Raw genomic sequence first — 54908 nt, forward strand, 5'->3', positions numbered from 1 at the left:
GGGTGAACGCGGTGCCGTCCACGCCCAGGTCCCAGCCCTTGCCGGTACCGGACAGGGCCAGCGAGATGTCGCCCTTGGTCATCACCTGCGCGTTGCTGGACTTCACCGCACCGGCATGCGCGCCGACCGAGGCGTAAGTGCCCAGCAGCTCGTTGACGCTGACCGCGCCGGTGAAGCTGCCACGCCCGTTCGTGATCTTCGACTTGCCGACGGTCAGGCCGCCCCCCTTCATCTGGATGCGCACCGGCAGGCTGGCGCCGTTGCTGCAGGTGACCGTGCCATTACCGGATGCGGTCTTGTAGATCAACGACCAGCCGGACAGGTTGTAGCGCAGCTCGCAATCGAGGTTGCCGGCAGCGTGCGCGGTGGGGGCCAACGCTGCGGCGGACAGCGCCAGCAGCAGGGCGAAGGGCTTGTTCATGGCGGGACTTCCAGTTCGGTCGGACTGGCGGCGAATCTAACAGCGCGCACGTGCACGTTGAATGCAGGCGCGCGCGCTGGTGCGGCGGCGTTCAGGCCGTCGCTCAGGCCTGCTCGTCCAGATGGAAGGCATCGGCATCAAGCATGGCCGGGAAGCGCGCGCGGTGTGCTGCCAGCGCCTCGGCCGAGACGGTGGTGGTGACCACCTGTTCGCGTTCGCGAATCTCCACCTGCGGCTGACCGAGGAAATCCAGCACCGCGCTGTCGCCGGCGTAATGCAGCTGGTTGCCATCGACGCCCACGCGATTCACTGCCGCCACGAAGCACAGGTTCTCGATCGCACGTGCACGCAGCAGTGTCTTCCACGCATAGGCGCGTGCCGACGGCCAGTTGGCAACGAAGATCTGCAGGTCGAAATCCAGCTGCTGCGGACGCTCCACGTTGTAGCGGTTGCGGCAGAACACCGGGAAACGCAGGTCGTAGCAGACCTGCGGATTGATCCGCCAGCCCTTCCATTCCACGCTCAGGCGGTCGCGACCGGCAGCATAACGCTCGTGCTCGCCGCCGTAACGGAACAGGTGGCGCTTGTCGTAGTACTCCAGGTTGCCATCGGGCGTGGCGAACAGCAGGCGGTTGTAGACGCCTTCGCCATCACGCAACTGCACGCTGCCGATCACCGCCGCGTTCAAGGCCCTGGCCTGCTCACGCACCCAGGCCACGGTCGGGCCGTCCATGCCTTCGGCCTGGGCGATGGCGTCGTTGGAGAAGCCACTGGTGAAGGTCTCCGGCAGGATCACCAAGTCGGTGGTGCCGGCCAGCGGTGCCAGCAGTGCGCCGTAGTACTCACGGTTGCCCGCCGGATCATGCCAGCGGGTGTCGCCCTGGACGAGGGAAATGCGCAGGTCCTGCATGGTCACTGCTCCGCTCAAAGAAGGCGCAGGCGTTCGATCGCCGTGTCCATGGTCGCTTCATTCTTGGCGAAGCACAGGCGCACCAGGCGCTGGCCGGCCGGCGGATTCTCGTAGAACGGCGACAGCGGGATGGCGGTCACGCCCTTCTCGATGGTCAGCCACTTCACGAACTCGTGGTCCGGCAGGTCGCTGATGGCCGAGTAATCGACCAGCTGGAAGTAGCCGCCGGGGACCGGCAGCGCCTTCAGGCGGGTGCTGGACAGCTGCTCGCGGAAACGGTCGCGCTTGGCCTGGTAGAACGCGCCCAGCTCGAGGTGGTGTTCGGGCTCATCGCGGATCATCGCGGCGAAGCCATATTGCGCCGGGCCGAAACTGGTGAAGGTGTTGTACTGGTGCACCTTGCGGAATTCGGCGGTCAGCGCAGGCGGTGCGATCGCATAGCCGATCTTCCAGCCGGTGCAGTGGTAGGTCTTGCCGAAGCTGGAGATGACGAACGCGCGTTCGCGCAGTTCCGGGTAGCGCAGCGCCGATTCATGACGGCGGCCGTCATAGATGATGTGCTCATACACCTCATCGGAGATCAGGTAGATCTGCGTGCCGCGCAGCAGCTCGGCCAGCGCCTGCATGTCCTGCGCCGACAGCATCGCGCCGGACGGGTTGTGCGGGGTGTTGACGATCAGCATGCGTGTGCGCGGGGTGATCGCCGCACGCACGCGGTCCCAGTCGACGGCGAAGGTCTGCGGATCCAGCGACACATGCACGGCCTTGGCACCGGCCAGATCGATCGCCGGTTCATAGCAGTCATAGGCCGGGTCGAGCACGATCACTTCTTCGCCGGCACGCACCACGGCGTGGATGGCGTTGAAGATGGCCTCGGTACCGCCACTGGTGACGGTGATCTCGCTGTCCGCATCGACCTGTGCGCCGTAGCAGTCCAGCGCCTTCTGTGCGATGGCCTGGCGCAGCGGCGCCACGCCGGTCATCGGCGGGTACTGGTTCAGCCCGGCGGCCATCGCCTTGGCCGTCTCATCGATCAGGCGCTGCGGCGCGGAAAAGTCCGGGAAACCCTGGCCCAGGTTGACCGCGCCGTGTTCGGCGGCGAGCTGGGACATCACGGTGAAGATCGTGGTACCGACCTTGGGCAGCTTGGTGTTGGGTTGCATCGGCCTGGAATCTGGGGGAACGAGGCCCAGAAGTGTACGAAATCCACGCTGCGACTGTGGGTTCAGCCGGTAGCGCCGGGACAGCATTCACCGCTACAATTGCCGCCGCACTCCGGCATGAAGACCCCTGCCCCTTGAACACCCCTGCATTGCTGGCCGCCAGCGGCCTGAGCTTCTCCCGCAATGACGAGCCGGTGTTCGGCCCGCTGGACTTCCATGTGGACGCAGGCGAAGCCCTGCTGGTGCAGGGCGGCAACGGCGCCGGCAAGACCACGCTGTTGCGCGTGCTGGCCGGCCTGGCCCGGCCCGGTGCCGGGCAGGTGCAGATCGATGGCCGACCGGCCGGCAATGCCGAGCGCGCGCGCTATGTCGCCTACCTCAGCCACCTGCCCGCATTGAAGCCCGATCTGGACACGCTGGAGAACCTGCACTTCCTGTGTGGCCTGCACGGCCGCCGTGCGCGGCAGATGCCCGGCAACGCGCTGGCCATCGTCGGCCTGGCCGGTTATGAGGACACCCTTGTTCGGCATCTGTCCGCCGGGCAGAAGCGGCGGCTGGCACTGGCACGCATCTGGCTGTCGCCGGCGCCGCTGTGGCTGCTCGACGAACCCTATGCCAACCTCGACCTGGAGGGCATCACCCTGGTCAACCGGATGATTTCCGCGCACCTGCGCGCCGGTGGCGCGGCACTGGTCACCACCCATGGCGCCTATGCCGCACCGCCGGTGCGTACCCGCCAGCTCGACCTCGGCGGTGCTGCATGATCGCGCCAGGCACCGAACCGGGCCTGTGGCAGACCGCGGGCGCCCTGCTCAAGCGCGACCTGCGCCTGCTCTGGCGCCGCCGCGGCGATGCGCTGCAGCCGCTGCTGTTCGCGGTGCTGGTGGTGGTGCTGTTCGCGCTGGCGCAGGGTCGCGAGCCGCAACTGCTGGCCGCCACCGCAGGCGCAGTGCTGTGGCTTGCGGTGCTGCTAGCCGGGCAGCTGTCGCTGGATTCACTGTTCCGCTCCGATGCCGAAGACGGCTCGCTGGAACAATGGCTGCTGGCGCCGGTGCCGCTGGCCTGGCTGGTGCTGGTGCGCGTGCTGCTGCACTGGGCCACCACCGCCCTGCCGTTGATCGTGGTCAGTCCGCTGCTGGCCGAAATGCTGCATCTGCCGCATGACCAGCTGCCGATGTTGCTGGCATCGTTGCTGCTGGGAACGCCGTTGCTGAGCCTGATTGGTGGCGTGGTCGCCGCGCTGACCGTAGGCATCCGACGCTCTGGTATTCTCGTGGCGTTGCTTTCGCTGCCGCTGTACGTGCCAGTGCTGGTGTTCGGCGCAGGCAGTCTGGCGGCAGCCGGACGCGGACAGGATCCGGTCGGTGCGCTGCTGATGCTGGGCGCCGGCCTGCTGGTCGCGCTGGTGCTGGCGCCGTTGGCCACCGCCGCTGCAATACGTATTTCTCTGAGTTGACCGAGCTGAGAGCCAATCCACCCCTGCTGGATAGCCGCCACGCATGAATCCGATTGTCCGCTGGTTCCACCAACTCGGTTCGCCCCCCACGTTCGACCGATTCGCTGCCCGCTGGTCGCGGGTGTTCTACCTCGCGGCGGTGCCGGTGCTGCTGGTCGGCATGTGGCAGGCGCTGCTGGTGGTGCCGCCGGAAGCCAAGCAGCTGGACAGCTTCCGCATCCTCTACATCCACGTGCCCAGTGCCTGGATGAGCCTGTTCGTGTTCGCGCTGATGGCGCTGTATGCCGCCATCGCCCTGATCTGGCGGATCAAGGTCTGCGAGATCCTGGCCATGGCGTGTGCGCCGATGGGCGCCGGCTTCACCCTGATCACCCTGCTGACCGGCAGCATCTGGGGCAAGGGTACCTGGGGTACCTGGTGGGACTGGGACCCGCGCATGACCAGTGAACTGGTGCTGCTGTTCCTGTACCTGGGCGTGATCGGCCTGTACCACGCCATCGAGGACCGCCGCAGCGCCGCGCGCGCGGCCGGCCTGCTGGCCATCGTCGGTGTCAGCCTGCTGCCGGTGATCCGCTATTCGGTGGACTGGTGGGGCGGCCTGCACCAGCGCCAGTCGATCAACGTGTTCGGTGAATCGGCGATCAGCAGCGCGATGATCGCGCCACTGTGGTGGATGGTCATCGGCACCAAGTTCTGGTTCGCCGGTTCGGTGCTGGCCAAGGCCCGCGCCGACAATCTCGACCGCGAGGCCGGCAAGGCCTGGGTCGGTGGCCGGGTCGATGCCGCACGCGCGGCCGGGGAGGCCCAGCCATGACCCACCTGCCCTATGTGATCGGCGCCTACGCCGTGTTCGTGCTGGTGCTCGGCGCCGATGCCATCGGTTCGTGGCTGCGCCTGCGCATGGCACGCCGGTTGGCGCTGGCACGCCAGCAGCGGCAGCAGACCCGCGCCGTCAAACAGGAAGCTGCGGCGCCGCTGTCGACGGAGCTGGAACGATGACGCCGGTACAACGCCGCCGCCTGGCCTGGGTACTGCTGGCCCTGCTCGCCTCCGGGCTGGCCACCGCACTGGTGGCGATGGCGCTGGAACGCAACATCGCCTACCTCTACACGCCCTCGGAAGTACTGCGCGGGGATGTCGATGCACAGTCGCGGTTCCGCTTGGGCGGCATGGTGGTGAAGGGCTCCTTCAACCGCCCGGTCGGTTCGCTGGAAGCACGTTTCGAAGTAACCGACGGCGATGCCCAGCTGGCGGTGAGCACGTCGCGGATTCTTCCGGACATGTTTGCCGAAGGCACCGCGGTGGTCGCCAGTGGCCGCCTGCAGGAGGGTGTCTTCGTTGCCGACGAAGTGCTGGCCAAGCACGATGAAAAGTACGTGCCGAAGGAAGTGGCCGACAAGATGGGCGATGCCCATCGCAAGCATGACGTGCCGGTGACGGCACCCGAGGTGCGCTGAGTGCTGCCCGAACTGGGTCAGATCCTGCTGTTGTGCGCGTTGCTGGCCTCGCTGCTGCAGGCCGGCCTGCCGCTGGTCGGCGCGCATCGCAGCAACACGGCATGGATGGCGGTGGCACGGCCGGCCGCCTTCGCACAGCTGCTGCTGCTCGCCGGCGCGTTCGCGGTGCTGACCGCCGCGTTCGTGCAGCAGGATTTCTCGGTGCGCTACGTGGCCGAGAACTCCAATTCGCTGCTGCCGATGATCTACCGCTACTCGGCGGTGTGGGGGGCCCACGAGGGCTCGCTGCTGATGTGGGCGCTGGTGCTGGCGCTGTGGACCGGCGCGGTGGCGCTGTTCTCGCGGCACCTGCCGGCACACGTGCAGGCGCGCGTGCTGGCGGTGATGGGCGTGGTCAGCGTCGGCTTCCTCGCCTTCCTGATCTTCACCTCCAATCCGTTCCTGCGCCTGAACCCGGCGCCGCTGGAAGGCCGCGACCTCAACCCGCTGCTGCAGGACCCAGGGCTGATCATTCATCCGCCGATGCTGTACATCGGATACGTGGGCTTTGCCGTTCCGTTCGCATTCGCGGTGGCGGCCCTGCTGGAGGGGCGCATCGATGCGCGCTGGCTGCGCTGGACGCGGCCGTGGACCAACGTCGCCTGGGGCTTCCTGACCCTGGGCATCGCGCTGGGCAGCTGGTGGGCCTACTACGAGCTGGGCTGGGGCGGCTGGTGGTTCTGGGACCCGGTGGAGAATGCCAGCTTCATGCCCTGGCTGGTCGGTGCGGCATTGATCCATTCGCAGGCCGTCACCGAAAAGCGCGGCACGTTCGGCAGCTGGACCCTGCTGCTGGCGATCGCCGCCTTTGCGCTGTCGCTGCTCGGGACCTTCCTGGTGCGCTCGGGCGTGCTGACCAGCGTGCATTCGTTCGCCGCCGATCCGTCGCGCGGCCTGTTCATCCTGGTGTTCCTGTCGGTACTGGTGGGCGGCAGCCTGCTGCTGTACGCGCTGCGCGCCAGCCAGCTGAGCGTGGACGCCGACGATCCGCGCCGTGGCTTTACCGCCACCTCGCGCGAGACCCTGCTGCTGGCCAACAACCTGCTGCTGGCCACGGCCTGCGCGATGGTCCTGCTCGGCACGCTGTACCCGCTGCTGGCAGATGCACTGTCGCTGGGCAAGATCTCGGTCGGCCCGCCCTACTTCGGCAGCCTGTTCCTGCTGCTGATGGCGCCGATGATCCTGCTGCTGCCGTTCGGCCCGCTGGTGAAGTGGCAGCGCGACCAACCTTCGCGTGCATTCGCCCTGCTGGCGCCCTGGCTGGGGCTGGCGGTGCTGCTGGGCGCGCTGGCCTGGTGGCAGGCGCCGCAGAACGGCTGGAAGGCCGGTCTCGGTGTCGCCGCCGCGGCCTGGGTCGGATTCGGTACCGCACGCTTCGTCTGGCAGCGCCTGCGTGGCAATGGTCGCTTCACCGCCGAGATGCTCGGCATGATCGTCGCCCACGCAGGCATCGCCGTGTTCCTGGCCGGTGCGTTGCTGGTGGAAGCCCTGAACGTGCAGCGCGAAGTGGCGCTGGCACCTGGCCAGCAACTGGTGGTCGGCCGCTACGAAGTGCGCTTCGAGGGCGTGGACCATCGCGAAGGTCCCAATTTCATCGCCGACCGCGGTCACCTGCGGGTGTTCCGCAACGGCCGCGAACTGGCCCTGCTGCATCCGGAGAAGCGCCAGTACGCCAGTGGTGGTCAGGTGATGACCGAGGCCGGCATCGATGCACGCTTCGACGGCGACGTCTACGTGGCATTGGGCGAGCCGCTGGGCAACAATGCATGGGCGGTCCGGGTCCACATCAAGCCGTTCGTGCGCTGGATCTGGCTGGGCGCGCTGTTGATGGCCCTGGGCGGATTCATCACCGCCGCCGACCGCCGTTTCCGTCGTCCGTAGGAGTTCCCATGTCCGAGTCCCCCGCCCCGCGCCCCTCCCGCCCGCTGCCGCCGGTAGCCATCGTGATCGGCGTGCTGTTCTTCTTCGGCCTGCTCGGGCTGATGATCTACGGGGTGATGAAATCGGGTGATCCGCAGCGCGACGTGCTGCCCTCGGCGCTGATCGACAAGCCGGCGCCGGCGTTCGCCCTGCCGGTGCTGCACGACCCGGAGATGATCGTGCACAGCGACGAACTGCGCGGCGCGCCTTACCTGTTGAACGTATGGGGCAGCTGGTGCGCGGCCTGCCGCGAGGAACACCCGGTGCTGACCCGTTTCGCCGAGAGCAAGCGCGTGCGCGTGATCGGCTACAACTGGAAGGACGAGCCGACCGATGCCCTGCACTGGCTGGAGCAGCTGGGCAACCCGTTCATGGTCGTGCTCAGTGATGTTGAAGGCCGCACCGCCATCGACTGGGGCGTGACCGCTGCACCGGAGACCTTCCTTGTCGACGGCAGCGGCATCGTGCGCTGGAAGTACAGCGGTGCGATGACCCAGCGCGTAGTCGACGAGAAGCTGATCCCGGCGCTGGAAAAGATCGAGAAGGCCCAAGGCAATGCCGGCAGCACGCTGCACACGGCGCCCTGAGCCCATGCGCTGGCTGCTGGCGTTGCTGCTTCTGATGCTGCCGCTGGCCGCAGTGGCGCAGCAGCCGCTGCACGATCCGCAGCCACTGCAGTTCCGCGATGGCGCCGAAGAACGCCGCTTCCATGACCTGGCCGCGCAGCTGCGCTGCGTGCAGTGCCAGAACCAGTCGCTGGCCGATTCCAACGCGCAGATCGCGCAGGATCTGCGCCGCGAGGTGCTGCAGCTGATGCAGCAGGGCCACGACGATGCACAGATCAAGCAGTTCCTGGTCGCCCGCTACGGCGAGTTCGTGCTCTATCAACCACCGTTGCAGCCGGGCACCTGGCTGCTGTGGGGCGGTCCCCTGCTGATGCTCGGCGCCGGCGCACTGGTGGTGCTGGGCATTGTCCGCCGTCGTGGCCGTACGGTCGGCGCAGCACCGGCCGGAAAGGCCGATGAAGGAGACGGATGGTGAGCCATTGGCTGCCGGTGCTGGCCGGTCTGGTTGCTGCGCTGATGGCAGCGCTGGTGCTGTGGCCGCTGCGCCACCACGGTCGTCGCGGTTTCGTGGTCGGCGTGTTCGCACTGGGCGTGGCCGGTGCCTGCCTGTATCTGCTGGTCGGTGATCCGCGTGCAGCACAGGTCCAACCGACGCCGTCGGTAGCCACCCTGCGCGATGGCGTGCAGGCCCTGCAGGATGCACTGGAGCGTGACCCACAGCGGGCCGATGGCTGGGCGCTGCTGGGCCGGTCGCAGGCCGAACTGGGCAACGCCGCAGCCGCGGCGGACGCCTTCGCACGTGCCGCCGCTCTCGCCCCGGAAGACCCCGGCGTGCTGGTGGAAGCGGCGCAGGCACGTGCGCAGGCCGATGCCGGCAAGCAGTTCGATGACACCGCGATGGCCTGGTTGCAACAGGCGCGTGCACAGGCACCCGATGCCGAGCGCGCCAGCTGGCTGCTGGGCATCGCCCTGCGCCAGCGCGGAAAGAATGCCGAGGCCGCGGATGTGTGGAGCGGCCTGCTGCCACGGCTTGAGCCCGGCGCCGCGCAGGCGCTGCAGGCGCAGATCGCCATCGCCCGCGAAGCCGCAGGCCTGGCACCCGATGCCGCCCCTGCAGCACCAGCGGCGCTGCTGCAGGTACGCGTGCAGCTGCCTGCGCTGGAGAATGCCGAGTGGCCGGCCAGCACCCGGGTATTCGTGCTGGCCCGCGCCGTGGGTGGACCGCCGATGCCGGTGGCCGCACGCAAGCTGCCGCTGGCCGGTTTCCCGGCCACGGTCGGGCTGGGCGACGCTGACAGCCCGATGCCGACCGCGCCGCTGTCGGCACATCGCGACGTGGAAGTGCTGGCACGCATCTCGCGTACTGGTAGCGCCAATCGCAGCGAGGGCGACCTGCAAAGCGACGTGGTGCGGGTGACGCTGCCGCATGACGGCGTGGTTGAGCTGCGGTTTCCCTGACTTGTAGAGCCGAGCCTACGCTCGGCTGCGATTGGGTTGCCGGCGCCCGCCAGCCGAGCATCGGCTCGGCTCTACAGCAGATCCACGCCATGCGTGGATACGGCGGTCCGGTCCGCGTCCACCCGCTGCTGGAATCCAGCGTGTCGCCAGCTCCACATGCCGCCCCGCTAGAATGCGTGCATGACCGAATTCATCCCGCCCGGCACCCGCTTCCACGCCCTGCCCTCGCCGTTCCCGTTCAAGCGCGGTGGCGCCCTGCACGGCGCGCGCGTGGCCTACGAGACCTGGGGAACGCTGGCGGCCGATGCCAGCAATGCGATCCTGATCGTGACCGGCCTGTCCCCAGACGCGCATGCAGCGGCCAACGAGGCCAACCCGGCACCGGGCTGGTGGGAAGCGATGGTTGGCCCCGACAAACCCATCGATACCAACCGCTGGTTCGTGGTGTGCGTGAATTCGCTGGGCAGCTGCAAGGGTTCGACCGGTCCGGCCTCGCTCAATCCGGCCACGGGCGAACCGTATCGCCTCGACTTCCCCGAGCTGTCGATCGAAGACGGCGCACGCGCCGCCATCGAGGTCGTGCGCGCCCTGGGTATCGAGCGGCTGGCCTGCGTGGTCGGCAACTCGATGGGCGGCATGACGGCCCTTGCCATCCTGATGCTGCATCCGGGCATCGCGCGCAGCCACGTCAACATTTCCGGCAGCGCGCAGGCGTTGCCGTTCTCGATCGCGATCCGCTCGCTGCAGCGCGAGGCAATCCGCCTTGACCCGCGCTGGAATGGCGGCCACTACGACGATGCCGAGTACCCCGAGTCCGGCATGCGCATGGCGCGCAAACTGGGCGTGATCACCTACCGCTCCGCGCTGGAGTGGGATGGCCGCTTCGGCCGCGTGCGGCTGGATTCGGACCAGACCGACGACGATCCGTTCGGCCTGGAATTCCAGGTGGAAAGCTATCTGGAAGGCCACGCACGGCGCTTCGTGCGCTTTTTCGATCCCAACTGCTACCTGTACCTGAGCCGCTCGATGGACTGGTTCGACCTGGCCGAGTATGCCGACGGCGACGTGCTGACCGGGCTCGCGAAGATCCGCGTGGAGAAGGCGCTGGCGATCGGCGCCAACACCGATATCCTGTTCCCCGTGCAGCAGCAGCAACAGGTTGCCGATGGCCTGCGCGCCGGCGGTGCCGATGCGCACTTCATCGGCCTGGAATCGCCACAGGGCCATGACGCCTTCCTCGTCGATTTCGAGCGTTTCGGCCCGGCCGTGCGCGGCTTTCTCGACGCGCTGTAGGTGGCATGGCGGCGACATCTCGCGCTGGCCGCGTTCGGCGCGTTGATCGCGCTGACGGTCAGCGGCGTGCTGCCGCTGTGGCTGGGTGGGTGGTGCCTGCTCGCCAGCGCGGTGTCGTTCGGCCTGTACGGCCACGACAAGCGCGCGGCGCAGAGAAAGCAGTGGCGTATTCCGGAGCGCACATTACAGCTGCTGGCCTTTGCCGGCGGTTGGCCCGGCGCGCTGCTGGGCCAGGCGATGTTCCGCCACAAGCACCGCAAAGCCTCGTTCCAGTGGGTGTTCTGGCTGTGCGTGCTGGCCAACGTGGCCTCGATCGCGGTGATGCTGCGCGAGTTCTCGCGATAGCCAACCTGTAGAGCCGAGCCACGCGCGGATGTGCATCGGTCAAAGTTCGCGGACCAGCGCCCCATCGCGCAACCGGTACTGCGCATCGACCACGCCTTCAGGCAGGTCGTCGTGGGTGATCATCAACAGGCTGCGCCCGTCCAGCAACCCGGAAAGGTCCTGCAGCAGCGCACGTGCGGTATCCACGTCGAGGCCTTCGGTCGGTTCGTCCAGCAGCAGGATCGGCGCATTGCGCAGCAGTGCACGGGCCAGCGCCAGCCGCCGCGCCTGGCCGGCCGACATCGTCGCGCCGTTCTCGCCCACCCAGGCCTGCAGGCCACCGTTGCGCTCGGCCCATTCGCCCAGGCGCATGCGGCGCAGCACTGCCCACAAGGCGGCGTCGCTGGCATCGGGATCCCCCAGGCGCAGGTTCTCGTCCACGGTGCCGGCGAACACCGGCGCGTTCTGCGGCAACCAGGCCAGCTGCCGATGCCAGTCGGCCTGGCTGAAATCACGCAGGTCGATGCCACCATAGGTGATTCGCCCCTGCTGCGGATCCCACAGCCGCAGCAGCAGGCTGGACAGCGTGGTCTTGCCACTGCCGCTGTCGCCACGGATGGCGATGCGTTCCCCAGGCGCCAACGTCAGCCGCAGGCCGGACAGCACCGGTCGCACCGCGCCTGGCCACTGGAAATGCACGTCATCCCAGTGCACGCGCGCGGCCTGCGGTACCGGCTGTGGCGCTGCCGGATCCTCCACCGTCGTCGCCTGCTCGACGATGGCCTGCAACCGATCAGCGGCGATCCGCCCGGACTGCAGTGACTGCCACGCCAACCCCATCCCGGCCCACAGTTCGATCAGCGCGACGGTGAGGAACACCAGGCCCGCGGCCATTTCCGGCGCGATACGCTGCTGTTCGGCCGCGTGGAGCGCCAGTGCCAGCATCGCCACCAGCCCCAGCCCTGCGACCAGGCCATGCAGGGTCGAGGCCGCGATCAGGCGCCAGCGGCGCCGACGATCCCGCGAAGCCAGCTGCTTGGCGGCCACGCGCACCTTCAGCTGCCACGCCGCATCGGCATGCAGCGCGGCCAGATCGCCCGCGCCCTCCAACCCTTCAAAGGCGGCGGTGCGCAGTGCGGCGCGATGCGCGGCACGGTCCGCCTCTTCATCGTCACGACCGCGCACACCCAGCCACGGCACGCCGAAAGCGATCAGCAGCGCCAGCACTGCCAGCAACACTGCTGCCGACGGCAGGATCAGCGCCGCCGAGGCCACCGCCACCAGCGTCAGCGCACCCAGCGCCACCAGCGGCCCGATCGCACGCACCAGCAGGCCGTCCACTTCACCGATGTCACCGAGCAGGCGCGCCAGCAGATCGCCGGTGCGCGTCGCCCCCAGCCGTGCCGGTGCCAGCGGCAGCGCGCGGCGGAAGAACCACACGCGCAAGTCGCGGGCGATGCGCAGGGTGGCGTCGTGGCCCACCAGCTTTTCGAAGTAGCGCGACACGATGCGCGCCATGGTCAGCCCGCGGATACCCGCGGACGGCGAGAAGAAGTTGAAGCCCTGGCCGAGGCCGGCCGCACCGGCCAATGCAGCGGCGGTGAGGAAACCACCGGACAGGCCCAGCAGTGCGGTGCCGGCCAGCATGGTGGTCCACAACAGCAGGATCGTCAGCAGCAGGCGCGGCCGATGGCGCAGGAACACCGCACGCAACGAATCAGGTGAACGGCTCATGCGCGCACCGCCTGTGCCGGTTCCACCAGGCGGCCTTCCGGCAGCAGCAGGCAACGATCGGCCCAGGCGATCACCGCCGGGCTGTGGGTGGCGACCACCACGCTGCGGCCACGTGCATAGGCGGCCAGGCTGCGCAGCAATGCCGCTTCGGTATCGGCATCCAGGAACGCGGTGGGTTCGTCCAGCAGCAGCACCTGCGGATCACGCAGCAGAAGGCGGGCCAGGCCGATGCGACGCGCCTCACCACCGGACAGGCCGAAGCCACGTTCGCCGATCACCGTATCCAGCCCCTGCGGCAGGCGCTGCGCAAACTGCAGTACCTGCGAAGCCTCGGCCACCGCGCGCAGGCGCGCATCGCTGGCGCCGGGATCGGCCAGGCGCAGGTTGTCGGCGATGCTGCCGTGGAACAGGTACGGACGCTGGCTGGCATAGGCCACCTGCACGCCGGGACGCACCTGCAGCTTCCCGGCACGTGGCGGCAGCCAACCGGCCAGCGCCTCCAGCAACGTACTCTTGCCGGACCCGCTGGGACCGACCAGGGCCAGGCGCTGGCCCGGTTCCAGCAGCACATCCAGATCCTGCAGCACATCGTGCGGCGCGCCCAACGGGCGCAGCACCAGGCCCTGTGCCTGCAACGGCGGCAACGCGGCCTCGGCCGGTTCCACAGCCAGCGGCGCACTCTCGTTCTCGATCAGGCCCTGCTCGTCCGGCAATGACTGCAGCAGACGCTCAACCTCGGCCGCCGCGGCCAGTGCATTGGCGCGGTCGTGGTAGTGCGCAGCCAACCGCCGCAGCGGCGCGTAGAACTCCGGCGCCAGCAGCAGGCAGAACAGGCCCGCGCCCAGCGTCGGCACCGCCGAATGCAGCGACATCATGCCCAGATAGCTCAGGCCCAGGTACAGCGCGACCATCGCCACGCTCACCGAGGCAAAGAATTCCAGCACCGTGGACGACAGGAAGGCGATCCGCAGCACTTTCAGGGTACGCACGCGCACACCTTCGGCGGCCGCCTCGATACCCTCCAGCTCGGCCTCGCCGCGGCCATACAGGCGCAGCAGGCCCAGGCCCTTGATGCGGTCGGCGAAGTGGCCGCTCATCCGCGCCAGCTCCCCCAACTGGGCGCGACCGGCGGCTTCGGCGCCCCAGCCCACCAGCATCATGAAGAACGGCACCAGCGGCGCGGTGAACAGCAGGATCAACGCCACCACCCAGTCAACCCAGGCCACCGCGGCCAGGATCAGCAGCGGCACCACCAGCACCTCGGTGCGCACCGGCAGGAACCCGCTGTAATAACTCTCGATCGCATCACCGTGATGCAGCATCAGTTCGCCCAGTTCGCCGGTGCGGCGCTGGCGCAGCCACAACGGGCCATGGCTGAGCAGTCGGGCGAACACTCGCTCGCGCAGGGCCAGCCGCGCGGCATCGGCTACATCCCCGGCAGCCGCCTGGGTGGCGCTGCCCAGCAGCGTGCGCAGCACCAGGATCACCACCAGCCCGCCCAGCACTGGCAGCCCCGAGGCCAGCGGCGCGCGCTCCACCAGCACCTGCTGCACCAGCCAGGCGATCGCGGCGGCCTGGCCGATCAGCAACGCACCGGACAGGCTGATGCACAGGGCCGCCAGGCGTTGGCGCCCCCGGGCGGAATGGGCCAGATCGGCCAGCCACGCCGCGCGGACACGACGCTGGCGGGCAGTTTCGGCTTCCGGGGACAGGCTGTCAGGGGTCGTTTCGGCAGCGCTCAAGGGGTCTTCACGGGCAACGGGGGAGACACGGCATTGTAGGCGCAGGCAATGGCCGGCCTCTGCGGCCAGCGGTCGCAGTCTTCATCGGGTTGGCATACGATCAACCGGGGCACCTGTTCATACATTGATCTGGATCAAGGCTGTTTGAAGTAGTCGGTCACATCATTCACGTCGTAGACCACCCTTCCCGCCACCTGCAACGGCACTATCCAACGAGGTAGCCAGGCCATGATTGATCAGACAGTCGTAGAACTGTCGCGGCTGCAATTCGCGCTGACCGCGATGTACCACTTCCTATTCGTACCCCTCACCCTTGGCCTGTCGTTCATGGTGGCCATCATGGAGAGCGTGTACGTGATGACCGGCAAGGAGATCTGGCGCAGGATGACCCTGTTCTGGGGCGTCCTGTTCGGCATCAACTTCGCCATGGGCGTCGCCACCGGCATCGTCATGGAATTCCAGTTCGGCATGAACTGGTCCTACTACAGTCACTACGTGGGTGACATCTTCGGCGCGCCGCTGGCGATCGAAGGCCTGATGGCCTTCTTCCTGGAAGCCACCTTCGTCGGCCTGTTCTTCTTCGGCTGGAACCGCCTGAGCAAGGTCAAGCACCTGATGGTGACCTGGCTGATGGCACTGGGCACCAACCTGTCGGCGATCTGGATCCTGGTCGCCAACGGCTGGATGCAGAACCCGACCGGTGCGGTGTTCAACCCGGAAACCATGCGCATGGAAGTGGTCGACTTCATGGCGGTGGTGTTCAACCCGGTGGCGCAGGCCAAGTTCGTGCACACCGTCAGCGCCGGCTACGTGACCGGTGCGGTGTTCGTGATGGCGATCAGCGCGCTGTTCCTGCTGCGCAACAAGCACAAGGACCTGGCCCGTCGTTCGTTCGCGGTGGCCGCGGCGTTCGGCCTGCTGTCATCACTGTCGGTGGTCGTGCTGGGTGACGAGAGCGGCTACGCCGCCAGCGAACACCAGAAGATGAAGCTGGCCGCGATCGAAGCGATGTGGGAGACCGAGCGTGCGCCGGCCGACTTCACCGCCTTCGGCATCCCGAACCAGGAAACCCACCAGAACGACTACGCGGTGAAGATCCCCTACCTGATGGGCCTGATCGCCACCCGCTCGTTGAACCAGCCGATTCCGGGCATCCTGGAACTGGTCGAGCGCGCCGAACACCGCGTGCGTGGCGGCCAGCTGGCCTACGGTGCATTGGAGCGCCTGCGCGCCAACAAGAACGACGTTGAAGCACGCGAGATGTTCGACCGCCACTGGCAGGACCTGGGCCACGGCCTGCTGCTCAAGCGCTACCGCGACGACATCCTCAACGCCACCCCGCAGGAGATCTCGCAGGCGGCGATGGACACCGTGCCGCGCGTAATGCCGCTGTTCTGGACCTTCCGCGTGATGGCCGGCCTCGGCTTCTACCTGATCGCCTTCTTCGCACTGGCCTTCTACTACTCCTGCCGCAACAACTTCCAGGACAAGCGCTGGTTCCTCAAGCTGGCCCTGTGGACGCTGCCGGCACCGTGGATCGCGATCGAGTGCGGCTGGTTCGTGGCCGAGTATGGTCGCCAGCCGTGGGCGGTCGATGGCGTGCTGCCGACCTTCTATGCGGCGTCGGGCTTGGCCCTGCATGAAATCGTGCTGACCCTGGCAGGCTTCACCGCAATCTACACCGCGCTGATCGTGGTCGAGATCAAGCTGATGCTCAAGGCGATCCGCAAGGGTCCGGACGAGGTGCTGCCGTCGCTGCAGTCGCCCCAGCCGCATGCTTCCCACAATGCCTCGGCGCCCGCCGCCGGCCAGGCCTGAGGCAGGAGAACCAAGATGGATTTCATTCTTCTGGACTACACCACGCTGCGCGTGATCTGGTGGCTGCTGCTCGGCATCCTGCTGATCGGTTTCGCCGTGATGGATGGTTTCGACCTAGGCGTGGGCACCCTGCTGCCCTTCGTCGCCCGCAACGACGCCGAGCGCCGGCTGGTGATCAACACCATCGGCCCGGTGTGGGAAGGCAACCAAGTGTGGCTGATCCTGGGCGGCGGCGCGATCTTCGCCGCCTGGCCGCCGCTCTATGCGGTCAGTTTCTCCGGGTTCTACCTGGCGATGTTCGTGATCCTGTTCGCGCTGATCCTGCGTCCGGTCGGTTTCAAGTTCCGCAGCAAGATGCCCAGCGAACGCTGGCGCAACACCTGGGACTGGGCGCTGTTCATCGGTGGCTTCATCCCGGCGCTGATCATGGGCGTGGCGGTGGGCAACGTGGTGCTGGGCGTGCCGTTCCACTTCGATGACAGCATGCGCATCTTCTACACCGGCTCGTTCTTCGGCCTGCTGATGCCCTTCGCGCTGCTGGCCGGCCTGCTCAGCGTGTCGATGCTGGTCGCCCACGGTGCCGCCATGCTGGTGCTGAAGACCGACGGCCCGGTGGCCGAACGTGCAGCCCGTTTCGGCAGCATCGCCGCGATCATCGCCTTCGTGCTGTTCGCAGTGGGCGGTGCCTGGGTGGCCTTCGGCCTGCCGGGTTACCAGATCACCTCGCAGGTGGTTACCGATGGCGCCACCAATCCGCTGCTGAAGACCGCCGAACTCGGCGCCGCCGGTGGCTGGATGCGCAACTACAGCGCGATGCCAGCCACGATCCTGGCACCGCTGCTGGGCCTGGCCGGCCTGCTGGCCAGTGCGGTGCTGCTGCGTGCCCGTCGCGGCGGGCTGGCCTTCATCGCTTCCGGTGCGGCCATCGCCGGCATCATCCTGACCGTCGGTTTCGCCATCTTCCCGTTCCTGCTGCCGTCCTCGAGCCAGCCCACCTCCAGCCTGACCGTATGGGACGCCTCGTCCAGCCACCTGACCCTGTGGATCATGCTGCTGGCCACGGCGGTGTTCCTGCCGATCATCCTCGCCTACACCACCTGGGTGTACCGCGTGCTCAAGGGCAAGACCACCACCGAAGAGATGGGCAACAACCCGAACGCTTACTGATTGACGGTGTGCCGGCCCACGGCCGGCACACCCTTGAACAAAGGAGATCGACCATGTGGTATTTCGCCTGGATTCTCGGCGCCGGCCTCGCCTCCACGGTGGCCATCCTCAACGGCATGTGGTTCGAAGCCCGCGAGCAGAACCGTATCGAGAAAGAAAATCGTCGCTGAGCTGTAAAAAAACCTTGCCGCCTTGGCCTTCACACGGTATCTTAGGCGGCTCCTTCGGGGTGTAGCTCAGTCTGGTAGAGCGCTACGTTCGGGACGTAGAGGTCGCAGGTTCGAATCCTGTCTCCCCGACCACTTCGGTGGTCACCAAGAAGCCTGGAAGACATCACTGTCCTCCGGGTTTTTTTGTGCCAAGCGCCGGGCCACCCGCATGACGGGACCTTGCCCGGCAGCGCACGTACAATGGCCGCGCTGCCGGCCCACCTGCAGCCCCCACCCCCACCTGCCGCTTCGGCGTAGACCGATGCCGGCGCTGCATGCCGTTGCTGCGGCGTGCGACACCTGCAAGGACCACCGATGAGTTCCTCCACTTCCGATTCGCCGTCGCTGCTGCACGGTCGCGTCCTCGCGTTTGCCGCGATCCTGCTGGCAGCGGTCAACCTGCGCACGGCGGTCACCTCGATCACCCCGCTGCTGGACGTGCTCGGCCAGCAGTTCGGCTTCGGCACCACCATGACCGGCGTGCTGGGCATGCTGCCGACCGCCTCGTTCGCGCTGTTCGGCGTGACCACGCCGGCACTGGCGCGGCGCCTCGGCCTGGAGCGCACCACCCTGCTGGCGATGGTGATGGCGATGGCCGGCCTGCTGCTGCGCTCCAGCGCCGGCAACGTCGGCACGCTGTTGCTGGGTTCGGTGCTGGCGCTGGCCGGCATGGGCATCGGCAACGTGGTGGTGCCGCCGCTGGTGAAGCGTTACTTCGCCAACAAGGTCGGCACCATGAGTACGCTCTACATCAGCGTGCTGCAGCTGGGCACGATGCTGCCGGCGCTGCTCGCGGTGCCGATGGCCAACGCTGCCGGCTGGCGCGTGTCGCTGGGCATGTGGGCGCTGCTGGCACTGGCCGCCGCACTGCCCTGGCTGGTGCTGGCCAAGCGCGCGCCGAAGCCGCAGGCCGACGCCACCGACCCCACCGCGCAGCCGCATGGCAAGGTCTGGCGCACGTCGCTGGGCTGGAGCATGACGCTCATGTTCGGCATGACCTCGCTGATGACCTACTCGATGTTCACCTGGCTGCCGCGCATCGTGGTCGAGGCCGGTGGCACGCCCGCGTTCGGCGGCGTGATGGTGGCCGTGTTCTCGGCACTGGGCCTGCTACCGTCGCTGGTCATCCCGTCGATGGCGGTGCGCCTGCAGAACCCGTTCCCGCTGGTACTGATCGGCTTCTTCTCGTTCGTGATCGCCTTCACCGGCCTGCTGCTGGCACCGATGAAGGCCCCGCTGCTGTGGGCCTGCCTGCTCGGCGTCGGTCCGTCCACCTTCCCGCTGGCGCTGACCCTGATCAACCTGCGCACCCGCACCCCCACCGGCTCGGCGGCGCTGTCCGGGTTCATGCAGGGTGTGGGCTACAGCTTCAGCTGCCTGGGGCCGTTCCTGGTCGGCTGGCTGCACACCGTCAGCGACGGCTGGACGATCCCGTTCAGCTTCCTGTTCGGCTGCGCCACCCTGATGCTGTGCGCTTCCTGGGTGGCCTGCAAGCCGCGCAAGCTGGAAGACCTCTGGTAAGCCGCATGGGGCCAGCAACCGGCCCCACCTACCGCTCGTCAGCCCGTTTGCGCATTTTGACGCCGGGCTGACAATTCCGGGCGGATAGTGCCCACGAATGCCCATCCTTGCCGCGTGCCGGCATCGGGCATGGGGGCGGCAGCGCCGCCCAGGCCACCACTCGGTGCGCGGGGGACTCTCGTTTCAGACAAGACATTGCAGGTCGCTGTCCTGGTTTCGCCCATCCCTGCTGGATGGGAGTTCGCGAGGGGAGTGACGCAGGCCACGGCCACCCCAAAATCTGGCATGTGATGTGCGTCACATTTTTCAGGTTGTCTGGTTCGGAAGCCAAGGGGGTCCCCAATGGTTGTCCACCGCCGGCTGGCGCTCTGCGTCGGCCTTGCCTGTACCGCCCTGGCCTGGGCCAGCAGTGCTGCCCCGCCCGACCGCGAGGCGGCCCTGGCCGAGATCGGCCGCTACCGCGACCAGGCCCGCTGGCTGGATGCCCTCGGCGCCATCGAGCGCGCCAGCCAGCAGCAGCCCAACGACGATCTGCTGTTCAAGCTGCGCGTACTGACCCTGGGCGACATCGGCAATGCGTGGCGCGCCTGGGCGCTGTACCAGCAACGCCCGCAGCTGTTCGACGCTGCACAGAAGCAGCGCATCGAAGGCGACTACCTGGCCAAGCTGGTGGTCTGGAGCCTGGCCTACAGCAGCAGCGAAGACAGCCGGCTGGAAGAGGCCGAATCAACCCTGGCGCGCATGCAGCGCTACCTGGGCGCCGAAGGCACTCCACCCGCGCAGGCGCCACTGCGCATCCGCATGGACCGGCTGATCCTGCTCAACCGGCTGGGCCGCCATGCGCAGGTGCGCGAGGAAGCCCGCGCACTGCAGGCCGAAGGCCATGCCCTGCCCGACTATGTGCTGCCCGCAGTGGGCGATTCGCTGATGGGCACCCTGCACCCGGAGGAAGCCATTCCGGTGCTGCAGGCAGCGGTCGCTGGCGATCCAACGCGCGACGCCTCGCATTCGGAACTGGCATACGCCTACCTGGAAAGCGAGCAGCAGGAAAAGGCCGTCGACCTGCTGCAGGCGTGGCGCGACAAGGAACCTGCCTGGCGCTGGAGCAACGGGAAGTCGCCGTATCCAAACTGGTCGCGCTACGAGGCCGACCTCAACCTGGCGATGGTGCGCGCCTACAGCGGTGACCTGCCCACCGCGCAGCGCGATCTGGAATCGATGGTCGACATCGCACCGGGCAACGGCGGCCTGCAGAGTGCGCTGGGCAGTGTCTACATGATGCGCGGCTGGCCACGCAGGGCGCTGCAGCGGCAACAGATGGCGCATGCGCTGGACCCGCGCGACATCGAGCCACGGCTGGGCATGCAGGAAGCCTACGTCGCTCTGCAGCGTGATGACCTGGCGCGACCGCTGCACGACGATCTGGTCGCACGCTACCCCACCCAGCCCGCCGTCGAACGCATGGACCAGGCCTGGCGCGCGCATCGCGGTTGGCAGCTGAAGGCATGGACCGACATCGGACGCAGTTCCGGCGGGAGTGGCACCTCGCCGCTGGGCAACGATGATCGCCGCTATGGCATGGAGGTCCAGACACCCGTACTCGACGATCGCTGGCGGCTGTTCGTCTTCGCCGACCGGCGCTCGGTCGATTTCCAGGACCAGCGCATCGACCCGCTGTGGCTGGGCGCGGGCGTACGCTACCGCTTCGGCCGGCTGGATGCGGAAGCGGCCGTGCTGCGCGCCAACGACCACATTGGCGATAACGGCCTGCGCGTCGGCGTGGGCTGGCAGTTCAACGACTACTGGCATGCCGGACTGATTGCCGCACGCAATGATCCGGAGGCGTCGATGCAGGCGCGCGTGGCCGGCATCACCGCTGACAGCGTCAGTGCGCAGGTCGACTATCGGCGCAGCGAACGCACGCACTGGGTGTTCGGCGCCAGTCGCTTCCGTTACGACGATGGCAACCATCGCGAACTGTTCAGCACCGCACTTGAACAGCGCCTGCTGACCCGCCCACGGTGGCTGATCGATGGCCTGGCCAGTGCCTACACCAGTCGTGGCAGCCGCGACGATGTTCCCTACTTCAACCCGAAGCGCGACCGCATGGTCGAGATCGGCCTGCGCATCGACCAGCAGCTGTGGCGCCACTACGAACGCCACTTCCGGCACCGGCTGACCGTCTCGCTGGGCGACTACTGGCAGGACGGCTTCGGCAGTGCGCTGGTGCCGTCGGTGTCGTACATGCACGAGTGGCAGCTGGGCCAGGGCCGCGTGTTCGAGTATGGCGTGCGCTGGTCGCGGCCGGTCTACGACGGCCATCGCGAACGCCATATCGGCTTCGAAGCCGCACTGCGCTGGGGAGACTGACATGACCCGCATCCTGCGCCTGATCGTGCTCCTGCTGCTGTCGGCTGCGCCGCCGGCCTTCGCGCAGCAGGCCCTGCATCTCGATGCGATCGACAACGGCCTGCTGATCCTCAGCTACCACGACATCCGCGACCAGGTCGCAGCCAAGGGGGATGCCGATACCTATGCGGTGAGCACGCAGAACTTCGCCGCCCACCTGGACTGGCTGGGGGCACACGGTTACCACCCGGTGTCGCTGTCGCAGGTGATCGCGGCCTCGCAGGGGCGCGCCACGCTGCCTCCGAAACCGGTACTGCTGACCTTCGATGACGGCCTGCGCAGCGTCTACGACAAGGCCTTCCCGCTGCTGCAGGCCTACCGCTATCCGGCGCTGGTGGCGGTGATCACCGACTACGTGGACATGGCACCGGGCCGCACCATTGACTATGGCTACCGCCCGTTCGGCCGCGACGACTTCATCACCTGGGCACAGCTGAAGCAGATGCACGACAGCGGCCTGATCGAGGTGGCCAGCCATACCGACGATCTGCACCACGGGGTGCTTGCCAACCCGCAGGGAAATTCCACCCCTGCTGTCGTGACCCGCATCTACCGACCGGCCACGCACAGCTACGAGAGCGAGCCACAGTACGAGCAGCGCCTGCGCGCCGATCTCGGCCGCAGTGTGCAACGCATCCAGCAGCACCTGGGCGTGCGCCCGCGCGCCATCGTCTGGCCCTATGCCGCCTACAACCAGCTGAGCAACGACATTGCCGAGCAGCTGGGCATGCCAGTGTCCTTCGATCTGGAAGGCCGCAGCACGCCGGTGGCCAGCGACCTGCATGGCCTGGCGCGCTTCCTGGTCAGCGACAACCCGACCGTGGAGGCGCTGGCCTACGAACTGCGCCGCGACGTCGCGCTCGATGGCATCCGTGCCCTGCAGATCGACCTGGATGATGTGTACGACCCCGACCCCGCACAGCAGGCGCGCAATCTGGATGCGCTGATCGAGCGGGTCAAGCGCATCGCGCCGACGCACGTCTACCTGCAGGCGTTCGCCGATCCGGACGGCAACAACACCGCCGATGCACTGTACTTCCCGAACCGCCACATGCCGATGCGCGCGGACCTGTTCAGCCGCGTTGCCTGGCAGCTGAAATCGCGTGCGGGGGTGAAGGTCTACGCATGGCTGCCGGTGCTCGGCTTCGAGCTGCCCGACCCGGCGCAGCGCAAGGCGCTGGCGATCCGCAACGGCGATGCCGATGGCATGTACCGGCTGGATTTCACCAACCCGAAGGCCCGCCAGATCATGCTCGACATCTACGAGGACTTGGCGGTCAACTCGTACTTCGAAGGCCTGCTCTTCCATGACGATGGCTATCTACGCGACACAGAACTGCCGACGCTGGCGGCCGGCGACGATGGCAGCGCTCGCACCCGGGCGCTGATCGACTTCACCCTGGCCCTGCGCGACAGTGCGCAGCGTTGGCGGCCTAAGCTGGCCACGGTGCGCAACCTGTACGCGGAGCCGGTGCTGCGCCCGCAGAGCGAAGCCTGGTTCGCGCAGCGCCTGGACCTGTTCAACAAGGCCTACGACCAGACCGCACTGATGGCGATGCCGTGGATGGAAGGCAGCAAGCACCCCGAGCGCTGGCTGGACCAGCTGCTGGCCGCTGTGCGCGCGCATGACCCCCAGCTGCAGCACACCCTGTTCGAACTGCAGACCGTGGATTGGCGCAGCGGCCAGCCAATTCCCGCCGAACGCCTGCGCGCGCAGATCCGCCAGCTGCAGGCCCAGGGGGTGCATCACTTCGCCTGGTACCCGGATGATTTCATCGCCGACCAGCCCTCCACCCATGATGCCCGCGCGGCCATGTCCGCCGGCAACTTCCCGTACCCGGAGAAGTGACATGGACATGCATCCGTTGCTGCAGGTCCTGTTCCAGTTCGCCTTCTACTACCCGATGGTGATGGCGTTCTTCTGGATGTCGGGCGGCCTGTATTACTACTTCCGGCGCGAACGCCATTCGCGTCCACGCAACGACCCGCCGCTGATGGTCGATCCACCGTTCGCGAGCCTGCTGATTCCCTGTCACAACGAGTCCGCGAACCTCGACGACACGCTCGGCGCGGCGCTGGCACAGCGCTACCCGGCCGACTACGAAGTGATCGCCATCGACGACGGCAGCAGCGACGACACCGGTGCGCGGCTGGACGCCCTGGCAGCAAAGCACCCACGGCTGCGCGTGCTGCACCTGGACCGCAACCTGGGCAAGGCCAATGCGCTGCGCATGGGTGCACTCGCCGCGCGTTCGGAGTACCTGGTGTGCATCGACGGCGACGCGATGCTGGAGGAGCACGCGCTGCACTGGATGATCTGGCACCTGGTAAGCGGCAACCGGGTCGGCGCGGTGACCGGCAATCCGCGCATCCGCAACCGCTCCACCCTGCTCGGACGCCTGCAGGTGGCCGAGTTCTCCTCGATCATCGGCATGATCAAGCGCGCGCAGCGGGTATACGGGCGCATATTCACCATCTCCGGCGTGATCGCCGGCTTCCGTCGTACCGCGCTGCACCAGGTCGGCTGGTGGTCGGACGACATGGTGACCGAAGACATCGACATCAGCTGGCGCCTGCAGCGGGCGCACTGGGACATTCGCTACGAACCCAACGCACTGTGCTTCATCCTGATGCCGGAAACGCTGAAGGGGCTGTGGAGGCAGCGGCTGCGCTGGGCCCAGGGTGGCGTGGAGGTGATGCTGCGCCACGCCCGCTCGCTGCTGCACTGGAAGGAGCGGCGCATGTGGGGCGTACTGCTGGAGTACGTGCTGAGCGTGATCTGGGCTTACACCATGTTGTTCATCGTGGTGCTGTGGGCGCTGGGCAAGTTCATCGAACTGCCGCCGCAGCTGCATATCGCCAGCCTGCTGCCGGAATGGCACGGCGTGATCCTGGCCCTGGTCTGCCTGCTGCAGTTCGCCAGCAGCCTGATCATCGACCGTCGTTACGAAACACAGATTGGACGCAACTACTTCTGGGTCATCTGGTACCCGATGGCGTACTGGTTGATCAGCCTTTCCACCACCCTGGTGGCGTTGCCGAAAACCCTGCTGCGCCGTCGCAGCAAGCGCGCCACCTGGACCAGTCCCGATCGGGGGATCCGATGAACGCACAACGCCCGTCCAACCGCTTCGACTCGCGGATGATCCGCAAGCCGCATCGCCAACCACGCTTCCAGCGCACCGCCTGGGGCTTCGTCACCCTCGCGTTCTGGGGGTTCTACTTCTACCTGTGGGCACCGTTGGTGACCCTGCTCTCGTGGCTGATCGGCGGGCAGATGGCCTGGCAGCAGCTGTACGAGCGCAAGAACCAGTTCGACCCCTATGTGCTGGTGGCGCTGCCGCTGATGCTGCTGTGTGCCAGCGTGCTGCTGATCGGCTGGGCCGAGTACAACCGCGCGCGCTTCCGCGGCCACGACCGGCGCCTGCCGCGGCCGCTGGCCAGCCTCAACGAAGTGGCCGCCGACCTGGGGGCCAGCACCGGGCTGGCCGAGCGCCTGCTCGGCTGCAAGGCCGCCACGCTGCACATGGACGATCACGCGCGGCCGATCGGCATCCGCCGCGAGGTGGTGTAACCCGACAACCCGGTGGGTGCCGACCCTGGTCGGCACTTGCTTTGGTAGATGCCGACCTTGGTCGGCACCGGGGTCTACCGCGAAGAGCATCCACGCACGGCGTGGATCTACGTGCGCGTCTGCCCTTCACCGCGCACGACAAATCGTTCGACGGTGAGTGCTTCCAGGCCCATCGGGCCGTAGGCGTGCAGGCGCGTGGTGGAAATACCGATCTCGCTGCCCAGGCCCAACTGCCCACCATCGGAAAAGCGCGATGAGGCATTCACCATCACCACCGCCGAACGCAGCGCGTTGACGAAGCGCTCGGCGTGGACCGCGTCTTCGGTCGCAATCACTTCGGTATGGTCGGAGGTATAGCGGCGGATGTGCGCGATGGCCGCATCGAGGTCATCCACCACCCGCACGGCCAACACCAGATCCAGGAACTCGGCGGCGTAATCCGCATCGGTGGCTGCGGTGCTACCCGGCAGCAACGGCTGCGCAGCCGCGTCGGCGCGCAGCTCCACGCCGCGCTCGCCGAGCGCCTGTGCCACGCGCGGCAGGAACGCTTCGGCCACATCGCGGTGCACCAGCAGGGTCTCCAGCGAATTGCAGGCCGACGGACGACTGCACTTTCCGTCCACCAGCAGATCGATGGCTTTGCCGAGGTCGGCGCTGGCATCCACGAACAGGTGGCAGACACCCTTGTAGTGCTTGATCACCGGCACCCGCGCATGTTCGGCAACGAAGCGGATCAGGCCTTCGCCGCCGCGCGGAATCGCCAGATCGATCAGTTCATGCAGCTGCAGCAGTTCCAGCATCGCTTCTCGGCGCAGGTCGGTCAGCACGGTCACCGCCGCCGGTGGCACGCCATTGGCCTTGAGCGCGCCTGCCAACGCCTGGGCGATGGCTGTGTTGGAATGGATCGCTTCGGAGCCACCGCGCAGGATCACACCATTGCCGGCCTTCAGGCACAGCGCAGCCGCTTCGGCGGTCACGTTCGGGCGCGCCTCATAGATCATTGCGATCACACCCAGCGGCACGCGTACCTTCTGCACGCGGATGCCGTTTGGACGCACATCGTCGCGGGTGATCTGGCCGACGGGATCGGGCAGCGCGGCGACCTCACGCACGGCTTCGGCCATCGCGAACAGGCGTGCCGGGTCCAGCGCCAGGCGGTCGAGCATGGCGCTGCCAACGCCCTTGTCGCGCGCGGCGGCGAGGTCACGTGCATTACCGGCAAGGATCAGCCCGGCATTCACTTCCAGCGCCTGTGCCATGGCCAGCAGCAGCGTGCGGCGGGCCGCACTGTCGAGGCCGGCAACGTTCTGGGCCGCGTCACGGCAGGCACGCGCCTGCGTTTCGATGTCGCTCATCGGGGAGTCCTTCAAACCGGTCATGGCAGCACCAGATCGTCGCGATGGACGACGCTGCCGCCGTAGTTGTAGCCCAGCACGGCCTCGATGTCGCGCGAATGGCGGCCGGCGATCCGGCGCACATCATCGGCCGCGTACTGGCTGACGCCGCGCGCGACGCAGACACGGCCCTGCGGCGCGTTCCAGCACACCTGCACCATGTCGCCACGGCGGAACGCGCCCTCCGCGCCGGTGATGCCACCGGGCAGCAGCGAGGCGCCCTTCTCGCGCATGGCCTGCGCCGCGCCGGCATCGATCACGATCGCGCCCTCGACCAGCGGCGCGTGCCGCAGCCAGTGCTTGCGTGCGGCCTCGCGGCTGCGTGCGGCGTGGATACGGGTACCGAACAGGCGATCCTGCGCCAGCGCGCGCACCACGTCGCCACTGCGGCCATTGAACAGATAGGTTTCTATGCCGAGGCGACCGGCCTTCGCCGCCGCCTCCAGCTTGGTGCGCATGCCGCCGGTACCAGCGCGCGAGCCGGCGCCACCGGCCATCGCCAGCACCTCGTCACTCAGTTCCGGCACGTCGTGCAACGGCCGCGCGTCGGCCACGGTGCGCGGGTCGGCGCTGTACAGGCCGTCGATGTCAGTGGCGATGAACAGTGCGTCGGCATCGACCAGCGCCGCCACGGTCGCGGCCAGGTTGTCGTTGTCGCCGAGCTTGAGCTCGTCCACCGACACGGTGTCGTTCTCGTTGACCACCGGCAACGCACCCAGCCGCAGCAGTTCGTTGAGGGTAGCGCGTGCGTTGAGGTAGCGGCGGCGGTTGCGCAGGTCGTCGTGGGTCAGCAGCACCTGCGCCACCGGGCGCTCGAAGAAGCGCTGCCAGAGCCCGATCAGCTGGGCCTGGCCGAGCGCGGCCAGCGCCTGGCGCGCCGCCATCGCCGCACCGGGCTCATCGGCCCGCGGCAGGATCGCGCGCCCGGCCGCAACCGCACCGGACGACACGATCACCACCTCACGTCCGGCCAGTACATTGGCAGAAACGAACTGTGCCAGGCCCAGCGCGTGGCGGGGCGACAGGCCGCCGCCATCGGCGGCGAGCAGGCTGCTGCCCACTTTCAGCACCGCACGCCGCCACGGCGGCAGCGCCTGTTCCGGGAACGGCGAAGCGACGTGGCTGGCATGCAGAGTCATCAGTCAGGGCCTCAGCGGGTGTTCCATTCGTGCACGGTCAGGTCGGAGGCATGCATCGTCACCAGCGGATCGGTGGCGACGATGGCCTGCGCCTGCGCCAGGCTGTCCACGTTGCACAGCACATAGGCGCCACCACTGCCGTCGGCGAAACCACCAGTCAGCTGCAGCTTGCCCTGCGCCTGCAACGCATCGAGGAAATCGCGGTGCGGCTGCACCGCTGCATCGTTGAAGTCCGGCCGGCGCATCGCCATCACCAGGTAGACAGTGCCCGCCATCAGGACAGCGCCTGCCAGCGCGCGCGCAGTTCGTCCAGGCGCAGGTCGGCGGCCGAACCCGGCGACACGCGCGCGGCGAGGCTGCCTTCCGGGGTACGCCCCTGCCCTGCACTGTCGGCACCGGCAGCTGCGGCCTTGTAGGCCTCACGGAACGGCACGCCGGCCACGGCCGCTTCCACCGCCACGTCGGTGGCATACATGCCCGAATCGATGGCCGCACGCAGCTTGTCGTCACGCCATTCCAGATTGGCCAGCAGCGCCGGCAGCAGTTCCAGCGCGGCCAGGCCACGGCCGAAGCCATGGAAGATGGCGCCCTTGGACGACTGCAGGTCGCGATGGTAGCCGGACGGCAGCGACAGCAGCTGCTCGATCTCGGTGCGCGCGGCGGCGACGCTGGCATGGGTGGCGCGCATCAGCTCGATCACATCCGGGTTGCGCTTGTTGGGCATGATCGAGCTGCCGGTGGTGTACTGCGCCGGCAGTGCGACGAAGCCGAACTCGGCGCTGGTGAACAGCGACAGGTCCCAGGCAATGCGGCGCAGGTCCAGCGTGGCACCACCCAGTGCTTCCAGCGCGGCCAGCTCGAACTTGCCCCGCGACAGCTGCGCGTAGATCGGCGAGATCTGCATGCGCGCGAAACCGAGCGCAGCCGTGGTGTGTTCGCGGTCCAGCGGCAGATTGACGCCATAACCGGCGGCGGTGCCCAGCGGGTTGGCATCGATCAGTGCATGGGTGTCACGGGCGCGGATGGCATTGTCGATGAAGGCCTCGGACCAGCCCGCCCACCACATGCCGGCCGAGGACACCACGGCACGCTGGATGTGGGTATAGCCGGGTATCGGCAGGTCCTTCTCGGCCTGCGCACGGTCCAGCGCGACCTTGGCCACGTCGGCGCTGAGCTGCGCCACGCGCTGCAGCTTCTCTTTCAGCCACAGGCGGGTGGCCACCAGGATCTGGTCGTTGCGGCTGCGGCCGGTGTGGACCTTGCGGCCGGCGTCGCCGAGGCGTTCGGTCAACCGCGCTTCGATCGCCGAGTGGCCATCTTCGTACTGCGTATCCAGCACGAAGCGGCCTTCGCGGAAGTCCTGCGCCAGGATCTCCAGTTCGCGCAGCAGGCCTTCCAGCTCGTCGGCGCTGAGGATGCCGATGTGCTGCAGGCCTTGTGCATGCGCGGCGCTGGCGGCGATGTCGTGCAGGAAGAATTCGCGATCGAGGATCACGTCGTCGCCGGCGAGGAAGGTCTGGATCTGGGCGTCGACGGCGACGCCGGGCTTCTGCCAAAGAAGGTCTGCCATGGGGGCTCCGGAATACGTGTTCAGTGCGGGATCGACGTCAGTTCGTCGATGCCCAGCGCGAGGTTGAGGTTCTGCATGGCCTGCGTGGCCGCGCCCTTGAGCAGGTTGTCCAGGGTCGCCACCACCACGACCCGCTTGCCGCCCGGGGCCAGGGTGAAGCCACCGACCTGGGCACCGTGGCGACCGGCAATGCGGCTGACCCACGGCGCTTCATCCACCACTTCGATCAAGGGTTCGCCGGCATAGGCCTGCTGGAAGCGCTCGACGATCTGCTCGCGGGTCTGCACCCGGTTCAGCCACAGATTGGCGGTGAGCGTGATGCCACGGAAATGCGGCGCGACGTGCGGCATGAACTCGACCGCCACGCCCAGCTGCACGGACACTTCGCGCTCGTGCACGTGGTTGGCCAGGGCATACGGCATCAGGTTGTCGGCCAGCAGTTCAACGTTGTTCTTGTCCGACGGCGTGGTACCGGCACCGGAGTAGCCGGAGACACCGAAGCACTGCGGCGGACCGGCCAGCAGGTCCAGCAGCGGATGCACCGCCAGCTGCATTGCCGTGGCATAGCAGCCCGGGTTGCTGATGTGCTTCTGGCCGTTGTAGCGGCCGCGGGTCAGCTCCGGCAGGCCGTAGTACCAGCTGTTGTCGAAGCGGTAGTCGGCCGAGAGATCGACGATGACAGTGTCCGGCTTCGCGGTTTCAAGCGCGGCCACGAACGGCGCGGCCAGGCCATTGGGCAGGGCCAGGATCACCGCATCCACGCCCTTGGCGGCCACCGCGTCGGCGTCCAGGTTCTCGTACTGCAGGTCACCCTGGAATTCCGGATGGTGATCGGACAGGCGCTGCCCGGCGCGCTCGCGCGAGGAGACGAAAGCCAGTTTCAGCCGCGGATGGGCGGCCACCAGCTTGATCAGCTCGGCACCGGTATGGCCGCGGGCACCGACGATACCCAGGGTGAAAGTCGAATCGTTCATGCGTGACTGTCCAGGCGGTACTGCAGGTGGCGCTTCACGCCCTGCCATTCCGCATCGATGATGGAGAAGATGACGGTGTCGCGCGGCGTGCCGTCGGCATGCCGCTTGTGGTTGCGCAGCACGCCGTCCTGCTTGGCGCCGAGGCGGGCGATGGCGGTACGCGAAGTAAAGTTGAACCAGCTGGTTTCCAGCACCACGCTGATGCAGCCCATGGCCTCGAAGGCGTGCTGCAGCAGCAACAGCTTGGCTTCGGTGTTGGCGCCGGTGCGCTGCACACGCGGCGCATACCAGGTGTAGCCGAGACTGAGCTTGGGCACCCCGGCATCCATGTCGTAGAAGCGCGTGCTGCCGATGATCTCACCCGCCGCATCGCGGATCACGAAGGGCAGCACCTTGCCTTCAGCCTGCGCCTGCAGCGCGGCCTGCACATAGTGCTCGACCCGCTGCGGTGACGGCACCTGGGTGTACCAGAGCTGGTCCAGGCCGCTGCCTTCAAGCGCATCGCGCAGGCCCGGCACGTGCTCCATCTGCAGCGGCTGCAGGGTTACGTGCTGGCCGCGCAGGGTGGGAACCGTGTTCCAGGCATCGAGGTTGCTCATCGCTCAGCCCTGCAGGCTCGGGGTGCGCTGCGCGCAATGATCGACATAGGTCTTGATCCGGTCGATGCCATCGGCACCGAACCAGAACACCTTCCACTGATCCTGCTTGTAGCAGCCATCGGACTCGGCGTAGTAGAAGTGATTGATCGGGTTGCCGTGGCGCGAGCGCCAGAACAGCTGCGGGGTTTCCTCCAGCATCACGTTCCATACTGCGCGGCCCAGGCCCTCGCCCTGCGCGTCGTCGAGCACGGCGAACTTGTCCAGGTACACGCCCTCTGCCTCGTCGGTGAGGATCACCGCGGTGCGGTAGTTCTCGCTGACATAGGCACGCAACAGTTTGGTCTTCTCGAAGTAGTCCGGCACCAGGGTGCGGCCGAAACTGGATTCGATCAGGCCCTTCAGGCGCGGCAGGTCCAGTTCGTCCCAGGCGGTGGCGCGCAGTACTTTCTCGCCCTTGCGTACCAGCGTGCCCGAGCCCTTGTGGGTGAACAGTTCCTTGGCCAGGTCGGCCGGACGGGTGATCGACACCGACGATTCCAGCGGCAGGCGATCAAGCAGATCCTTGATCTGTTCGATCTTCACCTTCATGCCGCCGTGGATCCACGGCTGCGCGATCAGGTGGTCGTACTCGGTGGACAGGTTGATCGAATCGATCACGTTGCCCTGCTCGTCCAGCAGGCCGCCGGTGCCGGTCAGGAAGATGATCTTGTACGGCTGCAGTTCCTGCACCAGCTCGTTGGCGGCGAAGTCGGCGTTGACGTTGAGGATCTGGCCGCCGGCGGTCTCACCCAGGCTGGTGATGACCGGGATCGAACCGGCGCGCAGGCTGGCCTCGATTGGCGCCAGGTTGACCTTCTTCACCTCGCCGACCAGGCCGTAGGTGTCCACGTCCAGGTACTCGGCCTCGAACACACCACCGGTGATCGAGGTGGCGCGCGCGCCGTTCTGCTGCAGCGCCTCGACCAGGCGCAGGTTGGACTGCTGGAACACCCGGCGCACGATCGCCAGCGCTTCCGGCGAGGTCACGCGCAGGCCGTTCACGGTCTGCTTCTCGATGCCAGCGGCCGACAACTCGGCATCCAGCTGCGGGCCGGCGCCGTGCAGCACGATCGGGGTCAGACCGACCTCCTGCAGGAACGACAGCGAGGAGGTCAGCGCGTCGAGGTCGTCGCGCAGCACCGCGCCGCCGACCTTGACCACGGCGAAGCGCTTGGCATCCAGCTGCGAAAAGCGCTTGAGGTACTGGCTGATCTCCTTCGCGCTGGCCATGCTGGAAAGCAGGCGCACGATGGTCTGGCGGGTCTGGCGGTGGGGCTGGAGGGCAGGAGACATTTCGGTTTCGTCGGAAAGGGAAGAATCAGGCGCCGGCGGCGATGATGCGGTGCACGGCGTCGGTGTAGCGCTGCAGCTGCTCCAGCGTCACGAACTCGTCGGCGGTGTGGGCCTGGGCGATGTCGCCCGGGCCGAACACCAGCGTGGTGTAGCCACCGGCCGAGAACAGCGAGGCCTCGGTCCAGAAGTCCACCGCGTTGCCGATCGGCAGGTCCAGCGCATCGGCCACGTCGCGCGCCAGCAGGCGGCGGTTCTCGGCTTCGGCGATGTCACCGGCCGGCAGGCTGGGGCCACGGAAGGTTTCGGTGAACAGTGCCGCCTGCGGCTCGGCGAAGCCGGCAAAGGTCGCCAGCAACGCATCGATATCCATCGACGGCAGCGGACGGAAACCGAAGCGCACTTCGGCAGCGGGCGCGATCATGTTGGCCTTGATGCCACCTTCGACGCGACCGATGTTGAAGCGCAGGCCGGTCAGCCCGCCGAAGCGCGCCGACGCCAGCGATTCCACGTGGTCCAGCGCGCGGTTGCCCCAGCGCATGGCCTGATGCAGCGCGCTGGCGGCTGCATCCTGCTTGCCCGAGGCATGCCCCGCGCGGCCAGCGAACTGCATCAGCACCGAGCTGATGCCACGGTGCGCCAGCACCGCCTCGCTCATGGTCGGCTCGGCCACCAGCACCGCTTCATACGGCAGGCCACGGGCCAGGAACGCAGCGATGCAGCGCGGATCGTTGGCTTCTTCATCGCTGGAGAACAGGAAGGCTGCGTCACCGTCGCTGGCATTGGCTGCGGCCACCAGTGCGGCGGCCGCGCCCTTGATGTCACACACGCCCAGACCGACCACGCGGTCGTCCAGGCGGCGCATCACGTGCGGGTCGGCACTCCAGTGCGGCGAATCCGGCACGGTATCCAGGTGTACGTTGAACAGGTACTTCGGCGTCCCGCGCACGGCGTACAGGCTGACCGCACCGGCGCCGTGGTCGATCACCTCGACGTTGAAGCCGGGCAGGTTCGCGCGCAGGTAATCGAAGATGCCACCGGTGGTGATCGCACGCGGCGGGTTGCGGGTGTCGAAGGACACCAGCGCCTGCAGGTGATCGAGCGTCTGTTCAAGCATGAATCAACAATCCTGTGGAATTCCGCCGGGCATGGCCCGGCGCTACCGGAATGCGTCTGGTGGAGAGCCCCCTTCTTGTTGAAGGGGGCGCGCCAACGGCGCAGGGTTGAGGTGGAATGCGTGGTCAACCGCTCAGCGGTTGACTTGCGCGTAAAGCGTCGAGCTCATGCCGAACAGCTTGATGAAGCCCTCGGCCTCTTCCACGCCCCAGTCGGCCGACTGCGCGTAGGTGGCACCCTTGGTGTTGAGCAGGTGCGGCGACTTCACCGCCACTGCATCGACGCGGCCACCACGGGTCTCCAGCACCACTTCACCGTTGACCTTGGCCTGCGAGGACTTCAGGAACGCTTCGATGTCGGTCTTCAGCGGGTCGTGGTAGAAGCCTTCGTACACCAGCTCCACCCACTTGCGCGCCACGTCCGGCTTGAAGCGGTTCTGCTGCTTGGTCAGCACCGCATCTTCCAGCGCGCGGTGTGCGGCCAGCAGCGAAACCAGGCCCGGGGCCTCGAACACGATGCGGCCCTTCAGGCCGATCACGGTATCGCCGGTGTAGACGCCGCGGCCAACGCCGTACGGGGCGAACAGCTTGTTGAGCTGGGCCAGGATCTGGTCGCCCGGCAGCGCCTTGCCGTTCAGTTCAACCGCTTCGCCTTCGACGAACTTCAGGGTGACCGTCAGCGCCTGCTCCGGCCACTCGCTGCGCGGTGCGCACCAGCCACGGGCGCCCTCGCCCGGGGCTTCCCAGCGGTCGATCTCGCCGCCGGACATGGTCAGGCCCAGCAGGTTCTCGTTGATGGTGTAGGCCTGCTGCTTGGCGCGCACGCCGAAGCCGCGCTCTTCCAGGTACTTCTGCTCGTAGGCGCGGGTCTGGGTGTGTTCCTTCTGGATCTCGCGGATCGGCGCGATGATCTGGTAGTCGCCCAGTGCCTTCACGGCCAGGTCGAAGCGGACCTGGTCGTTGCCCATGCCGGTGCAGCCGTGGGCGATGATGTTGGTGCCCAGTTCGGCGGCACGCTTCAGCGCGGCATCGACGATCAGGTAACGGTCCGACACCAGCAGCGGGTACTGGCCCTGGTAGCCTTCACCGGCCCACACGAACGGCTTGACGAAGCCTTCCCAGATGGCCGGGCCACCGTTGACGGTAACGTGGCTGGTCACGCCCAGCTCGGCGGCGCGCTTTTCGATGAAATCGCGCTCTTCATCATCCACGCCGCCGGTGTCGGCGAACACGGTGTGCACGTTGTAGCCACGCTCCTGCAGGTACGGCACGCAGAAGCTGGTATCCAGGCCGCCGGAGAAGGCGAGAACGACGTCTTTGTTGCTCATGGGGAGGGTATGTCCTGGTAGCGCCGGGCCGTGCCCGGCGGAAATGATTGAATCGGAAAAAATCAGCGCCCGGCAACCGCGGCCATGATCGCCTTCTGCACGTGCAGGCGGTTCTCGGCTTCGTTGATGGCGATGCACTGCGGCGAATCCATCACGCCATCGGTGGCCTTCACGTTCCGGCGCAGCGGCAGGCAGTGGCTGAACACACCATTGTTGGTCAGCGCCATCTTCCGCTCGTCCACGATGAAGTGCCTGAACTGGTCGCGGATCGGCTTTTCAGGCTCCCAGTTGCCGAAGAACGGCAGCGCCCCCCAGCTCTTGGCGTAGACCACGTCGGCGCCGGCGTAGGCGCTGTCGATGTCATGGCTGATCTTCAGCGAACCGCCGCTCTCGGCCACGTTCTGCTCGGCCCAGCCCATGTAGCGGTCGTCGAGGATGTAGTCGGCGGTCGGGCACAGCAGGGTCACGTCCATCCCCATGCGCGTGGCGATGGTCAGCGCCGAGTTGGCCACGGCGGTGTTCAGCGGCTTGGGGTGGTAGGTCCAGGTCAGCACGTACTTCTTGCCACGCAGGTCCTGGGTGCCGAAGTGCTCCTGCAGGGCCATCACGTGGGCCAGTTCCTGGCACGGGTGGGTGATGGTCTCCATGTTGATGACCGGCACCGGCGAGTACTTGGCGAAGCTGTTGAGGACGATGTCCTGGCGGTCGTAGGCCCAGTCGATGAACTTGGGGAACGCGCGCACGGCGATGATGTCGCAGTAACGGCCCAGCACCTTGGCCACTTCAGCGATGTGCTCTTCGGTATCGCCGTCCATCACCGTGCCGAGGTTGAACTCGATCGGCCACGCATCCTTGCCCGGCTGCAGCACCACCGCGTGGGCGCCGAGCTGGAACGCGCCCAGTTCGAAGCTGGTGCGGGTGCGCATGGACGGATTGAAGAACACCAGCGCGATCGACTTGCCCTTGAGTTGGTCGCCGAGCTTGTTGCGCTTGAACAGCGCGGCCTGGGTCAGCAGCGCGTCAAGTTCGCTGCGGCTCCAGTCCTGGGTGTTCAGGAAGTGCTTGGGGGACATCATCTTTCCTTGCGTGGCGGCGCCGGGTTCGACGCGGTGGAAGGGAAAACAGGAAGCAAAGGTGGAACGAAAAGGTTGCAGTTGCAGCTTTCAGAACGCAGAAACGAAAAAACCCAGCCGGGCGGCTGGGTTTTTTTCGGACGAACAGCAAAAAGCTCCGGTTACCCAGCGAGGATGTGGGGTTCCGGTCGACGCGCACGCGAGGTCATGCCCGACGCCTGTCGGGCTGCGCTGCTGTCGTGCTGGAAGTCGGTGAGCTTCATGGTCAACCATCTTTGCATGCGGCCGGGGCCGACGCAAGGGGCCGGGGTCGCAGAATCAGGGATTGCCCGTGGCGCCCTGCTCGGGGCCGACCCAAGGGGTGATAGACACCCGGATCTTGAGCCGGTTGCCGGGGTCTTCCGGCAGCCGTGAGCGGTACTTGGTGCCCTTGTAGACGTAATCCACGTCGTAGGCGATGGGCCTGCGGAATTCACGCCCCACCGGCACGATACGGCAGTCACGGGTCAGCATCGGGCCATTGTTGGCCGGTGCCGGCGCCGGGGCGGGTGACTCGGCGGCGGCGTCCTCGGAGACCTCTTCATCGCTGCGCTTGAACATCGAGCGCACCGAGTCCCAGAAGCGGCTGATCCGGCCCTTGTCCTCGACCGGCTCCTCGCCGGTGACATTGACCGGCGCCAGAGTCCGGGTCGAGACCGGCTCGCAGTGTTCTTCGGTGCGGGTCGCGCGCAGGGTCTGGAACACGGGCTCGACGTTCAGCACCTGCGCGTAGTCGAACTTCACGTTCTCCACGATCACCACCCGGTTGCGGGGCTCGGCCTCCTGCGCCTGGGCCACGGCGGCCAGCGCCGACAGGCAGGCCAGGGTCAGCAACGCGGTGGATTTCATTGGCGAAGGGAGCAAGGACACGGCAATAGTGTAGGCAGTGGCGAGCGCAAGGGGCTGAACATTACCCGTCCACGCTGCTCCTGCCCACCCCACCTTGGACGGACCCGGCGTCCACCGGTGGCAGGCGGTGCCCCCAAAGGGGGCCGACACGTTCTAAAATCACAGGCTTGTCCCCCAGCCACAGCCCCATGACCCTGCGCCTGCACAACAACCTGACTCGCCAGCTCGAACCGTTCATCCCGCTCGACCCGGCCTGTCCGACCCTGTATGTGTGCGGCCCCACGGTCTACAACTACGTGCACATCGGCAACGCCCGTGGCCCGGTGGTGTTCGGCGTGCTGGCCGACCTGCTGCGGCGCCGTTTCGGTGGCCTGCGCTACGCGCGCAACATCACCGACGTGGACGACAAGATCAACACCGCCGCGCGCGAGCAGGGGGTGCCGATCAGCACCATCACCGACAGGTTCGCTGCCGCCTACCGTGAAGACATGGCCGCCCTGGGCGTGGTGCCGCCGGACATCGAACCGGAAGTGACGGCGCACATGCCGCAGATCGTCACCATGATCGAGCAGCTGATCGCCAACGGCCATGCCTATGCCGCCGAGGGCCATGTGCTGTTCGCGGTGGCCAGCTTCGACGGCTACGGCAAGCTCTCGCGCCGCGACCCGGAAGAGATGCTGGCCGGCGCCCGTGTCGATGTCGCCCCCTACAAGCGCGATCCCGGCGATTTCGTGCTGTGGAAGCCGTCCAGCGACGACTTGCCCGGCTGGGAATCGCCGTGGGGCCGTGGCCGCCCGGGCTGGCACATCGAATGCTCGGCGATGGCCGCCGCCCATCTGGGCGAGACCATCGACATCCATGCCGGCGGCGTCGACCTGCAGTTCCCGCACCACGAGAACGAGATCGCGCAGAGCGAATGCGCCCACGGCGGCAAGATCTTCGCCCGTTTCTGGCTGCACAACGGCATGCTCAACTTCGGCGGCGCCAAGATGAGCAAGTCGCTGGGCAACATCGAGCGCGTGCACGACCTGGTGCGCCAGCATCCGCCGGAAGCCCTGCGCCTGGCGCTGCTGTCGGCCCACTACCGGCAGCCGCTGGACTGGTCCGATGGCCTGATCGAGCAGTCGGTGCGCACCCTGGATCGCCTGTACGGCACCCTGCGCGAACTGGCGTCGGTCGACGCGGTCGTGGCGATCCCGGCCACGGTCGAGGCGACCCTGGATGACGACCTGAACACCCCGCAGGCGCTGGCCGAAGTGGCCCGCATCGCTGCCGATGCACGCCGAGCCACCGACCCGGCCGAACAGGCGCGCCTGAAGGGCGAGCTGCTCGGTGCCGGCCTGGCCCTGGGCCTGCTGCAGGCCGATCCGGCGCAATGGTTCGGTACCGCTGCGGGCGATGACGGCGACGATGCCCGTATCCAGGGCCTGATCGACGAGCGTGCCGCTGCCAAGAAGGCCCGCGACTTCGCCCGTTCCGACACCATCCGCGACCAGCTGGCCGCCGAAGGCATCGTGCTGGAAGATACCCCGCAGGGCGTGCGCTGGTCGCGCAAGCGCGGCTGACCTGCCCTGCCCCGTGGCCGGTACGCCGGCCACGCCCCACCGTAGAGACTGTTGTGACCGACTCCCCGTTCCCGCTTGAACCCACCGCCGCCGAGGCACAGACCGCCATCGCCGAGGAATTCGGCTTCTTCGGCGACTGGTCCGAGCGCTACCAGTACCTGATCGACCTCGGCCGCAAGCTGCCGGCCTTCCCGGAAGAATGGAAGACCGAAGAGCATCGCCTGCTCGGCTGCCAGTCGATGGTCTGGATCGTGCCGGAAGGCAATGCGCAGTCGCTGCGCTTCCATGCCATCAGTGATTCGGCCATAGTCTCCGGCCTGATCTTCCTGGCGCTGCGCGTGTACTCCGGGCGCTCGGCGCAGGAGATCCTGGCCACCGAACCGAGCTATATCCAGGACATCGGCCTGGCCCGCCACCTGTCTCCGACCCGCAGCAATGGTGTGGCAGCGATGCTGGCCTTCATCCGCGAGACCGCGCAGGCCCAGCTGCAGCGCGATCCGTCGTGAGCGAGCCTGCCACAGCCGAGGACACCGCGCTGGGCCTGCTGTCCCGACCCGGCTTCGCCAAGCTGCTGGCCTACCGCATCTTCGCGATGCTGTCCTACCAGGTGGTGGCAGTCACCGTCGGCTGGCACATCTACGAAGTCACCCGCAATCCGTTCTCGCTGGGCCTGATCGGCCTGGCCGAGGTGCTGCCGTTCTTCTGCGTGGCGCCATTCGCCGGCTACCTGGTCGACCATCTGCCGCGGCGCCGGTTGGGCATGGCGGCCTGTTCCGGGCTGATCGCCACCGCGCTGGTACTGACCAGCGTGGCCAAGGGCTGGCTGCCGTTTGAAGGCGTGTGGCCCATCTATGCAGCCATCGCCCTGACCGGCATGGTCCGCGCCTTCCTGTCGCCGATCTACAACGCGCTGTTCGCCCGCGTGCTGGCCCGCGATCAGTTCGCGCGCGGCGCAGGCCTCGGCGCGGTGGTGTTCCAGGCCGGCATGGTGGCTGGTCCGGCACTGGGTGGCGTGCTGGTCGGCTTCGGCGGCAAGGGCCTCTCCTACGCGGTGGCTACGGCCTTTGCGCTGGTGGCGATGGCCTGCCTGGCTACATTGAAGGTGGAAGAACCGGTGCACACCGGTCCCGCCGCGCCGATCTTCAAGAGCATCGCCGAAGGCGCGCGCTTCGTGGTCGGCAACCGGATCATGGTCGGGGCGATGGCGCTGGACATGTTCTCGGTCCTGCTCGGCGGCGTGGTGGCGATGCTGCCGGCGTTCCTGCACGAAATCCTGCACCACGGCCCGGAAGGCCTGGGCATCCTGCGCGCGATGCCGGCGCTCGGTTCGGTGTGCGTGGGCCTGTGGCTGGCCCGCCACCCGCTGCACCGCAATGCCGGCCGCGTACTGCTGTTCGCGGTGGCCGGTTTCGGCCTGTGCGTGATCGGCTTCGGCCTGTCGCAGCACTTCTGGCTGTCGGCGCTGATCCTGCTGTTCTACGGGGCCTTCGATGGCGTCTCGGTGGTGATCCGCTCGACCATCCTGCAGTTGGCCACGCCGGAAGAGATGCGCGGACGGGTGTCTTCGATCAACGGCATCTTCATCAGTTCGTCCAACGAGCTAGGCGCGTTCTATGCCGGCACGATGGCCAAGCTGCTCGGCCTGGTGCCGGCCGTGGTGCTGGGTGGGTTCGCGGTGCTGAGCGTGGCCGGGATCACCGCGTGGAAGAACCCGACATTGCGGAAATTGAATCTTCGCGACCTGCAGTGACGCTGCTAACAGCGGATTCGGCGGCGCCGGGTGTTTGGCTGGGGCCGTTGCTCTCCCTCGATGATTGGGCTTGTCACTTTCTTTTCGCGAAAAGAAAGTAACCAAAGAAACGCTCCGCCATCCGCGAGCCGGCGCTGCGCGCCGGTGCCCTGTGCTCCTCGGTGAATCAGGGGACGGCGCCGAACTCGCTGCGCTCAAACAGCGGCGCCTCTTCGCCCCTGATTCCCCTGCGGTGCTCGGCTCGCTACAAGGCGGACTCAACAGCCGCGAGCGCACGCATGACCGCTCCTGTCGGCCTGAGCCGAGCGTGGGCTCGGCTCTACATCGGCCGCGCACGCAGGAAACCGTCGAGAGCCTGCGGGTGGGTCCGGGCGGGACCGTCCGCGGCATGGATGCCGCGGCCGAGCTTACAGGGATGTACTTGCAGCGTGTCCTGCCCGGACCCACCCGCAGGCTCCACCCGATACCCGGAAGGCGCTGCTCTACACAGTCAACTCGAACCCAACAAAAAACCCGGCCGAGGCCGGGTTTTTCGCATGACCATACAACGAGCAGGAATCAGTCGCCCTGCTGCTTCTGCAGGTGCTCCCAACGCTCCTGGGCGTCGATGGTGCGCTCGGCGGTCAGGCGCGCTTCGAGGCGCTCCAGACCGATTTCTTCGCCGGTGTCGACGCAGTAACCGTAGTCGCCCGCTTCCAGGCGCTTCAGGGTGCTGTCGATCTTGCCGATCAGCTTGCGGTAGCGGTCGCGGGTACGCAGTTCCAGCGAGTTCTCGGTCTCGCGGGTCGCGCGCTCGGCTTCGTCGCCGATGTCACGCACTTCCTCACGAAGATTCTCGATGGTCTGCTTGGACTCTTCCACCAGGTCCGCGCGCCAGTTCTGCAGACGCTGACGGAAGTACTCCTGCTGCAGCGGGCTCATGTATTCCTCTTCCGAGGACGGCTTGTAGCCAGTCGGCAGGATCGGGCGGCCGGTGGCCTCGTCGGTCTTGTACTCGACCACCTTGTACTTGCTGCGCGGGGCCGGTGCAGCCGAGCGGGCGGCGACGGCCACGGCAACCTTGCCGACAGGGCGCGACACGGTCTTCGGGGCGGAATCGGATTTCACGGCGGTTTTGGCAGGCGATTTCGAAACGGGCACGGGATTCTTGGATTGCGGGGCCTTCGAAGCGGCAGGAGCGGCGGCCGGGGCCGGCTTGGAAGCCGGTTGGGCTGCTGCCACTGCCACGGTCTTGACCGGGACAGGCTTGGCCGGAGCCGGCTTGGCAGCAGGCTTCGGTGCGGACTTCACTACTGGGGCCGGGGCCGGCTTCACGGCCGGCACGGCAACATTCTTGGCAACCTTCTTTACAGCGGCAGGCGTGGCAACCGGTTTAGCCGCAGCGACCTTCTTTGCCGCGGGCTTGGCGACCGGCTTGGCTGCAGCCTTCTTCACCACCGCCTTCGGCGCCGGCTTGGCTACGGCCTTCTTCGCCACCGGCTTGGCGGCGGCCTTCTTCACCGGCGCGGCCTTGCTGGCGGCCTTCTTCATCACCGGCGCCTTCTTGCTGGCAGCGGCAGGCTTGGCCTTGGCGGGCGCAGCAGCCTTCTTCGCCACCGGCTTGGTTGCCTTGACCGGCGTTTTCTTTGCGGTGGCCTTCCTGGCCGCCGGTTGCGAGGACGCTGCCTTGGTCGCCGGCTTGCTGGCCGGTTTCTTGGCAACGGGCTTTGCCGCCAACTTCTTCACAACAGGCTTGGCGGTTTTCTTGGCGGCCGTTGCGGCCTTCTTTGCAGTTTTTTTAGCAGCCACGAAACGCTCTTCCTTGGATTCCCCGGGGCCCGGGAAAGCGGGCCTTTATAGCCTACCCGACCCGCAGCAGCAACCTCGACCCCCTGCTCCATTCAGTCCTGGAGTCAAGGCGCCCTTGGAGGCAGTCCGACGAACACGGACCGCCTTGCGCGGTACGGAACCTGGCCAGCACCCGAAGGTGCTGGTACCGGTCGCAGGCCATCGGCGACATGCGACCAACGGCCCATCCTGCACAAATGCGGCCTTCATGCCAACTGGCATAAGATGACTGGGTGATCTCGCGCCTGCTCATTGCCCTGCTGCGCTTCTACAAGCGCTTCATCAGCCCCCTGCTGGGGCCACGCTGCCGTTTCGTGCCGAGCTGTTCTGAATACGCGATGGAAGCCATCTCGCGGCACGGCCCGCTGCGCGGCAGCTGGCTGGCTGCGCGCCGGCTGGGCCGCTGCCACCCGTTCCACCCCGGCGGCTTCGACCCGGTGCCCGAATCCAACCACGCTCCCTCTTGCCGTTGCACAGGAAAACACTGACATGTCCTCCACCCTCATCACCAACGCCCGGATGGTCAACGAAGGCCGCACCTTCGACGGCGACCTGCGCATCGAGAACGGCCGCATCGCGCAGATCGGCAATGGGCTGGCGCCGCGCGACGGCGAGCAGGTGGTGGACGCGGCCGGGCGCTGGCTGCTGCCCGGCATGATCGATGACCAGGTGCACTTCCGCGAACCGGGCCTGACCCACAAGGGCGACATTGCCAGCGAGTCGGCCGCCGCCGTGGCCGGTGGCCTGACCAGCTTCATGGACATGCCCAACACCAACCCGCCGACGCTGGATTCGACCATCCTGGAAGCCAAGTACGAACTCGCGCGCGGCCGCGCCTGGGCCAACTACGGCTTCTACCACGGCGCCAGCAATGACAACCTCGAAGCGATCCGTGCGCTGGACCCGAAGAAGGCCCCGGGCGTGAAGGTGTTCATGGGCGCCTCCACCGGCAACATGCTGGTGGACAACCCGGAAACGCTGGATGCGATCTTCCGCGAATGCCCGACCCCGATCATCACGCACTGCGAAGACACGCCGATGATCGATGCCAACCTGAAGGCCTTCCAGGAAAAGTACGGCGACGAGCTGACCCCGGACATGCATCCGGATATCCGTTCGCGCGAGGCCTGCATCAAGTCGACCCGCCTGGCGATGTCGCTGGCGCGCAAGCACGGCACCCGCCTGCATGTACTGCACATCTCCACCGCCGACGAGCTGGCGCTGTTCGAAAAGGGTCCACTGATCCGCGCCGACGGCAGCCGCAAGCAGATCACTGCCGAAACCTGCGTGCACTTCCTGCACTTCGCGCGCCCCGACTATGCGACCAAGGGCAACCTGATCAAGTGCAACCCGGCGATCAAGGAAGTGTCCGACCGCGAAGCAATCACCGCTGCGCTGGCCGACGACGTGCTGGACGTGCTGGCCACCGACCACGCCCCGCACACCTGGGAAGAGAAGCAGAAGCCCTACGCGCAGGCGCCGTCGGGCCTGCCGCTGGTGCAGTACGCGCTGGTGGCCGCGCTGGAGCGCGTGCACGAAGGGAAGCTGACCCGCGAGCAGGTGGTGCAGAAATTCGCGCATGCGCCGGCACAGCTGTTCGACGTGGAAGAACGCGGCTTCCTGCGCGAAGGCTACTTCGCCGACCTAGTGCTGGTGGAAGACGTGCCATTCACCGTCAAGCGCGAGGACGTGCTGTCCAAGTGCGGCTGGTCGCCGTTCGAAGGCACCACCTTCCGTTCGCGCGTGGCCTCGACCTGGGTCAACGGCCAATTGGTGTGGGACGGCAGCAAACTGGTGGGTGAACCGGCCGGCCAGCGCATGACCTACGACCGCTGATGCGCAAGGTATTCCTGTTCGGGGCGCTGCTGCTGGCCGCGCCCCTGTTCACCGCACCGGCGGCGCAGGCGCAGGATGGCATCGGCAGCCTGATCGACAGTCGCGTGGTGTTTCCGGCCAGCGCGTCGCAGGGCGCGCTGGTGATCGGCAAGGTGCCCGCCGGCAGCCGCGTGCAGTACGCCGGCCGCCAGCTGCGGGTGAGCGGCTATGGCAGTGTGGTGTTCGGCATCGGTCGCGACGAGAAGGGCCCGTTGCGCGTGCAGGTACAGCGCCCCGATGGTGGCAGCGAGACGGCGACCATTGCGGTGACGCCGCGCGACTGGCCCATCGAGCGGGTCAACGGCGTGCCGCCGAAAACGGTGAACCCGCCGCCGGCGATTGCCGGGCGGATCAAGCGCGAACAGGCGCAGGTGACCGCGGCACGTGCCCGCGATGACGACCGCACTGATTTCACCCAGACCTTCATCTGGCCGGTGCAGGGCCGCATCAGTGGCCGCTTCGGCAATGCGCGTGTCTACAACGGTCAACCTGGTGCCGGTCATTCCGGCATGGACATCGCGGTGCCGACCGGCACCCCGGTGAAGGCACCGGCCGCCGGCATCGTCACCTTCGCCGGCCCGGACCTGTACCTGACCGGTGGCACGCTGCTGCTCGACCACGGCTTCGGGGTCAGCTCCAACTTCCTGCACCTGTCGCGCATCGACGTGAAGGTCGGCGACCGGGTGGAACAGGGCCAGGTGATCGCCGCGGTCGGCGCCACCGGTCGCGCCACCGGCCCGCACCTGCACTGGGGCATGAACTGGTTCGATACCCGCATCGACCCGTTGCTGGTGCTGGAACGTAAATAACGCGCGCAACGCGCTGTGGTAGGTGCCGACCTTGGTCGGCACAACCTCATGGAGCGTGCGGACCAAGGTCCGCACCCACCAGAATCGATCAACCGCGCGCAGCCCACCACACGCGCAGCAGGGTGCGCACCGGGGTGGCTTCGATCGGCTTGCCTGCGGCCTGCGCCGCCACGCGTGCGCGCGCCAGGCTGGACCACACACGGCGCGGGCGCGGGCCGGGCACGCGACTGCCCCACCCCTTCAGCAGGTACTGCGCCCAGCGCTGCGCAGCCGTGCTGGAATCCTCATCCAGCAGGCTGCGCGGTACACCGGCCACGCCGGCATCCTGCAGGCGCTGGGCAAGGGTCTGCAGCTGCACCGCACGACCAGCGCCGGTGCGCGGCTTGTCGTTGAACAGCGCCGCTTCCACCGCGGCAACCGCGTCGGCGTAATTGGCCAGCGCACGCTCGGCACCGGCCGCATCCAGCGCGACCGTGCGCGCTTCAACCAGATCGGGCAGCGCTTCGGCCAGCTGCGCCCACGGCGCACGCACCGGTTCCAGCAAGCGACCCAACGGGTGGCGCGACCGGTGCGCAGCCCAGCTGCGCAACTCCTCGCCCCACCACGCCAGCTTGGCGTCGGCCGGCAACGGATCGCCGCCGGTATTGAGCATGTCGTCGAACTCCTGCAGCAGCGCAAACCACGCCACTGCAAGCTCGCGTTGCGATTCGGCCACGAACGGGGCGGCCACCGACCATTCCGGCCAACGGCTGCGCCACTTGTCGAGGAAACTGTCCAGCGCGGTACTGCTCACTACGTCATTCCTTACGGCTGGGCCGGGGCTGCCGGCCGGGTCGGCCAGAGACTGGCCAGTTGCAGAAGGCCGGCGTTCTCGACCAGCACGTCGGCCTGCCAGGCCAGCGGGTCGTCGCTGTGCAGGCGATAGCCCCACAGTGCCGCCACCGACGGCATGGCCGCGGCACGCGCGGCGATGATGTCGCGCTCGTCGTCGCCCACGTACACGCAGTCTTCGGCGGCAACGGCGATTGCCTGCGCCGCGTGCAGCAGCGGCAGCGGATGCGGCTTGCGCTCGGCCAGGCTGTCACCACCCACCAGCACCGCACAGCGCTGCTGCCAGCCGTGCTGCGGCAGGATCAGGCGCGCCAGGTACTCGGGCTTGTTGGTGACGATGCCCCACACCGTACCGGCGGCATCCAGTGCAGCAAGCATGCCGGCCACGCCATCGAACAGCACCGCGTGCTGGCCGATCAATGCTTCATAGCGCTGCAGGAATTCCGGGATCAATGCATCGCGCGCAGCGGCATCCAGGTCCGGGAATGCCGCACCGACCATCGCGCGCGAGCCCTTGGATACCACCGGGCGCAACAACGCCGGATCGATCGGTGCACGGCCACGTTCGGCCAGCATCGCATCGCAGGTGGCAACGAAGTCCGGCGCGCTGTCCAGCAGGGTGCCGTCCAGATCGAACAGCACCGCGCGCGGGAAGCGGGCAGAGGTCATGCCGGCTTGACCGCGTAGGCCAGGTAGTTGATGTCGGTGTGGCTGCTCAGGCGGGCGTGGTTGCGCCACGGCTCGTAGGCCATGCCACTGACATCGACCAGCTGCAGGTCGGCTTCGCGCAGCCAGCGTGCCAGCTCGGCCGGCTTGATGAATTCCTGGTAGTGATGCGTGCCCTTGGGCAGCAATCGCGCCACGTACTCGGCACCGACAATCGCCACCGCGAATGCGGCAGCGGTGCGGTTGATGGTCGACAGGAACAGGTGGCCGCCCGGCTTCAGCAGGCGCTTGCAGGCCTCGATGATCGCGCCCGGATCCGGCACGTGCTCGAGCATTTCCATGCAGGTGACCACATCGAAACTGCCCGGCTGCTCGGCAGCCAGGTCCTCGGCGGCCTGGACGCGATAATCCACCTTGGCACCGCTTTCCAGCGCGTGCAGGCGCGCGACCTTGACCAGTTCCGGGGCCAGGTCGATGGCGGTGACGTCGGCACCGGACTGCGCCAGCGCCTCGCTCAGCAGGCCGCCACCACAGCCGATGTCCAGCACGCGCGCACCGCGCAGCGGCACGCGGTCGGCCACGTACTTCAGCCGCACCGGGTTCAGCGCATGCAGCGGCTTCTGCGGGCCATCAGCGTCCCACCAGCGGTTGGCCAGCGCGGCGAACTTGTCCAGCTCGGCCTGATCGAAATTGGAGGATGCGTGGGGGGCAGTCATGAGGGTGTCCTTGCGGCGCCAGGGTTCAGGCGCGGATATGGCGGATGCGCTCGCGCCACTGGCGCGCGTTGGCGATGATGCCCGGCAGGTCCATGCCGACCAGCTCGCGCTGCACCAGCTTCGGCTTGCCGGCAATCCAGACATCGCTGACCTGCTGGCGGCCGGTGGCGTACACCAGCTGCGACAGCACATTGTGCAGCGGCTGGGTTTCCAGCGCCGAGAGGTCAACACAGACCAGGTCGGCCTGCTTGCCCACTTCGATCGAGCCGATGCGCTCGCCGAAGCCCAGCGCGCGGGCGCCGCCCAGCGTGGAGGCGCGCAGCGTGGTGGCTGCATCCAGCGCGGTGGCGTCGTCGGCCACGGCCTTGGCCAGGATCGCCGCCGTGCGGTTCTCGCTGAACATGTCCAGGTCGTTGTTGCTGGCGCAGCCGTCGGTGCCGATCGCCAGGTTCACGCCGGCGCGTTGCAGGGCGCAGGCCGGGCAGAAACCGGAGGCCAGCTTCAGGTTCGATTCCGGGCAGTGCACCACGCTGACGCCACGTTCGGCGCACAGGTGGATTTCCGCGTCGGTCAGCTGGGTCATGTGCACCGCGATCAGGCGGTCGTTGACCAGGCCGAGGCGATCCAGCCGCGCCAGCGGGCGCTGGCCGTGCAGCTTGATCGAATCGGTGATTTCCTGCGCGGTCTCGTGGGTGTGCAGGTGCACCTGCATGTCGAGCTGGTCGGACAGCATCCGCACCCGCTCGAAGTTGGCATCGTTGACGGTGTACGGCGCATGCGGCGCGAACGCGGTGCCGATCAGCGGATCGGTGCGCCACTGGTCATGCAGTTCACCGGCCTTGGCGAAGTACTCGTCGTCGGTCTTGGCCCAGGCGGTGGGGAAATCGATGATGACCGCGCCAACCAGCGCGCGGAAACCGTGCTTCTTGTAGACCGCGGCCTGCACATCGCCAAAGAAATAGTTCTCGTTGGCGCAGGTGGTGCCACCGCGCAGCATCTCGGCGATGGCCAGGGTGGTGCCGTCGGCAACGAATTCGGGGCCGATTACCGCGGCTTCCACCGGCCAGATATGCTGCTGCAGCCAGGTCATCAGCGGCAGGTCGTCGGCGACGCCGCGCAGCAGGGTCATCGGGTTGTGCGTGTGCGCGTTGACCAGGCCCGGCATCAGTGCGGCCTCGGGGCGGCTGACCACCTGGGCGGCGCGGAAACGCGCGCGCGCCTCGGCACGCGGCAGGATCGCGATGATCTCGCTGCCACGCACGGCCACGGCGTGGTCTTCCAGCACCACCGCATGCGGCTCGATCGGAACGACGTAACCGGCTTCGATGAGCAGGTCGCAGGCTTCGGGGAGGTGCGGGCTATCGCTCATGCGGGCTCACTGGCTATTGGAGAAGGGCCTGGCGGGAGGCGGTAGCGCCGGGCCATGCCCGGCGGCTGTCCGCTGCGGCGCCATGGGCGCCAGCAACGGGTCCGGGCGATGCCCGGAAAGCCGAGCACGGGCTCGGCTCTACAGTCTGGTCGACCTGCGGCCGGAACCTTACTTGACGCGTGCGGAGTACTCGCCCGAACGGGTGTCGACGCGGATCACTTCGTCCTGGTTGACGAACAGCGGCACGCGGACCACGGCACCGGTTTCCAGGGTGGCCGGCTTGCCGCCGCCGCCCGAGGTGTCACCACGGACGCCCGGATCGGTTTCAGTGATCTTCAGTTCAACGAAGTTCGGCGGCTGCACGAAGATCGGCTCACCGTTCCACAGGGTGACCACGCAGGACTCTTCGCCCTTCAGCCACTTCTCGGCGCCGCCCATGCCGGCCTTGGTGGCCTGGACCTGCTCGAAGGATTCCGGGTCCATGAAGTGCCAGTACTCGCCGTCGCTGTACATGAAGTTCATGTCGGTATCGACGACGTCGGCTGCATCCAGCGAGTCGGTCGACTTCATGGTCACTTCCTGGGTACGGCCGTCCTTGATCAGGCGGTACTTCACGCGGGTGAAGGCCTGGCCCTTGCCCGGCTTGACGTATTCGGTGTCGATGATGACGGCCGGTTGGTTGTTGACCAGGATCTTCATCCCGTTCTTGACGTCGTTCATGCCGTAGCTGGCCATGCGTAAACTCCTGAGTGGCAAAAACGCCGCGGGTGCGGCGAGCCGTTAGAATGGAAAGCCCACCGGATGCCGGTGGGCGACTGTTTTTCTGCCCCCATGATAACCGCAGGCCCCCTCTCCATGCAGCTTTCCGCCTTCCCACGGCCCCAGTCGCCAGGTGCGCCCGCGCGCTGGCAGCAGCTCTGGCGCCAGGCGCTGCGCGACCCGCACGCGCTGCTGGCCCGGCTGCAGCTGGACCCGGCCGCGCTGGGCGTCTCGGAGGCGGCCATGGCCCAGTTCGCGCTACGCGTGCCGGAAGGCTTCGTGGCCCGCATGCGCCCTGGCGATGCGGCCGACCCGCTGCTGCGCCAGGTGCTGCCGATCGACGAGGAAATGCGCCCGGTGCCCGGGTTCAGCTTCGATGCGGTGGGCGACGGTGCCGCCAAGAAGGCCACCGGCGTCATCCAGAAGTACCGTGGCCGTGCCCTGCTGGTCGCCACCGGCAGCTGCGCGATCAACTGCCGCTACTGCTTCCGCCGCCACTTCGACTATGGGGCGGAGAACGCCGCCAAGGGTGGCTGGCAGGAGGCCGTAGCCGCCATCGCCGCCGACCCGGACATCGACGAGGTGATCCTGTCCGGCGGTGACCCGCTGTCGCTGGCCACGCACAAGCTGGCCGAGCTGACCGACGCCCTGCGCGCGATCCCGCATATCCGCCGCCTGCGCATCCATACCCGGCTGCCGATCGTGCTGCCGGAGCGCGTGGACGATGAACTGGTCTCCTGGCTGGGCAGCCTGCCGTGGCCGCTGGCGATCGTGGTCCACGCCAATCATGCCAATGAATTCGATGCCAGCGTGGACGCGGCGATGGCCCGCCTGCGCGGCATCGGCGCCCAGCTGCTGAACCAGGCGGTGTTGCTGCGCGGGGTCAACGACAGCGTGCAGGCCCTGCAGGACCTGAGCGAGCGCAGCTTCGCCGCCGGCGTGCTGCCCTACTACCTGCACCAGCTGGACCGGGTCGAGGGCGTGGCCCATTTCGAAGTGGACGATGCCCAGGCCAAGGCACTGATTGCCGGCCTGACCGCACGCCTGTCCGGTTATCTGATCCCGAAACTGGTGCGCGAACTGCCCGGCGACCCGAGCAAGCGCCCGGTGTAGCCCCAAAAAAGGGGACGGAGGGCATGAAGTCGCAAATGCATAAGCGACTTCATGCCCTCCGTCCCTTTTTTGTGTCGGTCAGATGCCCGATTCGATCATCCGCACCACTTCGGTGGCGGTCACCGGGTGGCTCAACCAATAGCCCTGCCCAAGGTCGCAGCCGCGCTGCGCCAGCAGCTCGAACTGCGCCTGCTGCTCGATGCCTTCGGCCACCACGGTGATGCCCAGCGCGTGGGCCATGGCAATGATCGCCGTGGTCAGCGCGAGGTCATCGGGGTCACGCTGCATGTCGGCCACGAAACTCTTGTCGATCTTCACGCCGTCCACGGGTACCTGGCGCAGATGACTGAGCCCGGAGAAGCCGGTCCCGAAATCATCCAGCCAGACCTTCACGCCGGTGCGGTGCAGCTTGTCCAGCAGCTGCGCGGCAACCATCTCGTCGCCGATCACGGCGGTTTCGGTCAGCTCCAGATGCAGGCGCGACGCCGGCAGCCCGGACTCATGCAGGCACTGCGCGACCAGTGCCGGCAGCTCACCGCCGCGCAACTGCCGTGGCGACACGTTGACCGACACGAACAGGTCGTCCCCGGCCGCCCCGCGCGGCCACTGCGAGGCCTCCATGCAGGCCGCACGCAGGACCTTCGGGCCGATGATCTCGATCAGCCCACTCTGCTCGGCTACCTCGATGAACACCGAGGGCGGAATCGTGCCCAGGGTCGGGTGCTGCCAGCGCAACAGTACTTCAACGCCGACCATCCGGCGGTCGCGCATGCGGAAGATCGGCTGGTAGGCCAGGCGCAGTTCGCCGCGCTCCCAGGCACCGCGCAGCTCCTGTTCCATATGCACGCGACGCTCGACCGCATGGTCCATCGCCCGGCTGTAATAGCGATAGCAGTTCTTGCCGGCCATCTTCGCCTGGTACATGGCGATGTCGCCGTTCTTCAGCAGGGTGGTCGCATCGGCTGCATCGTCGGGGAACAGGGTCACGCCGATCGAGGTGCCCAGGAACAGTTCCCTGCCCTGCACCACCAGCGGCTTGCCCAGCTCGCGCACCAGCACTTCGGCCAGCAGCCGCGCGTTGGCGGCCACATCACCGTCGCCCACCAGGATCACGAACTCGTCTCCGCCGAAGCGCGCCAGCAGGGTTTCATCGCCCCCGGCCTCGGTGACCGCGCGGCCGATGCGCTGGGCGAACTGCATCAATGCCTCATCGCCGGCCTCGTGGCCAAGGGTGTCATTGACCCGCTTGAAGTCGTCGATATCGGCGAACAGCAGGCCCAACCGGTGATTGGCGGCACGGGCGGCCATCAACCGATGATCAAGCGCCTCGCGGAATGCCAGCCGGTTGGTCAGCCCGGTCAGCGCGTCGGTATAGGCCATGCGTCGCACTTCGCGGTCATGGCGGGCGATCGCATCGCGCATCCGGGCGAAACCACGTACCAGTTCGCCGACCTCATCGTCGCGGGTGTTCTCGGCCAGGGGCGTCTGGTAGTCACCGGCCTCGATGCGACGCGCGGCGACGGCAAGATCACGGATCGGCGCGACCAGGGTGCGCTGCACGTACAGGATCACCACCACGCCGATCACCACCAGCAGGCCCAGCATCAGCAGCAGCCAGCCCAGGTGACGGCTGCCGACCTGCTGCAGGCGCTCGCCCAGGGTGGCGTTGGCCGCCTGCTCGCGCTGCTGCACCTCATCCAGCGCCATGCCGACCCGGACGCCGCCAATGCGCTGGTTGCCGATCATGATCGGCATGGTGTTGTCGAGCACCTTCGGCGATTCCTGCACGACCAGCATCTGCGCGGCTGCAGCCTTGGGTGCCAGGGGATCGGCCATCGGCTGGCCGAATCCGGACACCTCGACCGAGCCGTCGTGTACCAGCCGGCCGCGTTCGTCGAACACCAGTACATAGCGCACCACGGGCTGGCGCGCGGTACTGCGTACCAGTACGCCGACCTGGTCCAGATCGCGGTAGTACAACGGGTTGGCCAGGGCGTCGGACAACTCACGCGCCATCGCCTCGCCGCGGCTGCGCACGCTGCGGTCGAACAGTTCATGGATGACGCCGCCGCTGAGGTTGCGCACCTCGCCCTGCATCGCCGTCTGCCGCCCCAACAACACTGCAAGGATCGCGATCACCACGACCATCGCCCCGCCCATCGCGAGCAGGAACCGGGCCTGCATCCCCGAGCCAAGCCACTTCATTCCACTTCCATCCGCACGCGCGTCAATCCTTGTTTCAATTCATCCAACCGCTGCTGCGCATGCGCATCGACGCGGTGGAACCCGGAAGTGCCAAAAAACCGATGCAGTGCCCCCTGCGCCTGCGGGTCGCTGGCTGCCTGCAGCAGCACTTCCTGCAGGCGATCGCGCACGCGTGGATCCAGGTCGGCGCGGACCATCTCCACCGCACGCGGGTAGGGTTCGGTGCGCAGCAGCTCGCGGAAGTCGCGCCGGAACGCTGCCGGCATCCGCCGCTCGTCATTCCAGTCCACGCTGCTCACCGCTCCCACGTCAACCACCCCCTTGTGCACGAACGTCGCGATGTTCAGCTCGCTGCGTGCAAATACGTAACCCACACTGTCCCGGCCCGGCATGTCCCATGCACCGGCCAGGATCTGGGGCGACAGGCCCTCCTGCAGCAACGTCATCACCGGCACCAGATAGGCACTGGTGGACGCCGTGTTCTGCAGGGCCAGGCGATGGCCCCGCAGATCCTGTACGCGCTGGATCGGGCTGTCGCGGCGCACGAAGAACACCGTCTGGTAATCACGCACGCCGTTGCGCTCGGTCAGCAGCAGTGGGCGGGCGCCACTGCGCTGGCCCAGCGCCACCGCCGTACCCGAGGTTTCGGTGACCCAGTCGACCCTGCCCCGCCGCAGATAGCTGGCCATCTGCTGCGGGTCGCGTGCCATCAGGATCCTCCCCTCCTTGATGCCAACGTCGTGCATGCGCGCCACCACGTAGTCCAGCAAGGGCTGCAGCTGTTCGTAATGCGCCTTGGGATCATCGCTGATCCGGCCCAGCACCAGTACCGGGTCCGGTGCTGCACGCACCGTCCCGGCCAGCAGGACCATGGCCAGGCTCAGCAGTCCCCCCTGCATTGCCTTTCGCAGACCCGACACAGGCTTCATCCCCCCTGGGTATCCAGACAGACTACCCGAAAAAATGAGAACGTCGTCAGCTGTCCTTGTTGCCCGCTTGTGCCAGTCGCGCCATGCGCTGGGTGTCGGCGAGGATGCCGCGCAACAGGCGCACTTCCTGCTCGCTGGGTTCGCTGCGCAGGAACAGGCGGCGCAGCTTGCGCATCGCCGATTCCGGGGCGCGGCCCTTGTGGAAATCGATCTCATCCAGCGTGTCGCCAAGCTGGGCGAAGAAGCTCTCCATCTGCTCGTGGCTGGCCGCCTGTTCGCGGAAGCCCGGCTCGGCGTCGGCTGCAGGCTGCGCACCCAGCAGCTGCATGCGCGTTTCATAGGCCAGCACCTGCACGGCAGCAGCCAGGTTGAGCGAGCTGAACTCCGGGTCGGACGGGATGTGCACCGCTGCATGGCACAGCTGCAGTTCCTCGTTGGTCAGGCCGGTGCGCTCACGGCCGAACACCAGCGCCACCTCGGCACCCTCGCCGGCCTTGGCCACCGCGCGGGCAGCGGCATCGGCCGGCAGGTACTCCTCCAGCTGGACACGGCGGGCACGGGCGGTGCAGCCCAGCACCAGGCGGCAGTCAGCCACGGCCTCGGCCAGGGTGGCCACCACCGGGGCGTCCCCCAGTACGTCTTCGGCACCGGCCGAGCGCCGGAATGCCTCCTCGTCCAGCGGCTTTTCGGGAGCGACCAGTACCAGGCGGGCCAGGCCCATGGTCTTCAGGGCACGGGCGGCGGCCCCCATGTTGCCGGGGTGCTGGGTACCGACCAGGACGAATCGGAGGCGGGTGGCGGCGGGAAACTGGGACATGAACAGGGAAAAGGTCGAGCTGGACGATGACCAATGGTAAACTGTGCGGCCGGCCACTGCGCCGGACCCGCTCTTTTCCCCCGCCAGTCCATCTCTTCTGCCTTTCCGGGAGCCCACGCCATGCAGAAACCCGCCGTAACCGTCATGGTCAAGGCCGCCCGCCTCGCCGGCAACGTCCTGTTGCGCAACATCAACAAGCTCGAGGCACTGAACGTGGTGCAGAAGGGCCGGATGGACTACGCCAGCGAAGTGGATGCGGACGCGGAAAAGGTCATCGTCAAGGAACTCAAGCGCGCCTACCCGGACTACGGCATCTTCGGTGAAGAAGGTGGCGTGCAGGGCGAGCGCCGCCAGATGTGGGTCATCGACCCGCTGGACGGCACCAGCAACTACCTGCGCGGCGTGCCGCACTACTGCGTGTCGATCGCCCTGGTCGAAAACGGCGAGCCGACCGATGCGGTCATCTTCGACCCGCTGCGCAATGAACTGTTCACCGCCAGCCGTGGCGCGGGTGCCGTGCTGAACGACCGCCGCATCCGCGTGGCCGACCGCAAGGATCTGGAAGGCACGATGATCCACACCGGCTTCGCCCCGCGCGAGCGTTCCCGCGCCAGCGCCCAGCTCAAGGCAGTCGACGCCCTGCTTGTGCACGGCGAGGACATCCGCCGTACCGGTTCGGCGGCACTGGACCTGGCCTACGTGGCCTGCGGCCGCGCCGACGCCTACTTCGAAGCCGGCGTGAAGGCATGGGACATCGCTGCCGGCCTGCTGCTGGTCCGCGAGGCGGGCGGCAAGGTCTGCGACTTCAAGGGCGCGACCCTGGGCCGCATGGACAACCGTGGCCCGGACACCCATCAGATCGTGGCCGGCAACCTGAAGGTGGCCGAGTCGCTGCAGAAGGTGCTGGTGAACACCGGCTACGCTGCCGAGTTCGACGCGAAGTTCTGAGGTTCCGTGTAAAGCGGTTCATGGAGACGGCACCTGCGAAGGTGCCGTTTTCGTTTGTGCGCACGGAGATTCGTTTCCGCGACCGCGGAGGGGTGTCACTTTCTTTGCGCGCAAAGAAAGTAACCAAAGAAACGCTCCG

52 protein-coding genes and 1 tRNA gene (1 of these 53 cut by a window edge) are annotated in these 54908 nt (G+C 67.3%); 28 read left to right on the forward strand and 25 right to left on the reverse strand.

What is annotated here, in order from left to right; translation table 11 throughout:
- The 3 genes from ACTJJM_RS09840 to ACTJJM_RS09850 form a co-directional block, all read right to left on the reverse strand.
- Positions 1-421, reverse strand: partial view of a hypothetical protein gene (locus ACTJJM_RS09840; RefSeq protein ID WP_241875325.1) — the 5' portion only. It extends 14 nt beyond the left edge of the window; only the first 421 of its 435 coding nucleotides appear in the window; its start codon is at positions 419-421; its stop codon lies off the left edge, out of view.
- A 103-nt stretch (positions 422-524) separates the two neighbouring features.
- A complete protein-coding gene (locus ACTJJM_RS09845; protein ID WP_010486696.1) occupies positions 525-1331 on the reverse strand; it encodes an amidohydrolase in 807 nt (268 codons plus the stop codon).
- A 14-nt stretch (positions 1332-1345) separates the two neighbouring features.
- Positions 1346-2494: a pyridoxal phosphate-dependent aminotransferase gene (locus ACTJJM_RS09850; RefSeq protein ID WP_440865442.1), complete on the reverse strand. Its 1149-nt coding sequence runs from the start codon at positions 2492-2494 to the stop codon at positions 1346-1348.
- A 134-nt stretch (positions 2495-2628) separates the two neighbouring features.
- On the opposite strand from ACTJJM_RS09850, the gene ccmA reads away from it, so the two are divergent.
- The 11 genes from ccmA to ACTJJM_RS09905 all read left to right on the forward strand — a co-directional run bounded on the left by ccmA (position 2629) and on the right by ACTJJM_RS09905 (position 11028).
- Complete coding sequence (gene ccmA, locus ACTJJM_RS09855; protein WP_019336398.1) at positions 2629-3258, forward strand: heme ABC exporter ATP-binding protein CcmA; 630 nt, start codon at positions 2629-2631, stop codon at positions 3256-3258.
- Positions 3255-3950 carry a heme exporter protein CcmB gene (gene ccmB / locus ACTJJM_RS09860; RefSeq protein ID WP_006456616.1) on the forward strand — a complete coding sequence of 232 codons (696 nt, stop codon included), beginning with the start codon at positions 3255-3257 and terminating at the stop codon, positions 3948-3950. The genes ccmA and ccmB overlap by 4 nt, the downstream gene beginning before the upstream one ends.
- Positions 3951-3993: 43 nt before the next feature.
- The gene (gene ccmC / locus ACTJJM_RS09865; RefSeq protein WP_010486688.1) at positions 3994-4764 is read left to right on the forward strand and encodes a heme ABC transporter permease CcmC; all 771 of its coding nucleotides are present in this window, start codon (positions 3994-3996) and stop codon (positions 4762-4764) included.
- Entirely contained in the window at positions 4761-4949 is a 189-nt protein-coding gene (locus ACTJJM_RS09870; RefSeq protein WP_010486686.1) for a heme exporter protein CcmD, read from the forward strand. Before ccmC ends, ACTJJM_RS09870 begins: the two co-directional genes overlap by 4 nt.
- A complete protein-coding gene (gene ccmE, locus ACTJJM_RS09875; RefSeq protein WP_010486684.1) occupies positions 4946-5407 on the forward strand; it encodes a cytochrome c maturation protein CcmE in 462 nt (153 codons plus the stop codon). The genes ACTJJM_RS09870 and ccmE overlap by 4 nt, the downstream gene beginning before the upstream one ends.
- Entirely contained in the window at positions 5408-7327 is a 1920-nt protein-coding gene (locus ACTJJM_RS09880; protein WP_125438033.1) for a heme lyase CcmF/NrfE family subunit, read from the forward strand. It begins immediately after the preceding gene.
- A gap of 8 nt (positions 7328-7335) precedes the next feature.
- On the forward strand, positions 7336-7953 hold the full coding sequence (locus tag ACTJJM_RS09885; protein ID WP_005410345.1) for a DsbE family thiol:disulfide interchange protein: 618 nt from the start codon (positions 7336-7338) through the stop codon (positions 7951-7953).
- Between the two features lie 4 nt (positions 7954-7957).
- Positions 7958-8407 carry a cytochrome c-type biogenesis protein gene (locus ACTJJM_RS09890; RefSeq protein ID WP_019336393.1) on the forward strand — a complete coding sequence of 150 codons (450 nt, stop codon included), beginning with the start codon at positions 7958-7960 and terminating at the stop codon, positions 8405-8407.
- Positions 8401-9390 (forward strand): tetratricopeptide repeat protein, encoded by a 990-nt coding sequence (locus ACTJJM_RS09895; RefSeq protein ID WP_143994850.1) that lies wholly within the window; start codon positions 8401-8403, stop codon positions 9388-9390. Before ACTJJM_RS09890 ends, ACTJJM_RS09895 begins: the two co-directional genes overlap by 7 nt.
- A gap of 180 nt (positions 9391-9570) precedes the next feature.
- On the forward strand, positions 9571-10683 hold the full coding sequence (gene metX, locus ACTJJM_RS09900) for a homoserine O-acetyltransferase MetX (protein WP_143994849.1): 1113 nt from the start codon (positions 9571-9573) through the stop codon (positions 10681-10683).
- Positions 10684-11028: a DUF1294 domain-containing protein gene (locus ACTJJM_RS09905; protein ID WP_010486674.1), complete on the forward strand. Its 345-nt coding sequence runs from the start codon at positions 10684-10686 to the stop codon at positions 11026-11028. It begins immediately after the preceding gene.
- Between the two features lie 39 nt (positions 11029-11067).
- Here the strand turns inward: ACTJJM_RS09905 and cydC are convergent, their stop codons facing one another.
- Both cydC and cydD read right to left on the reverse strand, forming a co-directional pair.
- Entirely contained in the window at positions 11068-12741 is a 1674-nt protein-coding gene (gene cydC, locus ACTJJM_RS09910) for a thiol reductant ABC exporter subunit CydC (protein ID WP_241875356.1), read from the reverse strand.
- On the reverse strand, positions 12738-14483 hold the full coding sequence (gene cydD, locus ACTJJM_RS09915; RefSeq protein ID WP_019336639.1) for a thiol reductant ABC exporter subunit CydD: 1746 nt from the start codon (positions 14481-14483) through the stop codon (positions 12738-12740). The genes cydC and cydD overlap by 4 nt, the downstream gene beginning before the upstream one ends.
- 228 nt (positions 14484-14711) lie before the next feature.
- Here cydD and ACTJJM_RS09920 point away from each other — a divergent pair, with 228 nt between their 5' ends.
- The 9 genes from ACTJJM_RS09920 (at position 14712) to pgaD (ending at position 25181) form a co-directional block, all read left to right on the forward strand.
- Entirely contained in the window at positions 14712-16301 is a 1590-nt protein-coding gene (locus ACTJJM_RS09920; RefSeq protein ID WP_005410352.1) for a cytochrome ubiquinol oxidase subunit I, read from the forward strand.
- 15 nt (positions 16302-16316) lie between these two features.
- Positions 16317-17468, forward strand: a complete 1152-nt coding sequence (gene cydB / locus ACTJJM_RS09925) for a cytochrome d ubiquinol oxidase subunit II (RefSeq protein ID WP_005410353.1) — start codon at positions 16317-16319, stop codon at positions 17466-17468.
- Between the two features lie 53 nt (positions 17469-17521).
- Positions 17522-17638, forward strand: a complete 117-nt coding sequence (gene cydX / locus ACTJJM_RS09930) for a cytochrome bd-I oxidase subunit CydX (protein ID WP_005410354.1) — start codon at positions 17522-17524, stop codon at positions 17636-17638.
- A gap of 55 nt (positions 17639-17693) precedes the next feature.
- Positions 17694-17770, forward strand: a tRNA-Pro gene (locus ACTJJM_RS09935).
- A gap of 222 nt (positions 17771-17992) precedes the next feature.
- Positions 17993-19198: a CynX/NimT family MFS transporter gene (locus tag ACTJJM_RS09940; protein WP_126559462.1), complete on the forward strand. Its 1206-nt coding sequence runs from the start codon at positions 17993-17995 to the stop codon at positions 19196-19198.
- Between the two features lie 342 nt (positions 19199-19540).
- Entirely contained in the window at positions 19541-21568 is a 2028-nt protein-coding gene (gene pgaA, locus ACTJJM_RS09945) for a poly-beta-1,6 N-acetyl-D-glucosamine export porin PgaA (protein WP_241883452.1), read from the forward strand.
- 1 nt (position 21569) lies between these two features.
- Positions 21570-23456, forward strand: a complete 1887-nt coding sequence (gene pgaB, locus ACTJJM_RS09950; protein ID WP_241874256.1) for a poly-beta-1,6-N-acetyl-D-glucosamine N-deacetylase PgaB — start codon at positions 21570-21572, stop codon at positions 23454-23456.
- Position 23457: 1 nt separating this feature from the next.
- On the forward strand, positions 23458-24714 hold the full coding sequence (gene pgaC, locus ACTJJM_RS09955) for a poly-beta-1,6-N-acetyl-D-glucosamine synthase (protein WP_010486660.1): 1257 nt from the start codon (positions 23458-23460) through the stop codon (positions 24712-24714).
- On the forward strand, positions 24711-25181 hold the full coding sequence (gene pgaD, locus ACTJJM_RS09960; protein WP_010486657.1) for a poly-beta-1,6-N-acetyl-D-glucosamine biosynthesis protein PgaD: 471 nt from the start codon (positions 24711-24713) through the stop codon (positions 25179-25181). The genes pgaC and pgaD overlap by 4 nt, the downstream gene beginning before the upstream one ends.
- 107 nt (positions 25182-25288) lie before the next feature.
- Here pgaD and ACTJJM_RS09965 read toward each other — a convergent pair whose 3' ends face one another.
- The 11 genes from ACTJJM_RS09965 to ACTJJM_RS10015 form a co-directional block, all read right to left on the reverse strand.
- Positions 25289-26560 carry a glutamate-5-semialdehyde dehydrogenase gene (locus tag ACTJJM_RS09965; RefSeq protein WP_241873345.1) on the reverse strand — a complete coding sequence of 424 codons (1272 nt, stop codon included), beginning with the start codon at positions 26558-26560 and terminating at the stop codon, positions 25289-25291.
- Entirely contained in the window at positions 26557-27714 is a 1158-nt protein-coding gene (proB, locus tag ACTJJM_RS09970; RefSeq protein ID WP_440865443.1) for a glutamate 5-kinase, read from the reverse strand. The genes ACTJJM_RS09965 and proB overlap by 4 nt, the downstream gene beginning before the upstream one ends.
- 11 nt (positions 27715-27725) lie before the next feature.
- Positions 27726-27989, reverse strand: coding sequence for a YciI family protein (locus ACTJJM_RS09975; RefSeq protein ID WP_019660495.1), 264 nt, complete (start codon positions 27987-27989; stop codon positions 27726-27728).
- The gene (gene argH / locus ACTJJM_RS09980) at positions 27989-29284 is read right to left on the reverse strand and encodes an argininosuccinate lyase (RefSeq protein WP_241874254.1); all 1296 of its coding nucleotides are present in this window, start codon (positions 29282-29284) and stop codon (positions 27989-27991) included. Before argH ends, ACTJJM_RS09975 begins: the two co-directional genes overlap by 1 nt.
- A 20-nt stretch (positions 29285-29304) precedes the next feature.
- Entirely contained in the window at positions 29305-30258 is a 954-nt protein-coding gene (gene argC, locus ACTJJM_RS09985) for an N-acetyl-gamma-glutamyl-phosphate reductase (protein WP_010486648.1), read from the reverse strand.
- Positions 30255-30857, reverse strand: coding sequence for a GNAT family N-acetyltransferase (locus ACTJJM_RS09990; protein ID WP_010486646.1), 603 nt, complete (start codon positions 30855-30857; stop codon positions 30255-30257). Before ACTJJM_RS09990 ends, argC begins: the two co-directional genes overlap by 4 nt.
- A 3-nt stretch (positions 30858-30860) precedes the next feature.
- The gene (locus ACTJJM_RS09995; RefSeq protein ID WP_010486643.1) at positions 30861-32189 is read right to left on the reverse strand and encodes an acetylglutamate kinase; all 1329 of its coding nucleotides are present in this window, start codon (positions 32187-32189) and stop codon (positions 30861-30863) included.
- Between the two features lie 25 nt (positions 32190-32214).
- The gene (locus ACTJJM_RS10000; protein WP_010486641.1) at positions 32215-33303 is read right to left on the reverse strand and encodes an acetylornithine deacetylase; all 1089 of its coding nucleotides are present in this window, start codon (positions 33301-33303) and stop codon (positions 32215-32217) included.
- A 132-nt stretch (positions 33304-33435) separates the two neighbouring features.
- The gene (locus tag ACTJJM_RS10005) at positions 33436-34629 is read right to left on the reverse strand and encodes an argininosuccinate synthase (RefSeq protein ID WP_049447895.1); all 1194 of its coding nucleotides are present in this window, start codon (positions 34627-34629) and stop codon (positions 33436-33438) included.
- A gap of 62 nt (positions 34630-34691) precedes the next feature.
- Entirely contained in the window at positions 34692-35702 is a 1011-nt protein-coding gene (locus ACTJJM_RS10010) for an N-acetylornithine carbamoyltransferase (protein WP_126559466.1), read from the reverse strand.
- Positions 35703-36020: 318 nt separating this feature from the next.
- Positions 36021-36590, reverse strand: a complete 570-nt coding sequence (locus ACTJJM_RS10015) for a hypothetical protein (protein WP_019336652.1) — start codon at positions 36588-36590, stop codon at positions 36021-36023.
- 188 nt (positions 36591-36778) lie between these two features.
- Here ACTJJM_RS10015 and cysS point away from each other — a divergent pair, with 188 nt between their 5' ends.
- The 3 genes from cysS to ACTJJM_RS10030 are packed head-to-tail and all read left to right on the forward strand — an operon-like array spanning position 36779 to position 39905.
- A complete protein-coding gene (gene cysS / locus ACTJJM_RS10020; protein WP_440865444.1) occupies positions 36779-38155 on the forward strand; it encodes a cysteine--tRNA ligase in 1377 nt (458 codons plus the stop codon).
- 53 nt (positions 38156-38208) lie between these two features.
- Positions 38209-38661, forward strand: a complete 453-nt coding sequence (locus tag ACTJJM_RS10025) for a SufE family protein (protein ID WP_010486631.1) — start codon at positions 38209-38211, stop codon at positions 38659-38661.
- Positions 38658-39905 carry an MFS transporter gene (locus ACTJJM_RS10030; protein ID WP_049482302.1) on the forward strand — a complete coding sequence of 416 codons (1248 nt, stop codon included), beginning with the start codon at positions 38658-38660 and terminating at the stop codon, positions 39903-39905. Before ACTJJM_RS10025 ends, ACTJJM_RS10030 begins: the two co-directional genes overlap by 4 nt.
- 558 nt (positions 39906-40463) lie before the next feature.
- Here ACTJJM_RS10030 and dksA read toward each other — a convergent pair.
- Positions 40464-41693, reverse strand: coding sequence for an RNA polymerase-binding protein DksA (gene dksA / locus ACTJJM_RS10035; protein ID WP_019336819.1), 1230 nt, complete (start codon positions 41691-41693; stop codon positions 40464-40466).
- A gap of 272 nt (positions 41694-41965) precedes the next feature.
- Between dksA and yidD the strand changes: the two genes are divergently transcribed.
- The 3 genes from yidD to ACTJJM_RS10050 are packed head-to-tail and all read left to right on the forward strand — an operon-like array spanning position 41966 to position 44416.
- On the forward strand, positions 41966-42220 hold the full coding sequence (gene yidD / locus ACTJJM_RS10040; protein WP_010486626.1) for a membrane protein insertion efficiency factor YidD: 255 nt from the start codon (positions 41966-41968) through the stop codon (positions 42218-42220).
- 1 nt (position 42221) lies between these two features.
- Positions 42222-43568, forward strand: a complete 1347-nt coding sequence (locus ACTJJM_RS10045; RefSeq protein ID WP_241874250.1) for a dihydroorotase — start codon at positions 42222-42224, stop codon at positions 43566-43568.
- Positions 43568-44416, forward strand: coding sequence for a M23 family metallopeptidase (locus ACTJJM_RS10050; protein WP_241874249.1), 849 nt, complete (start codon positions 43568-43570; stop codon positions 44414-44416). The genes ACTJJM_RS10045 and ACTJJM_RS10050 overlap by 1 nt, the downstream gene beginning before the upstream one ends.
- Positions 44417-44504: 88 nt before the next feature.
- Here the strand turns inward: ACTJJM_RS10050 and ACTJJM_RS10055 are convergent, their stop codons facing one another.
- The 5 genes from ACTJJM_RS10055 to efp all read right to left on the reverse strand — a co-directional run bounded on the left by ACTJJM_RS10055 (position 44505) and on the right by efp (position 48733).
- A complete protein-coding gene (locus ACTJJM_RS10055; RefSeq protein ID WP_053443313.1) occupies positions 44505-45209 on the reverse strand; it encodes a squalene/phytoene synthase family protein in 705 nt (234 codons plus the stop codon).
- 11 nt (positions 45210-45220) lie between these two features.
- Positions 45221-45916: a phosphoglycolate phosphatase gene (locus ACTJJM_RS10060; protein ID WP_010486618.1), complete on the reverse strand. Its 696-nt coding sequence runs from the start codon at positions 45914-45916 to the stop codon at positions 45221-45223.
- Positions 45913-46629: a bifunctional 2-polyprenyl-6-hydroxyphenol methylase/3-demethylubiquinol 3-O-methyltransferase UbiG gene (gene ubiG / locus ACTJJM_RS10065; protein WP_010486615.1), complete on the reverse strand. Its 717-nt coding sequence runs from the start codon at positions 46627-46629 to the stop codon at positions 45913-45915. The genes ACTJJM_RS10060 and ubiG overlap by 4 nt, the downstream gene beginning before the upstream one ends.
- A 25-nt stretch (positions 46630-46654) precedes the next feature.
- A complete protein-coding gene (locus tag ACTJJM_RS10070; protein WP_019336839.1) occupies positions 46655-47998 on the reverse strand; it encodes a TRZ/ATZ family hydrolase in 1344 nt (447 codons plus the stop codon).
- A 168-nt stretch (positions 47999-48166) separates the two neighbouring features.
- Positions 48167-48733 carry an elongation factor P gene (efp, locus tag ACTJJM_RS10075; RefSeq protein ID WP_005410381.1) on the reverse strand — a complete coding sequence of 189 codons (567 nt, stop codon included), beginning with the start codon at positions 48731-48733 and terminating at the stop codon, positions 48167-48169.
- Positions 48734-48853: 120 nt separating this feature from the next.
- Between efp and epmB the strand changes: the two genes are divergently transcribed.
- On the forward strand, positions 48854-49870 hold the full coding sequence (gene epmB / locus ACTJJM_RS10080; protein WP_010486611.1) for an EF-P beta-lysylation protein EpmB: 1017 nt from the start codon (positions 48854-48856) through the stop codon (positions 49868-49870).
- 78 nt (positions 49871-49948) lie between these two features.
- Here epmB and ACTJJM_RS10085 read toward each other — a convergent pair whose 3' ends face one another.
- The 3 genes from ACTJJM_RS10085 to ACTJJM_RS10095 form a co-directional block, all read right to left on the reverse strand.
- Positions 49949-52075 (reverse strand): putative bifunctional diguanylate cyclase/phosphodiesterase, encoded by a 2127-nt coding sequence (locus ACTJJM_RS10085; RefSeq protein ID WP_440865445.1) that lies wholly within the window; start codon positions 52073-52075, stop codon positions 49949-49951.
- Positions 52072-52974, reverse strand: coding sequence for a phosphate/phosphite/phosphonate ABC transporter substrate-binding protein (locus ACTJJM_RS10090; RefSeq protein ID WP_032952775.1), 903 nt, complete (start codon positions 52972-52974; stop codon positions 52072-52074). Before ACTJJM_RS10090 ends, ACTJJM_RS10085 begins: the two co-directional genes overlap by 4 nt.
- Positions 52975-53050: 76 nt before the next feature.
- Positions 53051-53821, reverse strand: coding sequence for an RNA methyltransferase (locus ACTJJM_RS10095; protein WP_010486603.1), 771 nt, complete (start codon positions 53819-53821; stop codon positions 53051-53053).
- A 120-nt stretch (positions 53822-53941) separates the two neighbouring features.
- On the opposite strand from ACTJJM_RS10095, the gene ACTJJM_RS10100 reads away from it, so the two are divergent.
- Positions 53942-54769: an inositol monophosphatase family protein gene (locus ACTJJM_RS10100; RefSeq protein ID WP_049435104.1), complete on the forward strand. Its 828-nt coding sequence runs from the start codon at positions 53942-53944 to the stop codon at positions 54767-54769.
- The last annotated feature ends 139 nt before the right edge of the window (positions 54770-54908 follow it).

It is taken from the genome of Stenotrophomonas sp. 22692 (genome assembly GCF_052045015.1).
GTDB lineage: Bacteria > Pseudomonadota > Gammaproteobacteria > Xanthomonadales > Xanthomonadaceae > Stenotrophomonas > Stenotrophomonas geniculata.

Bases quoted from the DNA above. Each gene is read 5' to 3' on its own strand.
- ACTJJM_RS09845 (WP_010486696.1), bottom strand. From the start codon at position 1,331: ATGCAGGACCTGCGCATTTCCCTCGTCCAGGGCGACACCCGCTGGCAT.
- ACTJJM_RS09850 (WP_440865442.1), bottom strand. From the start codon at position 2,494: ATGCAACCCAACACCAAGCTGCCCAAGGTCGGTACCACGATCTTCACC.
- ccmB (WP_006456616.1), top strand. From the start codon at position 3,255: ATGATCGCGCCAGGCACCGAACCGGGCCTGTGGCAGACCGCGGGCGCC.
- ccmC (WP_010486688.1), top strand. From the start codon at position 3,994: ATGAATCCGATTGTCCGCTGGTTCCACCAACTCGGTTCGCCCCCCACG.
- ACTJJM_RS09870 (WP_010486686.1), top strand. From the start codon at position 4,761: ATGACCCACCTGCCCTATGTGATCGGCGCCTACGCCGTGTTCGTGCTG.
- ccmE (WP_010486684.1), top strand. From the start codon at position 4,946: ATGACGCCGGTACAACGCCGCCGCCTGGCCTGGGTACTGCTGGCCCTG.
- ACTJJM_RS09885 (WP_005410345.1), top strand. From the start codon at position 7,336: ATGTCCGAGTCCCCCGCCCCGCGCCCCTCCCGCCCGCTGCCGCCGGTA.
- ACTJJM_RS09890 (WP_019336393.1), top strand. From the start codon at position 7,958: ATGCGCTGGCTGCTGGCGTTGCTGCTTCTGATGCTGCCGCTGGCCGCA.
- ACTJJM_RS09895 (WP_143994850.1), top strand. From the start codon at position 8,401: ATGGTGAGCCATTGGCTGCCGGTGCTGGCCGGTCTGGTTGCTGCGCTG.
- metX (WP_143994849.1), top strand. From the start codon at position 9,571: ATGACCGAATTCATCCCGCCCGGCACCCGCTTCCACGCCCTGCCCTCG.
- cydC (WP_241875356.1), bottom strand. From the start codon at position 12,741: ATGAGCCGTTCACCTGATTCGTTGCGTGCGGTGTTCCTGCGCCATCGG.
- ACTJJM_RS09920 (WP_005410352.1), top strand. From the start codon at position 14,712: ATGATTGATCAGACAGTCGTAGAACTGTCGCGGCTGCAATTCGCGCTG.
- cydB (WP_005410353.1), top strand. From the start codon at position 16,317: ATGGATTTCATTCTTCTGGACTACACCACGCTGCGCGTGATCTGGTGG.
- cydX (WP_005410354.1), top strand. From the start codon at position 17,522: ATGTGGTATTTCGCCTGGATTCTCGGCGCCGGCCTCGCCTCCACGGTG.
- ACTJJM_RS09940 (WP_126559462.1), top strand. From the start codon at position 17,993: ATGAGTTCCTCCACTTCCGATTCGCCGTCGCTGCTGCACGGTCGCGTC.
- pgaA (WP_241883452.1), top strand. From the start codon at position 19,541: ATGGTTGTCCACCGCCGGCTGGCGCTCTGCGTCGGCCTTGCCTGTACC.
- pgaB (WP_241874256.1), top strand. From the start codon at position 21,570: ATGACCCGCATCCTGCGCCTGATCGTGCTCCTGCTGCTGTCGGCTGCG.
- pgaC (WP_010486660.1), top strand. From the start codon at position 23,458: ATGGACATGCATCCGTTGCTGCAGGTCCTGTTCCAGTTCGCCTTCTAC.
- pgaD (WP_010486657.1), top strand. From the start codon at position 24,711: ATGAACGCACAACGCCCGTCCAACCGCTTCGACTCGCGGATGATCCGC.
- ACTJJM_RS09965 (WP_241873345.1), bottom strand. From the start codon at position 26,560: ATGACCGGTTTGAAGGACTCCCCGATGAGCGACATCGAAACGCAGGCG.
- proB (WP_440865443.1), bottom strand. From the start codon at position 27,714: ATGACTCTGCATGCCAGCCACGTCGCTTCGCCGTTCCCGGAACAGGCG.
- ACTJJM_RS09975 (WP_019660495.1), bottom strand. From the start codon at position 27,989: ATGGCGGGCACTGTCTACCTGGTGATGGCGATGCGCCGGCCGGACTTC.
- argH (WP_241874254.1), bottom strand. From the start codon at position 29,284: ATGGCAGACCTTCTTTGGCAGAAGCCCGGCGTCGCCGTCGACGCCCAG.
- argC (WP_010486648.1), bottom strand. From the start codon at position 30,258: ATGAACGATTCGACTTTCACCCTGGGTATCGTCGGTGCCCGCGGCCAT.
- ACTJJM_RS09990 (WP_010486646.1), bottom strand. From the start codon at position 30,857: ATGAGCAACCTCGATGCCTGGAACACGGTTCCCACCCTGCGCGGCCAG.
- ACTJJM_RS09995 (WP_010486643.1), bottom strand. From the start codon at position 32,189: ATGTCTCCTGCCCTCCAGCCCCACCGCCAGACCCGCCAGACCATCGTG.
- ACTJJM_RS10000 (WP_010486641.1), bottom strand. From the start codon at position 33,303: ATGCTTGAACAGACGCTCGATCACCTGCAGGCGCTGGTGTCCTTCGAC.
- ACTJJM_RS10005 (WP_049447895.1), bottom strand. From the start codon at position 34,629: ATGAGCAACAAAGACGTCGTTCTCGCCTTCTCCGGCGGCCTGGATACC.
- ACTJJM_RS10010 (WP_126559466.1), bottom strand. From the start codon at position 35,702: ATGTCCCCCAAGCACTTCCTGAACACCCAGGACTGGAGCCGCAGCGAA.
- ACTJJM_RS10015 (WP_019336652.1), bottom strand. From the start codon at position 36,590: ATGAAATCCACCGCGTTGCTGACCCTGGCCTGCCTGTCGGCGCTGGCC.
- cysS (WP_440865444.1), top strand. From the start codon at position 36,779: ATGACCCTGCGCCTGCACAACAACCTGACTCGCCAGCTCGAACCGTTC.
- ACTJJM_RS10045 (WP_241874250.1), top strand. From the start codon at position 42,222: ATGTCCTCCACCCTCATCACCAACGCCCGGATGGTCAACGAAGGCCGC.
- ACTJJM_RS10050 (WP_241874249.1), top strand. From the start codon at position 43,568: ATGCGCAAGGTATTCCTGTTCGGGGCGCTGCTGCTGGCCGCGCCCCTG.
- ACTJJM_RS10060 (WP_010486618.1), bottom strand. From the start codon at position 45,916: ATGACCTCTGCCCGCTTCCCGCGCGCGGTGCTGTTCGATCTGGACGGC.
- ubiG (WP_010486615.1), bottom strand. From the start codon at position 46,629: ATGACTGCCCCCCACGCATCCTCCAATTTCGATCAGGCCGAGCTGGAC.
- ACTJJM_RS10070 (WP_019336839.1), bottom strand. From the start codon at position 47,998: ATGAGCGATAGCCCGCACCTCCCCGAAGCCTGCGACCTGCTCATCGAA.
- efp (WP_005410381.1), bottom strand. From the start codon at position 48,733: ATGGCCAGCTACGGCATGAACGACGTCAAGAACGGGATGAAGATCCTG.
- epmB (WP_010486611.1), top strand. From the start codon at position 48,854: ATGCAGCTTTCCGCCTTCCCACGGCCCCAGTCGCCAGGTGCGCCCGCG.
- ACTJJM_RS10085 (WP_440865445.1), bottom strand. From the start codon at position 52,075: ATGAAGTGGCTTGGCTCGGGGATGCAGGCCCGGTTCCTGCTCGCGATG.
- ACTJJM_RS10090 (WP_032952775.1), bottom strand. From the start codon at position 52,974: ATGCAGGGGGGACTGCTGAGCCTGGCCATGGTCCTGCTGGCCGGGACG.
- ACTJJM_RS10095 (WP_010486603.1), bottom strand. From the start codon at position 53,821: ATGTCCCAGTTTCCCGCCGCCACCCGCCTCCGATTCGTCCTGGTCGGT.
- ACTJJM_RS10100 (WP_049435104.1), top strand. From the start codon at position 53,942: ATGCAGAAACCCGCCGTAACCGTCATGGTCAAGGCCGCCCGCCTCGCC.